The 56,485-nt window shown below is 68.9% G+C and carries 52 protein-coding genes and 1 tRNA gene (1 of these 53 running past the window's edge); 18 read left to right on the top strand and 35 right to left on the bottom strand.

What is annotated here, in order from left to right; translation table 11 throughout:
* From serS to ACFT9I_RS29130, 8 genes are all read right to left on the bottom strand, one after another.
* Nucleotides 1-922, bottom strand: partial view of a serine--tRNA ligase gene (serS, locus tag ACFT9I_RS29165; RefSeq protein ID WP_382569090.1) — the 5' portion only. Its footprint begins 368 nt before the window's first position; 922 of the gene's 1,290 nt are visible here — the first part of the coding sequence; it begins with the start codon at nucleotides 920-922; its stop codon lies beyond the left edge, outside the window.
* Nucleotides 923-1,470: 548 nt separating this feature from the next.
* On the bottom strand, nucleotides 1,471-2,406 hold the full coding sequence (gene pheA / locus ACFT9I_RS29160) for a prephenate dehydratase (RefSeq protein WP_382569089.1): 936 nt from the start codon (nucleotides 2,404-2,406) through the stop codon (nucleotides 1,471-1,473).
* A gap of 99 nt (nucleotides 2,407-2,505) precedes the next feature.
* Nucleotides 2,506-3,732 (bottom strand): iron uptake transporter deferrochelatase/peroxidase subunit, encoded by a 1,227-nt coding sequence (efeB, locus tag ACFT9I_RS29155; protein WP_382569095.1) that lies wholly within the window; start codon nucleotides 3,730-3,732, stop codon nucleotides 2,506-2,508.
* Between the two features lie 82 nt (nucleotides 3,733-3,814).
* Nucleotides 3,815-5,782, bottom strand: coding sequence for a copper resistance CopC/CopD family protein (locus tag ACFT9I_RS29150; RefSeq protein ID WP_382569087.1), 1,968 nt, complete (start codon nucleotides 5,780-5,782; stop codon nucleotides 3,815-3,817).
* Between the two features lie 14 nt (nucleotides 5,783-5,796).
* On the bottom strand, nucleotides 5,797-6,252 hold the full coding sequence (locus ACFT9I_RS29145) for a copper chaperone PCu(A)C (RefSeq protein ID WP_382569094.1): 456 nt from the start codon (nucleotides 6,250-6,252) through the stop codon (nucleotides 5,797-5,799).
* 20 nt (nucleotides 6,253-6,272) lie between these two features.
* On the bottom strand, nucleotides 6,273-6,935 hold the full coding sequence (locus tag ACFT9I_RS29140; protein ID WP_382569085.1) for an SCO family protein: 663 nt from the start codon (nucleotides 6,933-6,935) through the stop codon (nucleotides 6,273-6,275).
* 69 nt (nucleotides 6,936-7,004) lie between these two features.
* Nucleotides 7,005-7,847 carry a YcnI family protein gene (locus tag ACFT9I_RS29135; RefSeq protein ID WP_382569084.1) on the bottom strand — a complete coding sequence of 281 codons (843 nt, stop codon included), beginning with the start codon at nucleotides 7,845-7,847 and terminating at the stop codon, nucleotides 7,005-7,007.
* Between the two features lie 108 nt (nucleotides 7,848-7,955).
* Entirely contained in the window at nucleotides 7,956-8,816 is an 861-nt protein-coding gene (locus tag ACFT9I_RS29130; protein ID WP_382569082.1) for a hypothetical protein, read from the bottom strand.
* Between the two features lie 192 nt (nucleotides 8,817-9,008).
* On the opposite strand from ACFT9I_RS29130, the gene ACFT9I_RS29125 reads away from it, so the two are divergent.
* Nucleotides 9,009-9,494: an ATP-binding protein gene (locus ACFT9I_RS29125; protein WP_382569080.1), complete on the top strand. Its 486-nt coding sequence runs from the start codon at nucleotides 9,009-9,011 to the stop codon at nucleotides 9,492-9,494.
* A gap of 100 nt (nucleotides 9,495-9,594) precedes the next feature.
* On the opposite strand, the gene ACFT9I_RS29120 is transcribed toward ACFT9I_RS29125, so the two are convergent.
* A complete protein-coding gene (locus ACFT9I_RS29120) occupies nucleotides 9,595-11,136 on the bottom strand; it encodes an aminopeptidase P family protein (RefSeq protein WP_382569078.1) in 1,542 nt (513 codons plus the stop codon).
* A gap of 174 nt (nucleotides 11,137-11,310) precedes the next feature.
* On the bottom strand, nucleotides 11,311-12,831 hold the full coding sequence (locus ACFT9I_RS29115) for a PP2C family protein-serine/threonine phosphatase (protein ID WP_382569077.1): 1,521 nt from the start codon (nucleotides 12,829-12,831) through the stop codon (nucleotides 11,311-11,313).
* 521 nt (nucleotides 12,832-13,352) lie between these two features.
* Between ACFT9I_RS29115 and ACFT9I_RS29110 the strand changes: the two genes are divergently transcribed.
* Together ACFT9I_RS29110 and ACFT9I_RS29105 are read left to right on the top strand one after the other, a co-directional pair.
* Nucleotides 13,353-14,036, top strand: coding sequence for a bifunctional DNA primase/polymerase (locus ACFT9I_RS29110; RefSeq protein ID WP_382569075.1), 684 nt, complete (start codon nucleotides 13,353-13,355; stop codon nucleotides 14,034-14,036).
* 210 nt (nucleotides 14,037-14,246) lie between these two features.
* A complete protein-coding gene (locus ACFT9I_RS29105; protein ID WP_382569073.1) occupies nucleotides 14,247-14,774 on the top strand; it encodes a hypothetical protein in 528 nt (175 codons plus the stop codon).
* A gap of 292 nt (nucleotides 14,775-15,066) precedes the next feature.
* On the opposite strand, the gene ACFT9I_RS29100 is transcribed toward ACFT9I_RS29105, so the two are convergent.
* The 3 genes from ACFT9I_RS29100 to ACFT9I_RS29090 form a co-directional block, all read right to left on the bottom strand.
* Entirely contained in the window at nucleotides 15,067-16,047 is a 981-nt protein-coding gene (locus ACFT9I_RS29100; protein ID WP_382569072.1) for a DUF5926 family protein, read from the bottom strand.
* A gap of 253 nt (nucleotides 16,048-16,300) precedes the next feature.
* Complete coding sequence (locus ACFT9I_RS29095) at nucleotides 16,301-16,867, bottom strand: ATP-binding protein (RefSeq protein ID WP_382569093.1); 567 nt, start codon at nucleotides 16,865-16,867, stop codon at nucleotides 16,301-16,303.
* Between the two features lie 117 nt (nucleotides 16,868-16,984).
* The gene (locus ACFT9I_RS29090) at nucleotides 16,985-17,842 is read right to left on the bottom strand and encodes a glycerophosphodiester phosphodiesterase (protein WP_382569070.1); all 858 of its coding nucleotides are present in this window, start codon (nucleotides 17,840-17,842) and stop codon (nucleotides 16,985-16,987) included.
* A 269-nt stretch (nucleotides 17,843-18,111) separates the two neighbouring features.
* Here ACFT9I_RS29090 and ACFT9I_RS29085 point away from each other — a divergent pair, with 269 nt between their 5' ends.
* Nucleotides 18,112-19,644: a S1C family serine protease gene (locus ACFT9I_RS29085; protein WP_382569068.1), complete on the top strand. Its 1,533-nt coding sequence runs from the start codon at nucleotides 18,112-18,114 to the stop codon at nucleotides 19,642-19,644.
* Between the two features lie 205 nt (nucleotides 19,645-19,849).
* Nucleotides 19,850-20,974: an asparaginase gene (locus tag ACFT9I_RS29080; RefSeq protein ID WP_382569067.1), complete on the top strand. Its 1,125-nt coding sequence runs from the start codon at nucleotides 19,850-19,852 to the stop codon at nucleotides 20,972-20,974.
* A 25-nt stretch (nucleotides 20,975-20,999) separates the two neighbouring features.
* Here ACFT9I_RS29080 and ACFT9I_RS29075 read toward each other — a convergent pair whose 3' ends face one another.
* From ACFT9I_RS29075 to ACFT9I_RS29065, 3 genes are all read right to left on the bottom strand, one after another.
* Nucleotides 21,000-22,265, bottom strand: a complete 1,266-nt coding sequence (locus tag ACFT9I_RS29075; protein ID WP_382569065.1) for an RNA polymerase sigma factor — start codon at nucleotides 22,263-22,265, stop codon at nucleotides 21,000-21,002.
* A gap of 6 nt (nucleotides 22,266-22,271) precedes the next feature.
* Nucleotides 22,272-22,610: a YciI family protein gene (locus ACFT9I_RS29070; protein ID WP_382569063.1), complete on the bottom strand. Its 339-nt coding sequence runs from the start codon at nucleotides 22,608-22,610 to the stop codon at nucleotides 22,272-22,274.
* Nucleotides 22,611-22,694: 84 nt separating this feature from the next.
* Nucleotides 22,695-23,321: a dihydrofolate reductase family protein gene (locus ACFT9I_RS29065; protein ID WP_382569061.1), complete on the bottom strand. Its 627-nt coding sequence runs from the start codon at nucleotides 23,319-23,321 to the stop codon at nucleotides 22,695-22,697.
* A 202-nt stretch (nucleotides 23,322-23,523) separates the two neighbouring features.
* Here ACFT9I_RS29065 and ACFT9I_RS29060 point away from each other — a divergent pair, with 202 nt between their 5' ends.
* Entirely contained in the window at nucleotides 23,524-24,003 is a 480-nt protein-coding gene (locus ACFT9I_RS29060; protein WP_382569059.1) for a GNAT family N-acetyltransferase, read from the top strand.
* Nucleotides 24,004-24,070: 67 nt separating this feature from the next.
* Here ACFT9I_RS29060 and ACFT9I_RS29055 read toward each other — a convergent pair whose 3' ends face one another.
* From ACFT9I_RS29055 to ACFT9I_RS29045, 3 genes are all read right to left on the bottom strand, one after another.
* Nucleotides 24,071-25,798, bottom strand: a complete 1,728-nt coding sequence (locus tag ACFT9I_RS29055; RefSeq protein ID WP_382569057.1) for a hydrogenase maturation protein — start codon at nucleotides 25,796-25,798, stop codon at nucleotides 24,071-24,073.
* A gap of 159 nt (nucleotides 25,799-25,957) precedes the next feature.
* Nucleotides 25,958-26,683, bottom strand: coding sequence for a hypothetical protein (locus ACFT9I_RS29050; protein ID WP_382569056.1), 726 nt, complete (start codon nucleotides 26,681-26,683; stop codon nucleotides 25,958-25,960).
* A gap of 89 nt (nucleotides 26,684-26,772) precedes the next feature.
* Nucleotides 26,773-28,314: a family 43 glycosylhydrolase gene (locus tag ACFT9I_RS29045; protein WP_382569054.1), complete on the bottom strand. Its 1,542-nt coding sequence runs from the start codon at nucleotides 28,312-28,314 to the stop codon at nucleotides 26,773-26,775.
* A gap of 210 nt (nucleotides 28,315-28,524) precedes the next feature.
* Between ACFT9I_RS29045 and ACFT9I_RS29040 the strand changes: the two genes are divergently transcribed.
* The 4 genes from ACFT9I_RS29040 (at nucleotide 28,525) to ACFT9I_RS29025 (ending at nucleotide 31,442) form a co-directional block, all read left to right on the top strand.
* Entirely contained in the window at nucleotides 28,525-29,364 is an 840-nt protein-coding gene (locus ACFT9I_RS29040; protein WP_382569052.1) for a metalloregulator ArsR/SmtB family transcription factor, read from the top strand.
* The gene (locus tag ACFT9I_RS29035) at nucleotides 29,361-29,960 is read left to right on the top strand and encodes a dihydrofolate reductase family protein (RefSeq protein ID WP_382569050.1); all 600 of its coding nucleotides are present in this window, start codon (nucleotides 29,361-29,363) and stop codon (nucleotides 29,958-29,960) included. Before ACFT9I_RS29040 ends, ACFT9I_RS29035 begins: the two co-directional genes overlap by 4 nt.
* Nucleotides 29,961-30,049: 89 nt before the next feature.
* Nucleotides 30,050-30,886, top strand: coding sequence for an alpha/beta fold hydrolase (locus ACFT9I_RS29030; protein ID WP_382569049.1), 837 nt, complete (start codon nucleotides 30,050-30,052; stop codon nucleotides 30,884-30,886).
* A gap of 22 nt (nucleotides 30,887-30,908) precedes the next feature.
* Nucleotides 30,909-31,442 (top strand): TetR/AcrR family transcriptional regulator, encoded by a 534-nt coding sequence (locus tag ACFT9I_RS29025; protein WP_382569092.1) that lies wholly within the window; start codon nucleotides 30,909-30,911, stop codon nucleotides 31,440-31,442.
* Nucleotides 31,443-32,130: 688 nt separating this feature from the next.
* Here the strand turns inward: ACFT9I_RS29025 and ACFT9I_RS29020 are convergent.
* Nucleotides 32,131-33,576: an FG-GAP and VCBS repeat-containing protein gene (locus ACFT9I_RS29020; RefSeq protein ID WP_382569048.1), complete on the bottom strand. Its 1,446-nt coding sequence runs from the start codon at nucleotides 33,574-33,576 to the stop codon at nucleotides 32,131-32,133.
* 1,122 nt (nucleotides 33,577-34,698) lie between these two features.
* Between ACFT9I_RS29020 and ACFT9I_RS29015 the strand changes: the two genes are divergently transcribed.
* A tRNA-Ser gene (locus tag ACFT9I_RS29015) sits at nucleotides 34,699-34,785 on the top strand.
* Between the two features lie 254 nt (nucleotides 34,786-35,039).
* Here ACFT9I_RS29015 and ACFT9I_RS29010 read toward each other — a convergent pair.
* From ACFT9I_RS29010 to ACFT9I_RS28950, 13 genes are all read right to left on the bottom strand, one after another.
* Nucleotides 35,040-35,489: a hypothetical protein gene (locus tag ACFT9I_RS29010; RefSeq protein ID WP_382569047.1), complete on the bottom strand. Its 450-nt coding sequence runs from the start codon at nucleotides 35,487-35,489 to the stop codon at nucleotides 35,040-35,042.
* 8 nt (nucleotides 35,490-35,497) lie between these two features.
* The gene (locus ACFT9I_RS29005; protein WP_382569045.1) at nucleotides 35,498-36,151 is read right to left on the bottom strand and encodes a hypothetical protein; all 654 of its coding nucleotides are present in this window, start codon (nucleotides 36,149-36,151) and stop codon (nucleotides 35,498-35,500) included.
* Nucleotides 36,152-37,210: 1,059 nt separating this feature from the next.
* Nucleotides 37,211-38,614, bottom strand: a complete 1,404-nt coding sequence (locus ACFT9I_RS29000; protein ID WP_382569043.1) for a tyrosine-type recombinase/integrase — start codon at nucleotides 38,612-38,614, stop codon at nucleotides 37,211-37,213.
* The gene (locus tag ACFT9I_RS28995; protein WP_135064497.1) at nucleotides 38,608-38,799 is read right to left on the bottom strand and encodes an AlpA family transcriptional regulator; all 192 of its coding nucleotides are present in this window, start codon (nucleotides 38,797-38,799) and stop codon (nucleotides 38,608-38,610) included. Before ACFT9I_RS28995 ends, ACFT9I_RS29000 begins: the two co-directional genes overlap by 7 nt.
* Before the next feature lie 231 nt (nucleotides 38,800-39,030).
* Nucleotides 39,031-41,004 (bottom strand): DUF3987 domain-containing protein, encoded by a 1,974-nt coding sequence (locus ACFT9I_RS28990; RefSeq protein WP_382569041.1) that lies wholly within the window; start codon nucleotides 41,002-41,004, stop codon nucleotides 39,031-39,033.
* Nucleotides 41,005-41,234: 230 nt separating this feature from the next.
* A complete protein-coding gene (locus tag ACFT9I_RS28985; RefSeq protein ID WP_382569040.1) occupies nucleotides 41,235-41,897 on the bottom strand; it encodes a hypothetical protein in 663 nt (220 codons plus the stop codon).
* A 14-nt stretch (nucleotides 41,898-41,911) separates the two neighbouring features.
* Complete coding sequence (locus ACFT9I_RS28980; protein WP_382569038.1) at nucleotides 41,912-42,193, bottom strand: hypothetical protein; 282 nt, start codon at nucleotides 42,191-42,193, stop codon at nucleotides 41,912-41,914.
* Nucleotides 42,190-42,384, bottom strand: coding sequence for a hypothetical protein (locus ACFT9I_RS28975; RefSeq protein WP_382569036.1), 195 nt, complete (start codon nucleotides 42,382-42,384; stop codon nucleotides 42,190-42,192). The genes ACFT9I_RS28980 and ACFT9I_RS28975 overlap by 4 nt, the downstream gene beginning before the upstream one ends.
* 36 nt (nucleotides 42,385-42,420) lie before the next feature.
* Nucleotides 42,421-42,651 carry a hypothetical protein gene (locus tag ACFT9I_RS28970; RefSeq protein WP_382569035.1) on the bottom strand — a complete coding sequence of 77 codons (231 nt, stop codon included), beginning with the start codon at nucleotides 42,649-42,651 and terminating at the stop codon, nucleotides 42,421-42,423.
* Nucleotides 42,652-42,791: 140 nt separating this feature from the next.
* Nucleotides 42,792-44,921, bottom strand: coding sequence for a cell division protein FtsK (locus ACFT9I_RS28965; protein ID WP_382569033.1), 2,130 nt, complete (start codon nucleotides 44,919-44,921; stop codon nucleotides 42,792-42,794).
* A gap of 109 nt (nucleotides 44,922-45,030) precedes the next feature.
* On the bottom strand, nucleotides 45,031-45,987 hold the full coding sequence (locus ACFT9I_RS28960) for a DUF2637 domain-containing protein (protein ID WP_382569031.1): 957 nt from the start codon (nucleotides 45,985-45,987) through the stop codon (nucleotides 45,031-45,033).
* Nucleotides 45,984-46,289, bottom strand: coding sequence for a hypothetical protein (locus tag ACFT9I_RS28955; RefSeq protein ID WP_382569030.1), 306 nt, complete (start codon nucleotides 46,287-46,289; stop codon nucleotides 45,984-45,986). Before ACFT9I_RS28955 ends, ACFT9I_RS28960 begins: the two co-directional genes overlap by 4 nt.
* 95 nt (nucleotides 46,290-46,384) lie before the next feature.
* Nucleotides 46,385-46,771, bottom strand: a complete 387-nt coding sequence (locus ACFT9I_RS28950) for a hypothetical protein (protein ID WP_382569029.1) — start codon at nucleotides 46,769-46,771, stop codon at nucleotides 46,385-46,387.
* A gap of 337 nt (nucleotides 46,772-47,108) precedes the next feature.
* Between ACFT9I_RS28950 and ACFT9I_RS28945 the strand changes: the two genes are divergently transcribed.
* Nucleotides 47,109-47,897 carry a GntR family transcriptional regulator gene (locus tag ACFT9I_RS28945; RefSeq protein ID WP_382569028.1) on the top strand — a complete coding sequence of 263 codons (789 nt, stop codon included), beginning with the start codon at nucleotides 47,109-47,111 and terminating at the stop codon, nucleotides 47,895-47,897.
* A 5-nt stretch (nucleotides 47,898-47,902) separates the two neighbouring features.
* Complete coding sequence (locus ACFT9I_RS28940) at nucleotides 47,903-48,658, top strand: glycosyltransferase family 2 protein (RefSeq protein WP_382569027.1); 756 nt, start codon at nucleotides 47,903-47,905, stop codon at nucleotides 48,656-48,658.
* Nucleotides 48,659-49,217: 559 nt separating this feature from the next.
* On the opposite strand, the gene ACFT9I_RS28935 is transcribed toward ACFT9I_RS28940, so the two are convergent.
* Complete coding sequence (locus ACFT9I_RS28935) at nucleotides 49,218-49,973, bottom strand: GntR family transcriptional regulator (protein WP_382569025.1); 756 nt, start codon at nucleotides 49,971-49,973, stop codon at nucleotides 49,218-49,220.
* A 341-nt stretch (nucleotides 49,974-50,314) separates the two neighbouring features.
* Here ACFT9I_RS28935 and ACFT9I_RS28930 point away from each other — a divergent pair, with 341 nt between their 5' ends.
* The 3 genes from ACFT9I_RS28930 (at nucleotide 50,315) to ACFT9I_RS28920 (ending at nucleotide 51,960) form a co-directional block, all read left to right on the top strand.
* Nucleotides 50,315-50,644, top strand: a complete 330-nt coding sequence (locus tag ACFT9I_RS28930; RefSeq protein WP_382569023.1) for a hypothetical protein — start codon at nucleotides 50,315-50,317, stop codon at nucleotides 50,642-50,644.
* A gap of 195 nt (nucleotides 50,645-50,839) precedes the next feature.
* Entirely contained in the window at nucleotides 50,840-51,574 is a 735-nt protein-coding gene (locus ACFT9I_RS28925; protein WP_382569021.1) for a GntR family transcriptional regulator, read from the top strand.
* Nucleotides 51,571-51,960, top strand: a complete 390-nt coding sequence (locus ACFT9I_RS28920; RefSeq protein ID WP_382569019.1) for a hypothetical protein — start codon at nucleotides 51,571-51,573, stop codon at nucleotides 51,958-51,960. The genes ACFT9I_RS28925 and ACFT9I_RS28920 overlap by 4 nt, the downstream gene beginning before the upstream one ends.
* A gap of 260 nt (nucleotides 51,961-52,220) precedes the next feature.
* Here the strand turns inward: ACFT9I_RS28920 and ACFT9I_RS28915 are convergent, their stop codons facing one another.
* Nucleotides 52,221-53,144: an FkbM family methyltransferase gene (locus tag ACFT9I_RS28915; protein WP_382569018.1), complete on the bottom strand. Its 924-nt coding sequence runs from the start codon at nucleotides 53,142-53,144 to the stop codon at nucleotides 52,221-52,223.
* Between the two features lie 397 nt (nucleotides 53,145-53,541).
* On the opposite strand from ACFT9I_RS28915, the gene ACFT9I_RS28910 reads away from it, so the two are divergent.
* Both ACFT9I_RS28910 and ACFT9I_RS28905 read left to right on the top strand, forming a co-directional pair.
* A complete protein-coding gene (locus tag ACFT9I_RS28910) occupies nucleotides 53,542-53,931 on the top strand; it encodes a hypothetical protein (RefSeq protein WP_382569017.1) in 390 nt (129 codons plus the stop codon).
* Nucleotides 53,928-56,485, top strand: a 2,558-nt coding sequence (locus ACFT9I_RS28905) for a tetratricopeptide repeat protein (RefSeq protein ID WP_382569015.1), incomplete at its 3' end; no start/stop codon positions are given. The genes ACFT9I_RS28910 and ACFT9I_RS28905, both read left to right, overlap by 4 nt.

Genomic DNA, 56,485 nt, shown 5'->3' with positions numbered 1-56,485 from the left:
ACTGCTTCTCCCACTCCAGCAGCCGCGTGTGCTCGGCCTCGGCGTCAGCCGGGTCGACGTACGAGAACATCTCGACCTTGTCGAACTGGTGCACCCGGAAGATGCCCCGGGTGTCCTTGCCGTAGGTGCCCGCCTCGCGGCGGAAGCACGGCGAGAAGCCCGCGTACCGCAGGGGCAGCTTGTCGGCGTCGATGATCTCGTCCATGTGGTACGCGGCGAGGGGCACCTCCGACGTACCGACCAGGTAGTAGTCGTCCTTCTCCAGGTGGTACACGTTCTCGGCGGCCTGGCCGAGGAAGCCCGTGCCCTCCATCGCGCGCGGGCGCACCAGCGCGGGGGTCAGCATCGGGATGAAGCCGGCGTCGGTGGCCTGCGCGATCGCCGCGTTCACCAGGGCGAGTTCGAGCAGGGCGCCGATGCCCGTCAGATAGTAGAAGCGCGAGCCGGAGACCTTCGCGCCGCGCTCCATGTCGATGGCGCCGAGCGCCTCGCCCAGCTCCAGGTGGTCCTTGGGCTCGAAGCCCTCGGCGGCGAAGTCGCGCGGGGTGCCGATCGTGTCGAGGACGACGAAGTCCTCCTCGCCGCCCACGGGCACGTCCGGGTGGACGATGTTGCCCAGCTGGAGGAGCAGCCGCCTGGCCTCCTCGTCGGCCTCGTGCTGCGCGACGTCGGCTGCCTTCACGGCCGCGGACAGCTCCCGGGTGCGCGCCAGCAGCTCGGTCTTCTCGTCGCCGGTGGCCTTGGGGACGAGTTTGCCGAGCGTCTTCTGCTCGGAACGGAGCTCGTCGAAGCGGACGCCGGAGGCCCTGCGCCGCTCGTCGGCGGAGAGCAGGGCGTCGACGACGGCGACGTCCTCTCCACGGGCGCGCTGCGAGGCGCGGACACGGTCGGGGTCGTCTCGGAGCAGGCGAAGGTCAATCACCCCACCAGGCTACCGGTGCGTGCTTCCGCCACCCCACCCGATATTTCAGCGTGTGGTGCTTTGTCTGAATTGCCGCAATTGGGGAGAGTGAGGAAAGAGTGAAAAGGGAGGGCCGCTTGCGTCAATAGCGGGTGGCCATTTCCCCGGAAAGGGGCACCGGCGATGTTCCGTTGACTCATTTCCCTTGTGGCGCGCGGCACTTGGGGCGACGTTGTCCACAGAGGCGTACCGACTCGGAAAGTTATCCACAGGCTGTGTGGGGAATCTGTGGATCGCGAGCGACGTCGCGGTGAAAGCCCATGTGGGAGCGGGAGGATTCTCCTCGTAAACCCGCTTCACATACTCATTCGGGTGGGACTTGGTCCCTCTAACGAGTTGATCAATGGAATGGGAGTGACGCAGGCCACTTCCGCGCCCTGTGGATGGAAGTACGGTCGCTGAGGAGATTTGTCGACCCGTTCGGCCGCCCCTGTCGACTTGTCCCCAGGGTGGCTGGTCCGCCTGTGGATAACTCTGGGGACAACGGGCCTCCCCGCCGCCCCGGCGGCTCAGATCCGGCCGTCCTGGCTGCGGGCCAGCCAGTCGGCGGCGTCCATGAACTCCGCGTCCGACGTCCCCGGGCGGAGCCGCGGCAGGTCCTCCGGAGCCACACCGGCCCTCGGGTACGACCCCAGGAACCGCACCTTCGGGCTGATCCGCTTCAGCCCCATCAGCGCCTCGCCCACGCGCCGGTCCGCGATATGGCCCTCGGCGTCCACGGCGAAGGAGTAGTTACCGATGCCCGCGCCCGTCGGCCGCGACTGGATGAGCATCAGGTTGACCCCGCGTATGGCGAACTCCTGGAGCAGTTCGAGCAGCGCGCCCGGGTGGTCCTCGCCGAGCCAGACCACGACGGACGTCTTGTCCGCGCCGGTCGGCGCCGCAGGCCGCGCGGGCCTGCCCACCAGGACGAAGCGCGTCTCCGCGTTCTCGGCGTCGTGGATCTCGGTGACCAGGGCTTCGAGCCCGTACGTCACCGCCGCGAACTCACCGGCGAAGGCGGCGTCGAACCGGCCCTCCTGGACCAGCCGCGCGCCGTCCGCGTTCGACGCGGCCGACTCCCACAGCGCGTTCGGGAGATTGGCCCGCAGCCAGTTGCGCACCTGCGGCTGCGCCACCGGATGACCGGTCACCGTCTTGACGTCGGACAGCGCCGTCCCCGGCCTGACGAGGAGCGCGAAGGCGATGGGCAGCACCACCTCGCGGTAGATCATCAGCGGCTCGCCCGACGCGAGTTCGTCGAGGGTCGCGGTGACGCCGCCCTCCACCGAGTTCTCGATCGGTACGAGGGCGGCCGCGGCGTCCCCGTGCCGTACGGCATCGAGGGCCGCGGGCACCGAGACCATCGGGATCAGCTCCCGGGTGGCGGCTTCCGGAAGGGTGCGGAGGGCGGCTTCGGTGAAGGTGCCCTCGGGGCCCAGGTACGTATAGCGCGTGGCCGACATGTGGTCACTTTAGTCCGATCGGCGGACGGCCCAGGACGTCAGCCCACGGCCCAGGTCAGGCATCCGGGGCCGGAAGTCCGGCCCGGCCCCGGCCCCGGCTCAGGACTCCAGCAGCCGCTGGCCCACGTACTCGCCCTCGCGCGCTCCGCCCGGCACCGCGTACAGGCCGCTCGACTCGTGCCGTACGAACGCCGACAGCGCGTCACCCCGGTCGAGCTTGCGCTGCACCGGCACGAAGCCCCTCAGCGGATCGGCCTGCCAGCAGACGAACAGCAGGCCCGCGTCGGGCGTGCCGTCCGCCGCGATGCCGTCGTGGAAGGAGAACGGGCGGCGCAGCATCGCCGCTCCGCCGTTCTGCTCCGGCGCCGAGATCCGTGCGTGCGCGTTGTCCGGGATGACGAGCCTGCCGTCCGGGCCGGTCTTGTCGAGGGCGAGCGCGGTCGTCTCCGTGCCGCCGGTGAGCGGGGCGCCGTCGGACTTGCGGCGGCCGATGACGAGTTCCTGGCGGTCGACCGGCAGGGCGTCCCAGTCGTCGAGCAGCATCCGGATCCGGCGTACGACGGCGTACGAGCCGCCCGCCATCCAGTCGGGTGTCCCGGCCGGCGGCTTCGCCGGGACGAAGATCCGCCGGTCGAAGTCGGGCTCCGTCGGCTTGGGGTTGTTGGTGCCGTCGACCTGGCCCATCAGATTGCGGGCCGTCATCGGGCGGGCGGTGGCGCCGGGCGAGCGGTTGAAGCCGTTCATCTGCCACCGCACCCGCGCCGCGTCGCCCGCCTCCTTAAGAAGGGCGCGCAGCGCATGGAAGGCGACGAGCGAGTCGTCCGAGCCGATCTGTACCCACAGATCGCCTTCGCTGCGGCGGGCGTCGAGGTGGTCCGAGGAGAAGGCCGGCAGCGGGTCGAGCGCCGACGGGCGGCGGTCGGCCAGCTTCGTCACGTCGAAGAAGGTCCGGCCGAAGCCGAAGGTCACCGTCAGCGCGGAAGGTCCCGCGTCCAGCGCGACGCCCGTGTCGCGCTCCCCGGCCGGTTCGCCCGCCATGAGCCGTCGCGTGGTCTCCGACCAGCGGCGCAGCAGCGCGGCTGCCTCCTTGCGTCCGGCGCCCGGTGCCAGGTCGAGGGCGACCAGATGGCCGCGGGCCTGGAGCGGGGTGGTGATGCCGGCCTGGTGGTCGCCGTGGAACGCGACGGTGGCCGAGCCGACCGTGGCGAGCGCCGTCGGCTCGTCGGGGCGGGTGGCGGCGTACGTGGCGCTCCCGCCGGCCGCTCCGGCGACGAGGCCCGCGGCGCCGACGGCACCGGCCGTACCGATCAGCCGCCGCCGTGAGATCGCGGGGGTGGCGTCGCGGCCGTCGGAGCCGGCGCCGGAGGCGGTGTCGGTGTCATTGGTCGTACGGGTGTCGCTCACGGGGTCAGCCGATCTTCACGTTCTTCTCGATGGTGGTCTGGTCGATGTCCGAGGTCCGCACGGTCACCTGGAGATTCCAGTCGCCGGGCATCGGGATCTGTACGTTGGCCGTGCTCCAGTGTCCCGGTGCCAGGCGCTCGGGCACGACGGGGAGCGGGCCGATCTGCTCGGACTTCAGGGTGTAGGCGACCTTCACCTCGGGCACGTCCATCGGCTTCCCGTCCGGGCCGTCGATCCAGACGTGCATGAGGTTGGCGCCGGGGCGGGCGGGGTCGAGGGTGAGCCGCAGCGTGCCCTTGCCCTTCGCACCGCCGGTGTCGAAGGGCTCGGTGAGGTTGACGGGGCGGGCGGGGGCGGGCGCGGCGGCCTCGGTGCTCGACCGGCCGACCTCCTTCTCCTGCGTACGTCCCGGCTCGGTGCCCGTCAGGGCGGTCGTGACGGCGAGCACCACGAGGGCGATGCCCGCCTCGGTCAGTACGGAGCGGCGCAGCCCGGACCGCTCGGTGTCGGCGTCGCGGTTCCGCTTCTTGCGGGCTGTGGCCAACGCGGTGCGCTGGCGGGCGAGTTGGACGGCGCGCTCGGGATCGGCACCGACCTCTTCGGCTTCCTCGGCTCCGTCTTCCGTTCCGGCATCCGCCGAGGTCTCCGTCTCCGTCTTCGCCTGCTCGCCCAGCAGCCCCGTCCAGCGCCGCGAGAACCAGGCGACACCGAGCAGTACGGCGATCAGCCCGACCTTGACCAGCAGGAGTTGGCCGTACGACGTACCGGTCCACGCGTCCCAGGAGCCGACCTGCCGCCACGACTGGTAGAGCCCGGTCACGGCCAGAACGACGACGCTGACGAAGGCGATCCGCGAGAAGCGCCGCACGGCGGCGCGTTCGATGTCCGGCGCCCCGTAGAGGGCGACCAGCAGCGATACGAGGCCGCCGAGCCAGGCGGCCACGGCCAGCAGATGCAGGACGTCCAGCGGCATGGCGAGGCCGGTCTGGATGCCGGTCGACGCGTGCTCGGACAGCGCCCACGTCCCGGCGATACCGGCGGCGACGACCGCGCCGCCCAGGCTCAGCCCGAAGGTGAGATCACCCTTCGCCTTCCCCGCGTCGGACTCCCTCTCGGATCCCGCTCCAGATTCCGTTTCGGATCCCGTCTCGGATTCCGCTTCCGTGACGCGCTTCGCGTACGCGCCGAACAGCACGGCGATGAAGAGCGCGGCCGCGCCGAGCAGCAACAGCCGCGAGACGAGCGCGGCGCCCGTCTTGGTGTCCAGCACGTCCGACAGCCCGCCGAGGTCGAACATGTCGCCGAGCTTGCCGGACCCGGTGTACGGAGTCCGCAGTAGTAGGAGGACGAGTGTCGCGGCGGTCATGGTGACCCAGCCGCCGACGACGAGCCGTTGCAACGGCCGTACGGAAGCGCCCCGCTGCCAGCAGGCGAGGACGAACGCCGCCCCGCCGACGAGCAGGATGAACCCGACGTACGAGATGTAGCGCACCGTGTCGTACACCGTCCCGACCAGTCCGCCCCCGGCCTCCTGATCGGGCACGGTGGCCGTGGTCGCCGACGGCGCCCCGACGGAGAAGGTGAACGCGCCGGACACGGGATGGCTGTCGGCCGAGACCGCCTGCCAGGCGACGGTGTACGTGCCGTCCGGCAGTCCGGGCTTCAGGCCGACGGCGTAGCGGACGGTGCCGCCCTGGCTCAGGTCGCGCATCTTCGCGACGTCGACGCGCTTGCTGCTGGGGTCGAGGACCCGGATGGAGTCGTCGCCCATGGCGATCTGTTCGGAGAAGGTGAGTGTGATGTCCTGCGGAGCGACGTCGACCACCGCCCCGTCCTTCGGATCGCTGCCGGTCAGCGCCGCGTGCGCGGACGCCGTACCGGAGAGCGCGCCGAAGAGGCCGAGGACCGTTACGGCGCCGACGAGCAGCAGCCGTATGAGCCGGGTTCCGAAGCGGGGGGCGGTGGCCGTCATGGTGAGTCAGTCCCTCAGTGCCGCGTGGGGTTGTAGGTGGTCTCCTTGACGGGAAGGTCGACCTTGATCGGGTCGGTCTTCTCGAAGTGCAGTTCCACGGAGATCCGTTGGCCTTGTTCGAGCTTCTTCTTCAGGCCCATGAACATCAGATGGCTGCCGCCGCGATCCAGACTCAGCTCGCCGTCGGCCGGGATGTCGAAGGACTTCACCTGCCGCATCTTCTGGTCCTTGGTCTCGTGGATCGTGACGTCGTCCGAGATGTCGCTGGTGACGGAGGTGAGCTTGTCCGCCGCGCCACCGCTGTTGGTGACCGTGAGGAAGCCGGACGCCATGTCGCTGACGGGCTGCGGCATGAACGCCCCGCTGACCTTCAACTGAGGCTTGTCCTCGGAGGCGTCCGCCGACGAGCACCCCGCCAGGGCCGCGAGGGACGCGACCGACACCAGCGACACCAGCACCGACCCGGCGATGGGACGGCCGCCGCGCGCCCTCACGGCTTCTCGCCCTTGATGAGCTTCGGCAGGTCCTTCGTGTAGTCGTCGGCCGTGGTGTCCTCGCCGTACAGGACGTAACCGCCGTCCGTCTTCGGCGAGAACGCGATGACCTGGGCCCCGTGCATGGAGACGACGGTGCCGTCCTTCTCCTTCGTCGCCGGCTCGATGCCGATGCCGACCTGGCGCGCGCCGGCCTGGATGGTCGGGAAGTCGCCGGTGAGGCCGACGAACGACGGGTCGCCCGCGCTCGGCAGCCACTTGGCGAGTTCGGCGGAGGTGTCCCGCTCGGGGTCGGTGGTGACGAACACGACCTGGAGCTTGTCCTGGTCGGCCTTGGGGAGCGCCTTCCTGGCGATGGCGATGTTGCTCATCGTCAGCGGGCAGACGTCCGGGCAGTGCGTGTAGCCGAAGTAGATCAGCGTCGGCTTGCCCTTGGTCTCCTCGCGGAAGTCGTACGTCTTGCCCTTGGTGTCCTTGAGGACGAGGTTCGGCTTCTCGAAGGGCTTGTCGAGCACGGTCGCCGCTTGCGTCTTCGGCTGGCTGGAGACGTCGGCCACGGGCTTCGACGCGTCGTCGTCGCCGCCGCTTCCGCAGGCGGACAGGGTGAGTGCCAGGGCCGCCGTGAGTGCGGCGGCGGTGAGCACGGTCTTCTTGCGCATGAAGGTAGTTCCCATTGGTGGAGTACGGGGCTCCGGGCGCGGGCCCAGCGGCGGGCCCGCGCCCGCTGATCAGCTGGCGGGGGTGCTGTCGGACGAGGTACGGCGGCGGCCGGCCAGGACGCCGAAGGCCACACCGGCGGCGCCGATGACGATGCCGACGATGCCGAGGGTGCGGGCCGTGCCGTCGCTGCTGTCGGACGAGGCTGCGTTCTCCCCGGCCCCGGCCCCGTCCTTGCCGTCGCTGTCGTCCGAGGCGTGGGCGGCGCCCTTGGCGTCGTCCTTGTCACCGGCCGCCGCGCCGTGGCCGTCCTCGGTGGCGGCGGTCAGCGCCAGGACCGGCGCCGGGCTCTCGGGCTCGGCGCCCTCGGTCGGCGCGTCGATCCAGCGCACGACCTCGTCGTTGTCGTACGTCTGGAGGGTCTTGAACACCAACTGGTCGGCGTCCTCGGGCAGCTGGCCGATGGAGAGCGGGAACTGCTGGAAGTAGCCGGACTCGACACCGTCGCCCGTGGCGGTCCAGGTGACCTTCGAGACGGCTTCGGTGATCTGCTTGCCGTGCAGCTCGATCGGCTTGGCGAGCTTGCTCTTGGTGACGACGATCTTCCAGCCGGGCACGGCCTGCGGCGACACCGACGCCAGCGGGTGCTCGGTCGGGAAGTTCACTTCGAGCTTGACGGTCGAGGCGTCGTCGCGCTCGTTCGGGACCTTGAAGTTGACCGTCGCGTAGCCGCCCTTGGCGGCTTCGCCGACCGGCTGCACACCGACGTGCGCGAGGGCGGGACCGGCGAGCAGTACGACGGCGGACGCGGCGACGCCGCCGACGACTGCCGCACGGCGCGCGGTGCGCGTACGACCGGCGGTGGACAGCCGCGAGACACCGCGACGAGACGTGTTCGTACGAGAGGCGTTCATGACAGGAGACACTCCACGGGTGTGGGGGAGACGGTGAGCCGCGCGCGGATACGCGTCGGCATCGCGACGCCACTGCCCTCCGTACTACGTACGGGGCGTGTCGTCGCGTCAGGCGGCGAGAGTGAGTACGGCCGGGGGGCCGCGCCTGATCACCGAATGCTGAAGCGTCTCCTCCGTGTACGACGGCGGAGTGTCACGGCGTGGGGCCGGCCGGGCGAGCCGCCCGGGGGCGGGCGTGACCGGCAGACCGGCGTGCAGGGCCCGTACGAGACCGAGGGCGGCCCGCAGCGCCCGCAGCCGCGCGTTGTCGGCGACGGCTTCGCCGAAGCCGTCGCCGAGGCCCTGGGACGAGAGCGTGGCGACCCGGGCGAGCGCGAGGTCGCCGCGGCGCATGAGCCAGCCGGTCGCGAGGGCGGCCAGCAGGTGCGCGAGGAACATGGGCAGGCTGGGCAGCTCGGGCAGCAGCCCGGCCACCCCGCCGGTGCCATCGGCCGTCGCCTGGGCGGCCGTTGCGGCGGACGTGCCGCCGTGCAGGTGACCGCCCTGCGCGGCCGCGCCGCCGAGGGTGGCGGGGTCGATCCCGGCGTCGGTCACGATGCGGTGCGCGTCGACGGGGCTCAGCGACGCCGGGCCGGCCCCGCAGATCAGCTTCGCCGCCATGCGGACGAGTACGTCGTCGGCGCCGGCGCGCATCGTGAGGTGGTGCTGGCTCATCCCGAACAGGGCGTGCAGCGCGAGCTGTCCACCCGTCAGGGCGAGCGCTATGGAGGGCAGTGAACGGACGCGTCCGGCGAGCGGCGCGGCCACCGCGAAGACACCGGCGAAACCGATGACGAGCGTCCACCAGGGGACGGCCTGACAGGCCGCGATCACATGTCCTGTCCCGGACAGCACGACACAGACCGCGGTGAACACCGCGGCCCTCAGGAGCCGCAGACCGGCCCCGGCGCGTACGACACGATCCGGCATGGCCGGGTCATCATCGCACTGCGGTCGGCGGCTTCCTACGGCAGGTCCGGAAGATCACCCTCTGTCCCTTACAACGGCGGACGGGTCATGCGCGTCCGCCGAATGAGTTGTTTCACGCGATCGATGTGCTTACGAGTCGCCCGCAACGGCAATACGTATCGGTATGTCGAGCTGTGGCCAGGAGGCTGGAGCATGAGCATCTGGTGGTCCCTCCATTTGCGGCGCGAAGCCGCGAGCGTCCCGCTCGCGCGCCGTCTTCTGATCGGCACGATGGAGACCGCGGGCGTCGACCCCGACATTTCCTTCGATCTGTCCGTCGCACTGAGCGAGGCCTGCGCGAACGCCGTCGAGCACGGCGGTGACGACGGGCCCGGCGCACCGTCCAAGGCGTCGGAGGCGTACCGGGTGACCGCGTATCTGGACGGCGAGAAGTGCCGTATCGAAGTGTCCGACTCCGGGCCGGGATTCCCCTCCCGCCGGGCCGTCCGGCGGCCGGCCGCCTTCGCCGCCTCGACCGCCGAGGACGGGCGGGGGCTGTCGCTGATCGAGCAGCTGGCCGACCATGTCCACTGCCGGAACAGGCCGGGGCGGGGCGCGGTGATCAGCTTCGACAAGATCCTGAAGTGGCGCGAGGAGACCCCGCTGGTGGCCCTGGGCGGTACGACCGCCGGAGTCTGACCCTCAGGGATGGGCGCACACGAACCCGAAGGCCCGGCCGCGCGTCACGCGCGACCGGGCCGACGACTGTTCGCCCGGGACCTGCTGCCGGACCCCGCTCTCAGCCCTGCGCGGCGGGCTCGGTGGCCTTGGTGGCCGCCATCCACGCCTCGACGTCGGCGGACGTACGCGGCAGCCCGGCCGACAGATTCCGGTTGCCGTCCTCCGTGACCAGGATGTCGTCCTCGATCCGGACCCCGATGCCCCGGTACTCCTCCGGCACCGTGAGGTCGTCCGCCTGGAAGTACAGTCCCGGCTCGACGGTCAGACACATACCGGGCTCCAGCGTCCCGTCCACGTACGCCTCCGTCCGCGCGGCCGCGCAGTCGTGGACGTCCAGGCCGAGCATGTGCCCGGTGCCGTGCAGCGTCCAGCGGCGCTGGAGACCCAGCTCCAGGACCTGCTCGACCGGCCCGTCGAGCAGGCCCCACTCGACGAGCCTCTCGGCGAGCACGCGCTGCGACGCGTCGTGGAAGTCCCGGTACTTCGCGCCCGGCTTCACCGCGGCGATACCGGCCTCCTGCGACTCGTACACCGCGTCGTAGATCTTCCGCTGCAGCTCGTCGAACCGGCCGTTGATCGGCAGGGTGCGGGTGACGTCGGCGGTGTAGAGGGTGTGGGTCTCCACGCCGGCGTCGAGCAGGAGCAGATCGCCGGAGCGCACGTCCCCGTCGTTGCGCACCCAGTGCAGGGTGGTGGCGTGCGGTCCCGCGGCGCAGATCGAGCCGTAGCCGATGTCGTTGCCCTCGACGCGGGCGCGCAGGAAGAACGTCCCCTCGATGTAGCGCTCGCTGGTCGCCTCCGCCTTGTCGAGGATCCGTACGACGTCCTCGAAGCCGCGGACGGTCGAGTCGACGGCCTTCTGGAGCTCGCCGATCTCGAAGTCGTCCTTCACCGCGCGCGCCTCGGACAGATGGACGCGCAGCTCCTCGTCGCGCTCCGCCGTGACCTTGTCGGCCAGCGCGGCCTCGATGGCGGCGTCGTGCCCGCGGACGGCGCGCACCGGGCCGGTCGCCTCGCGCAGCGCGCCGGCCAGCTCCCGTACGTCCTTCGCGGGCAGGCCGATCAGCTGCTCGGCCTCGGCGAGCGAGTGCCGGCGGCCGACCCACAGCTCGCCCTGGCGGCCGTCGAGCCAGAATTCGCCGTTCCCCCGGTTGGAGCGCGGGGTGAGATAGATCGTCGCCCGGTGGCCCTCGCCGCCGGACACCGGCTCCAGCACGAGGACGCCGTCCTCCGTGTGGTCGCCGGTGAGATACGCGTACTCCGTGGAGGGACGGAAGCTGTACTCCGTGTCGTTGGACCGGGTCTTCAGGCCGCCGGCGGGGATCACCAGGCGGTCGCCCGGGAATCGCGCGGACAGCTCGGCACGGCGGGCCGCGGTGTGCGTCGCCTGTGCGAGGGGCTCCAGGTCATGGAGCTCCGTGTCGGCCCAGCCCGACTTCATGTTCTCGGCCAGCTCGTCGGACACACTCATGTACAGGCCGTTCTTGCGCTTCTTGACGGGCTTCTCGGCCGACGCCTCGTCGGCGTCATCGAGCACTGTGTCCTGATTTCCCAGTGATTCCGGGGTCTCCGGCTTTTCCGGGATGAGCTCCTCGGCCACGGTCTGCCTCCTCTGTACGACATTGGACCTTTCGGGTCCCGGCACCATCGTATGTCTGTACGGGAGACTGGCCAGGGGGCCTGTGGACAACCCGGCGGACGCGCGGACGGGGCGGCCGTACGCGGCGGCGGACAGGCCGGAGGGGGACGGTCCGGTTCAGTCGGTTCAGTCGGTTCAGTCGAAGAGTGCGGCGAGGATCACGACGTCCTCCGCGCTCCCGTCGTGGCGGCCGCCGGGGACGGGCTCGTCGAGCCCTTCGGGCAGCACCAGCCGCAGTACGTGGTCGGCGATCGCCCCCGGATCGTCCCTGAGGCTCCTGGGCACACTCGCGGCCGCCGCGTGCAGCCGCGCGAAGGCCCGGTCCATCGGGTCGCCGGTGCGCCGCAGCAGCCCGTCCGTGTACAGCAGCACCGTTTCTCCTGGCGCGGGCGACAGCTCCACGCTCGGCGCCTCCCAGCAGGACAGCATCCCGAGCGGCGCCGACAGCGTCGTCTCGACGAACTCCGTACGTTGCTCCCCCACGATCAGCGGCGGCGCGTGCCCGGCCCCGGCGAGCACGATCTTGCGCAGCGCCGGTTCGGCGTAGGCGAAGAGCGCGGTGGCGGTGCGGGCCGGTTCGGTCAGCCGCAGCAGCAGTTCGAGGTCGGACAGTACGGCGACGGGGTCCTCGCCCTCCATCACCGCGTACGCCCGCAGGGAGGCGCGCAGCCGTCCCATGGCGGCCAGGGCGCTCGGCCCCGACCCGCTCACGGAGCCGACGGCCAGCCCCAGCGCGCCCTCGGGCAGCGGCAGCGCGTCGTACCAGTCGCCGCCGCCGTGCCCGCTCGTGCGGTGCCGTACGGCGAGTCGTACGCCCGGCACCCGGGGGAGCCTGCTGGGCAGCAGCTCGTCGGCGATCGTGGCCTCGCGGGCGCGGGCGGTCTCCAGCTCCAGGAGGCGCGCCAGATGCTCGGCGGCGTACCGGGCGTAGAGACCCACCAGATGGCGCTGTCTTTCCACCGGTTCGGCGGGTTCGTCGTAAAACCAGACCGCGGCGCCGATCCGTCCGGCCGTCTCGGCCCTGAGAGAGACCGCGTACGTGGCGCCGTAGCCGAGCCGACGTGCCACGTCGCGGTGCAGCGGGTCGAGGTCCGGGTCGCCGAGCACGTCGCCGACGGACTCGGCGGCGGTCCCGGGCTCCGTGGTGTCGTCGAGGAGCCGTCCGTAGGAGGTCGCGTCCCGCGGTACGGTCTCCAGCTGGCCGAGGTCGCCGTGGCTGAGGCCGAGTCCGACGGTGACGCAGGGGGTGTGCTCGTCCGCGCGGGGCGCCGGTTCGAGGACGACCAGGCCGCGCGAGGAGCCGACGAGGGCGGCTCCGGCCCGTACGACCTCGTTGAGGGCCGCGTCCACCGAACCCGTCCTGGCCAGGCGTTCCGTGAGTTCGTGGAGGGTGGTCAGGTCGGAGACCCAGCCGGCCAGCCGGTCCTGGATCATGACCACGGGTGCGCCGGCGGACTCGTCGAGGGGCGGGGCAGTGTGCGCGGGAGCCGGAACTACTGAATCGATTCCAGCCACTTTCGGCATGTGCGGAGCGCTCATGGCAACCGGCTTTCTGACTGGTGCGTTTCGCGCAATAGCATCGCAAACCACCAGGTGATACTGCGCCACTATCAGTGCATCCACATGTACACGCACAACTGAGGCGATGTCCAGCATTGTCCTGGCGGAACTACTGGTGTCTGTGCGACGGTTATCTTGGCGAGAAAATGACCCCAGCGCAGTATTCTGCGATCGACTGAGGGAACTCGACAGGAGCCTCCCCGGTGAAGCGCAGGCGACATCGTGGAGGAGCGTCATCCCGCACGTGATGGGTACGTAAACGGTGACGGACAGGGGCAGTTGGGACGGCCCCGGAACCTGACGGACGGCTTCGGCGTCTTAACCGCCGTAGCCCGCGCGCCATCCCGCGAGTGGCGGGGCTGTCACAGGAAGATCGACAGACCATTGAGTGCGCCACCCGTCGTTACGCGTTAACGAAGACAGACTGCGTTCGGCCCAGGAGCGGTGAGCCCAGCCGCAGGTTGGCGAAGTCCGACTGTGCCCCGTCCAAAGGGGCGGCGGAGCGTCGACGACATGCGTCGACTGTACGCACAGCGATACGCACAGTGAAGCCATGCACACAGATTTACCGGTGTGGCATGTGGACCTCGGCGTTCAACGGAAAGGAACGAGCGCTCATGCGCGAGATCCTCGGAAGGCGACGCAGGCTCCTGTTCAGGCGCAAGGGGATGCCTGCCCCACTCGAAGCGGCGCTGACGTGCGCCACGGCGTGGCAGTGGCCCGTACTTCCCGGAGCCGGCCTGAAGACGTCCGGCGGCCGGGGCGATCGTGGCCTCGGCTGCGCCTGCCCGGACCCGGAGTGCGCCGTACCCGGCGCGCACCCCTTCGATCCCGGCCTGCTGGCCGCGACGACCGACGAGCGCATGGTGCGCTGGTGGTGGGCCAACCGGCCCACGGCCCCGATCGTGATGGCCACCGGAGGCACCGCGCCGTGCGCGGTGAGTCTGCCCGCTGCCGCCGGGGAGCGTGCGCTGGTGGCACTGGACCAGATGGGGATGCGCCTCGGCCCGGTCGTGGCGACACCCACGCGCTGGTCGCTGCTGGTGGCCCCGTACACCCTGGAGCGGCTCGGTGAGCTGCTCTTCGCCAAGGACTGGGTGCCCAGTTCGCTCCGCTTCCACGGCGAGGGCGGCTATCTGGTGCTCCCGCCGTCCGAGGCGGTCGGCGGTCAGGTGCGCTGGGAGCGGGCGCCACTGCCCGGCTCGGCGTCGCCGTGGCTGCCGGACGTGGAGGCGGTCGTGGACGCGCTGGTCGAGGCGAGCACGAGCGCGCCGGACGGCGGCAGCAGACTCGCCTACTGAGCACAGGGGTGCGTACGCACCGACATACGCACCGACATACCGGGCCGCGCCTTCGAGGTGCGGCCCGGTTTTCGTCGCGGCTGTCACTCGTACGGGTGCGAGGTGGCCCGAGTTGTACGGGAAATGGGCGCGCGGCGCGCCGGGTGGCCCGATTCCGCCGATATCTTCGGCCGACGGTCAAGATCTCCCCGGCAGCGGCAGGTGGGCCCCATGAATCTCCGTGTGATCGGGCTCGCCACCCTGGTGGTGTTCACCGCCCTGCTGCCGCTGGCCGCGTCCGCGGGCCCCGCGGGCGGTCCGGCGACCGGCCCCACGACGCGCTCCGGGCCCGACACGCCCCGTGCGGCGCCCCCGGTCACCCACCAGGAGCCGGAGAACGGCGACGTCGCGGCCGTCGAGCACTGCGGTCCGGCGCTCACGTCGCGTGACGGGATCGAGGCCCAGACCTGCGTTCTCACCGAGAACGGGGACACCTGGGGCCGTACGTACTACCGGAATGCATCAGGTGAGGAATTGCGTTCCGTGCTCAGCCTGATGGGGCCCGGCGGGCGGACCGTGCAGTCCCACTGCGCGGTGGAAGACGGCGACGAGCCGGGTTCTTGTGAAACTCCGCGTGAACGCACTGCGGGAAAGCCCGCACGGTACTGGGCGGTCGCGGAGTTCGCGGGAAGTGCCGACGGGACCGGGCCGCTGTTGCTCAGGTCCGGCAGCAACTCCGCTGCTCCGTCGGCCAGTTGAGGATCCCGGTCGGTTCACGGATGCGACGGCCGAGAGGCGCGCAACGGCGCGGCAACTCTGCACTCTTCACTCCGGAAATTGCACGAACACCGCCGGGGAACGAAGACGCCCGGTCGCTGGCGACGGGGGATGCACCAGCGACCGGACTTCTAGAACGGTAACAAGAGATCGACGGTTAGCAAATTCGATCTGATGTATTCGGACAAGAAATTACTTGCCGGTACGGGCAGTTGTGACGACTGTCACCGTGGGCGACGAATTTCTTGAGCCTCAGCTGAGCCTCAGGTGAGGATCAGCTGAGGGTCACCTGGCGGTTGGTGAGCCCGCCGCGCGCCCGGCGCTCGTCCCCGGTCAGCGGCGCGTCCACCGCCAGGGCGGCCGTCAGCCGCTCCTGCAGCTCCGCCGCGGGCTTCTCGCAGTCCTCGGCGCGCATCGCGCTCGGCAGGTCCCAGACCGGCACCGTGAGCCCGTGCGCCCGGAAGGAGCCGACCAGCCGTGTGCCCTCGCCGAGGCTCGACGTGCCGGCGGCGTGCAGCCGGGCGAGCGCGTCGAGCAGCTTCTCCTCGGGGTGCGGCATGACCCAGCGCAGGTGGTTCTTGTCGGGCGTCTCGCACCAGTACGCGGCGTCCGCGCCGGTGAGCTTCACCGTCGGGATCGCGGCGGCGTTGGCCCGCTCCAGCGACGCGGTCACCTCGGGGGTCGCGTTCTCGGCGTCCGGCACCCAGAACTCGAAGCCCGGGTGGACGACCGGCGCGAAGTCGGCGTCCGGGTCCAGCAGGTCCTGAAGACGCGGCCCGTCTGCCGGAACGCGCTGCGCGGCGACCGGGTTGCCGGGCTCCGCGCTCAGCGCCCGCCGGAGCGTGTCGGCGAGGTCGCGGCTGAGGTCGCCGGAGGAGGTGTCGTTCTGGAGCGCGAGCAGCACGGAGCCGTCGTCGCGGCGCAGCGCGGGCCAGGCCATCGGCAGGACGGTCGCGAGGGTCACGGACGGTACGCCGTCCGGCAGACCCCCCTTGAGCGTCAGTTCGGCGGTCGCGGCGGGCACCAGCTCGCGCAGCGCGATCCAGTCGCACTCGTCGGCCAGCCCCTCGAAGGGGCGCTGGACCAGCTCGGTGACGGCCTGTGCGGCGGCCCGGCCGTGACAGGCCTTGTAGCGGCGGCCCGAGCCGCACGGGCAGGGCTCGCGCGCGCCCACGACCGGAATTGGCCCGTCCGTGAGCTGAGCTTTCGCGGACTGAGCCTTCGCGGCCTTGGTCTGGGGGCGCTTCTTGGCCATGGTGGGCTTCTCCCGATAGCGGCAGTGCGGTGTCGGGCGCGAGCCTAGCCGTACCGCGTATTGCCGTGGGCGCAACGCCCCATCGGGGGAGGGCGGGTGGGGGCGCGTACGAGGGTCGCGTACGGCTCCGCGGCTGCCGCTCCGTGGCTGCCCCGCGTACCGCGTACCCGGCGCGCGTGCCTGTCGCGTTTGCCCGCCGCGCGTACCGGCTCGTCGGCCCGCCCGTTCGCCGACCTGTTCGCCGACCCGTCCGTCAGGTCAGGTCGTCGACCGGGTCGAAGGTGTCGGCGAAGTCCAGCTCAGGGACAGCGACGCGCGTAGAGAAATCCTCATGGCGATGCCCTTCGGTGACGATCACCCACACCGTGACCTCGCCGGACGAGCTGTCCCGTACGCCCCAGTCCTGGGCGAGCGAGGTGATGATGTTCAGCCCGCGGCCGCCGCGCGCGGTGACCGAGGGTGTGGCCGGAACCGGTCGGGTCGGGCCGCCGCCGTCCGTCACCTCGACGGTCAGCCGGCCGGCGCCGTCGACCTCCCAGGCGGCGCGTACGTCGCCGTCACCGATCTCCGCGCGCCCCAGCGGTCTGCCGTGCCGGCAGGCATTGCTGAGCAGTTCGGAAAGGATCAGTACGGCATCGTCGACGACCGCGTCCGGCATCCCTCGGCCGCGCAACTGCTCGCGCATCCGATGCCTCGCCTGTCCCACGCCCGCAGGGCCATGGGGAACGGCCATGCTCGACGACGTGGGCACTTCTTGTGCCACCACAAACGCCACCCCCGAGACCTCCTTTGCCCCACGCCACGGTGTGAATGCCCCAATGGCCTGGACCGGAAACCGGCCAAGGGAAGGTCAGTGACGCACTCGACAGGGTCGAACACGTACCGAACGCGCCGGTGCACTCCACGTCACCCTCCGTACTCCCCAATCCCCGACAAGTCAGGCAAGGCGTCCCAGTTGGGACAGCACCTGTTTGGGGCGGTTGGTGATGATTGCCTCCACTCCGAGGTTCGCGCAGAGTTCGACGTCTTCCGGTTCGTTCACCGTCCAGACATGGACACGGTGCCCCGCCTTGTGCAGCCGTTCCACATAGCCCGGTTGGTTGCGCACGATCCGGATGCCGGGCCCGGCGATCCGGGCGCCTGCGGGCAGCCGTCCGTCGCGCAGCCGGGGCGAGACGAACTGCATCAGATAGACGGTCGGCAGTTGCGGCGCGGCGTCGGCGATGCGGTGCAGCGACCGGGCCGAGAAGCTCATGATGCGTACCGGGGACGGATCGGGTGACCCGCCCGGCGATCGGCCGGACGACCCGCCGGACGGCCTGCCGGGTGCCGGGCCGTCGAGTCCGAAGCGCGCCAGCATGTGGAGCAGCCGCTCCTCCACCTGTCCGGCCCAGCGGGTGGGATGTTTGGTCTCGATGGCCAGTTCGATGCGCCGGTCGGTGTCGGCGACGAGTTCCAGCAGGCGCTCAAGCGTCAGTACGGAGGTGAGGGAGCGGTCCTTCCAGTCGGGACTCTCCTCGCTGTCCATGTTCTCCATCCACGAGCCGAAGTCGAGGGTGGCCAGATCGGCGAGCTCCAGGGCGGAGACGGCGCCGCGTCCGTTGGAGGTGCGGTTCACGCGGCGGTCGTGTACGCAGACGAGGTGCCCGTCGGCGGTCAGCCGTACATCGCATTCCAGTGCGTCGGCCCCGTCCTCGATGGCCTTCTTGTAGGCGGCCAGAGTGTGTTCAGGGGCGTCCTCGGAGGCTCCTCGGTGGGCGACGACCTGGATGCTGTGCTGCCGTGCTTGAGTCACCCCGCCATGGTGTCACCGAGACGGGGTAAGCGTGGGGCGGTGCCCCTCCCGGGGCGTACTGCGGATGCGTCCCGTTTGCCCCGTAATAAAGGATGGTGGGGAGACACACAGGTCCTGCTTACCGTGGCCTGACGTGCTGTGGGAAAAGCTGAGGGCAGCGACGTACGAGAGACGTGTACATGTCGAAGGTCATGTACCGCCACCTGAACGCGGCGGAAAACAGCGGAACTCTTGCCGAAGACTGATGTGGAACCGAGGAGTAAAAGACTGTGAGCACCGAGAACGAGGGCACAGCGGTCCCGTCCGCCCCGTCCGTACCTCCCGTGCCGGTTGCCGCTCCCGAGGGCACACCCGCGTCCGCTCCGGGGGAGTTCACGCACGATCAGCGGCACCAGCCCCCGCAGCACCAGGACGCCCCGCAGCAGCAGACCCCTCCGCCGTACCCCGAGCAGCCCGGCCGGGCCAGTGAGCCCGGTCAGGGATCCGAGCCCACGACGCAGCTGCCCGGAGCCGTACCGGCGTACCTCCCCGGCACGGCGGGATCCACCGGCTCGGCCCCCGACGCGGGATGGCCGCCGCCCCCGCCCCCGCCGTCCCAGCCTCATTACGGAGGCGGTGGCAGTGGTGGCGGCGGATGGGGCGAGCCGTCCCCGTCCGGGCCGCAGCCGTCCCGTAAGCGCCCCGGTGGGCTGATCGCCGCGGTGCTCGCGGCGGCGCTGGTCGCCGGAGTGGTCGGCGGCGGGATCGGTTACTGGGCGGCGGACAGCAACAACGACGACAGCGTCAGCGGTGGTTCGACCACGGTCTCCGCGGCCGACTCCCCGGCGCTGAAGCGCGAGGAGGGCAGCACGGCGGCGGTGGCCGGCAAGGCGCTCCCGAGCGTCGTCACGATCACGGCGCAGGCCCAGGGCGGTGACGGCGGTACAGGCACAGGGTTCATCTACGACAAGCAGGGCCACATCCTCACGAACAACCACGTGGTGGCCTCGGCCGCCGACGGCGGAGACCTGACGGCGACGTTCTCCAACGGCAAGGAGTACGCGGCCGAGGTCGTCGGCCGCGCCGAGGGCTACGACGTCGCCGTGGTGAAGCTGAAGGACCCGCCGTCCGGCCTGAAGCCGCTGGCCCTGGGCAATTCGGACCAGGTGGCCGTCGGCGACTCGACGATCGCGATCGGCGCGCCCTTCGGGCTCTCCAACACCGTCACGACGGGCATCATCAGCGCCAAGAACCGCCCGGTGGCCTCCGGCGACGGTTCCAGCGACAAGAACTCGTACATGAGCGCCCTGCAGACCGATGCCTCCATCAACCCCGGCAACTCCGGCGGTCCGCTGCTGGACGCGCGGGGCGCGGTCATCGGCATGAACTCGGCCATCCAGCCCTCGGGTGGTGGCGGCGGTGGCGGCGGGACCCAGTCGGGTTCGGTCGGCCTCGGCTTCGCCATCCCGATCAACCAGGCGAAGACGGTCGCCGGGGAGCTGATCAAGACCGGGCAGCCCGTCTATCCGGTCATCGGCGCGACGGTCTCCATGTCGGAGGGCGGCGACGGCGCGACGATCTCGGGCGACGGCGGGGGCGGCACCCCGGCGGTGACGCCGGACGGGCCGGCCGCGAAGGCGGGGCTCAAGTCGGGTGACGTCATCACGAAGTTCAACGACGTGCCGATCGACAGCGGCCCGACGCTGATCAGCGAGATCTGGACGCACAAGCCGGGCGACAAGATCAAGATCACATACACGCGAGGCGGCAAGGAGTCGCAGGTCGACGTGACGCTGGGCGAGCGCAAGGGCGATACGCAGTAGGAGATGTGCGACAAGAGTCTGACTTAAGGATGGGGCGCCCACTCGGGCGCCCCATCTGTTGTCTTCTCCCGATCTGTCTTCTCGTGCTGTCCCTGTGCGAAACGCTGATTTAACGGCGACGGCTGTGGCGTGAAATATGCCTCAGTCACGTTTCTCCCAGATCTGGCGTGATCAGTCCGTTCAGTCCGTCTGGGAGAGGTACGGCATGCGAGGAATCCTGCGTCGAAGCGCCTTGCTGACGGCGGTCGTTGCCCTGACCGCCGGCACGGCCACCGCCGCCGAAAGGGACAAGTCCCCGGCCAAGCGCCCGAAGGTGGCCGTCATCGGCACCGGCGGAACGATCGCCGGCGTGAGCCAGAGCAGGGTGGACTTCCAGGACTACCAGTCCGGCAAGATCCCCATCTCCGAGCTGGTCGGCGACCTCAAGCCGGAGGTGAACGAGATCGCCGACGTGTCCACCGTGCAGTTCGGCAACAAGGGTTCCGGCAGCTACTCCATAGCCGAATTCCGCGCGTTGACCCTCGCGGTCGACAAGGCCCTCCGTACGAATGACGCGGCGGTCGTCACCACCGGCACGGACACGATGGAGGAGTTCGCGTACTGGCTCGACCTGACGGTCCGCAGCGACAAGCCGGTGATCCTGACCGGGGCGATGCGCCCGTGGACCGTCCTCGGTACGGATGGTCCCGCGAACCTGTACAACGCGATCCAGCTCGCCGCCAGCCGTAAGACCACGTGCTTCGGCAGCGTCATCATGCTCAACGACGAGATCCAGGCGGCGCGCGAGGTACGCAAGACGGACGCGCTGCGCATGGACACCTTCAACAGCGGCGCGAGCGGGACGCTGGGGGTCGTGGACCAGGAGCGCGTGCGGATCAACAGGGCGCCCGCGCGGGTGGAGAAGTGCGGCAGGTCGAGCTGGCGTACCCCGTTCGACGTCGGCAGGATCGCGGAGAAGGACCTGCCGAAGGTCGAGATCGCGTTCAGCTACCAGGGCGCGAGTGGCGAGGCCGTGAAGGCGTTCGCCGACGCGGGCGCGGACGGCGTCGTCACGGCGGGTACGGGCGCGGGCGGCATCTCGTCGTCGATGTCGGCGGCCCGCACCGACGCCACCAAGCAGGGCGTGGTGTTCGCGTCCACCACGCGTACGGGCAACGGCGCCGTCTACGACGAGGGCGAGGGTGACGACGCGGTCGTCGGGGCCGCGGACCTCAGCCCGCAGAAGGCGCGCATTCTGCTGCTGCTCTCGCTGGCGAAGACGGACGACGTGGCGAAGATCCGCTCGTGGTTCACGACGCTGGGGACGGCGGAGTTCACGAAGCACGGATAGGCGGCACGGACAGCCTCACGGGTAGTCATGGGTAGTCGTGGGCAGCGGCGCGGCTCTCTGCGAGGCGGTCGGTGAGGAAGGCGCGCTCGGCGTCGTTGTCGGCCAGTGCGACGGCACGCTCGTACGCGACGGCGGCGTCCTCGGCCCGCCCCAGGCGGCGCAGCAGATCGGCCTTGACGGCGGGCAGATAGCGGTAGCCGGCGAGGCGCTCGTCCTGTTCGAGCGCCTCGACCTCGGCCAGCGCCGTCGTCGGCCCGTCGACCATGGCGACGGCCACGGCCCGGTTGAGCGCGACCACCGGCGACGACCAGATCGTCAGCAGCGCGTCGTACAGAACCACGATCTGGTCCCAGTCCGTCTCGGCGTACGTCGGCGCGGACGCGTGCAGCGAGGCGATGGCGGCCTGGAGCGCGTACCGGCCGGGGGCGCCGCCCCGGAGCGCGCCGAGGACCAGCTCGTGCGCCTCGGCGATGGCGTCCTGGTCCCAGGCCGTACGGTCCTGCTCGGCCAGCAACGACGGGCGCCCGTCCTCGGTCGTACGGGTGGTCCGGCGGGCGTGGTTGGCGATGAGCAGCGCCAGGAGCCCCCGTACCTCACGCTCGTCCGGCAGGAGCGCGTGCAGCAGCCGGGCCAGATCGAGCGCGCGCCCGGCGAGGTCGTCCTTGGTCAGCGCGGGGCCGGCGGGTGCGGTGTGGCCGGTGGTGAAAAGCAGATGGATGGTGGTGAGGGCGGAGTCGACGCGGGTGGGCAGCTCGGCGGGGGCGGGCATACGGAAGGGGATGCGGGCGGCCACGATCTTCTTCTTGGCGCGGGTGATGCGGGCCGCCATGGTGGGTTCGGAGACGAGGAACGCCTGCGCGATGTCGGGGGTCGGGACGCCGCAGACGAGGCGCAGGGTGAGGGCGATCTGGGCGGCGGGGGCGAGGGCGGGGTGGCAGCAGAGGAAGACGAGCCGCAGCCGGTCGTCGGGAGCGGGGACTTCGGGCTCGGTCTCCGCTTCCGGCTTTGGCTCTGGCTCTGGCTCTGGCTCGATCAGGAGGTGCAGCTTCGACCGGAGGGTCCTGGCGCGGCGCAGAGCGTCGAGGGCGTTGTGCCGGGCGGCGGTCGTCAGCCAGGCACCGGGCCTGCCCGGCACACCGCCGCGCGCCCAGTCGACGAGGGCGGCGGCGTAGGCGTCCTGGACGCACTCCTCCGCCAGGTCCAGGTCGCGGGTGACACGTACCGTCGCGGCGAGCACGGAGGCCCACTCGCGACGGTGCGCGTCCTCGACGGCGCGGCGGACCGAGGTCACTCGACGTCACTCAACGGGGAGCAGGGGCCGTACCTCGACCGCGCCGTCCATGATCGGGAGCAGCTTGCCGACGGCGACCGCCGTTTCGAGGTCTTCGGTCTCGACCACGAAGAACCCGGCGATCACTTCCTTGCTCTCGATGAACGGCCCGTCGGTGACCAGCCCGTCCTTGTGGATCGTGCGCGTGGCCCCGCTGGGTTCGAGCCCCTGCTCGTGGACGACGCGCACGCCCATCGCGGCGATCTGCTCGCCGGCGCGCATGTTCGCCTCCATGACGTCGGGCGGGATGTCGGCGACGCCGCCCGGGGTTTCCTTCTCGTAGATCAGAATCGCGTACTGCGGCATGACGCTCGTCCCTCCGGTCCGCTCGACTCAACAGCCTGTCGGTTATCAGTCACCAATCGCTGGTTGCCAGTCGCCGGTTGCCAGTCACCAGTTGCCGGTTTCCGGGCCCATGGCCCCGTACTCGACCTGGCCGGCGCGCGCGTACGTACTGATGACGACACCGCTCTCGGACCTCGCGGTGTCGACGAGCTTCAGCCCGGCCGGGACGGTGCCCTTCCCGAAGAGGCGCTTCCCGGAGCCGACGAGCACCGGGAAGACCAGCACATGGAACTCGTCCACGAGGTCGTGCGCGATCAGCGTCTGGATCAGATCACCGCTGCCGTGCACCTGGATCTCGCCGCCGTCGCCCTGCTTGAGCCCGGCGACGGCCTCGGCGACATCGCCCGTCAGCAGGGTCGAGTTCTGCCACGACACGGTGTCCAGTGTCCGCGACGCGACGTACTTCCGCACGCTGTTCATCTTCGACCCGATCGGGTCGTCGGCCTCGGCGAGCGGCCAGGTGGCGGCGAAGATGTCGTACGTCCTGCGCCCGACGAGCAGCGCGTCGGCGCGGTGGACCACGTCGGTCATCCGCTCGATGAGATCCGCCCCGAAGTGCGGCACGGACCATCCCCCGTGCTCGAACCCGCCGTCCCGATCCTCGTCACTGCCACCGGGCCCCTGCATCACCCCGTCGAGGGAGACGAATGTGGTGACCATCAGCTTTCGCATGCGCGTTTCCTTCGTTCGTACGCGGGAGCCGCACCTGTCGGCGGCCTCACTGACAACGGCGAACGGGACGGCCCGCGATCGACAGGCGAGCGAGACCAATATTGCGCCGCGCAGGGAAACCGGGCGGTGTGGACACGTTCGCGGATCGACTGAGTGCCACCGGCTTCACCCACTCGAAACACGGGTTCAGCAGAATTCCCGCATGAAGATCGAACAGGTCGAGTGGGACAACCCGGACGCCGTCGCCCTGCGTGCGCGCCAGCGGGTCGAGATCGCCGAGCGGTACGGGACCCCGGACAGCGAACCCGGCGTTCCGCCGTCGGAGGCGGACATCGCGGTCTTCTTCGTGGCGTACGAGGACGACGGGTCAGCCGTGGGCTGCGGAGGACTGCGCGCTCTCGGCGCAGTCGGCAGGGGCGGTGCGGGTGGCGCGGGCGGCGTCGGCGAGATCAAGCGCATGTACGTCGCTCCGGCGTCGCGCGGCACGGGCGTCGCGTCGCGCGTCCTGCTCGCGCTGGAGGACTGGGCGCGTGACCAGGGGTGGTCAAGTCTCCGTCTGGAGACGGGAGATGCCCAGCCGGACGCGGTCCGCTTCTACACGCGCTCCGGCTACGAACCGATCCCGGGCTTCGGTCACTACGCGGACTCGGACAATTCACTGTGCTTCGAACGGCCTCTGTAGGAGGACGGTTCGAGATGCCGCCTGGGCGGGGGCCGGGGCCCGGCGGAGATCCGCACCACCTTCCTGATCACCCAGGTTGGCCGACCACCCGCGACGTCCCGGCCCTGAGATGCTCCGGCGTCGACGACGGCTTCGTCTTCCGTACGAAGGCGGCCCGCAGCGCGTGGTACGGCGCGCCGGGATCGAAGAACGTGGCGCGCATCTCGGCCAGTTCCCGTTCCCGGTACGCGCTCAGCGGCGCGACCGCCTCGTCCCGTTCGCGCGCCGCCTTCTTCTCACCGATGCGCCGCCGCGTGCCCGGTGCCGACGCGAGACGCGACGCGCGGCGTGCGACCACCGCGCCGAAGTCCTGAGGTGTGCTCTCGACGACGACGTCCACCAGCCCGATCCCGTACGCCCGGGAAGCCGTCACCGGGAGGGCGCGGCGCGTCAGGCGCTCGGCCTCCTCGTGTCCCACTCTGCGGGGCAGCGTGTACGTCCAGTACTCCGACCCGTACAGCCCCATCAGCCGGTAATGCGGGTTGAGTAGGGCTCCGGTCCGGCACCAGACCTCGTCCGCGGCCAGGGCCAGCATGGCGCCGCCCGCCGCTGCGTTGCCGCCCAGCGCGCTCACGAGCATCCGGTCCGTCGTGGTCAGCAGGGCCTCCACGAGGTCGTCCATGGCGTTGATGTTCTCCCAGGACTCCCGCGCGGGGTCGGCGGCCGCCTCGATGACGTTCAGGTGGATGCCGTTGGAGAAGAAGTCACGGCTCCCGCCGAGTACCAGCACCGTGGTCGGCCGTGCACAGGCGAACCGGTACGCCGTGAGCAGGCGCCGGCACTGCTCCGTACTCATCGCCCCGCCGGCGAAGGCGAACGAGAGGAAGCCGACCGGGCCCGCCTCGCGGTAGCGGATGTCACTCCACGTACGCCGCCCCTCGGGCAGTTCCCACGGCGCGGCGATCTCCGGCAGCGCCGGCATTCGGTCCCCGAGGGCCAGAACCGCCGGCAGTTTGAACGTGGCCGGGCCGCCCGCCTTACGGCGGGGGCGCAGCTCGGGAATCCACACCGCCCCGTCGACGGTCGCCCGGCAGACGGCACCGGACCTGGTGGCCACCAGGTCGCCAGGCCGCCCGCGCAGGGTGTCCTCGGGGTGGCCGCCGTGCAGGTACCACTCCTCTTCGAGGAGTTCGTCCAGCACACCGGGCTGCGAGTCCGCCCCGCGCAGCTTGCGCAGCACGGTCTCGGTCGGGTCCGAGGCCCAGTCGACGCGTCGCAGATTCTGGTCGAAGTACGGCCGACCGCACGCGCCGGTCCTCGCCTCCGTAGGCGGGGTGTCCTGCGGCTGTGGAACGTACGTTCCGGAGGCGAAGCGCTCCACCGCGAGCAGCACCGCTTCGAGCGCGGCGTCGGAGACCTCGTTGCGGTAGAGGTCGCTCTTGCCGATCGCCGGTACCGGACATGGAACCGAGGCCCAGACATCCCCGCCGTCCATCTCCTCCGCGGCTTGCAGGACGGTCACCCCCCAGTCGGTGGCGCCGGTGTGCACGGCCCAGTCCAACGAGGACGGTCCACGGTCGCCCACCGGTCCTGGATGGACGATCAGACAGACATGGGCCGACCAGATGTCGGCAGGGATCGCGGTCTTGAGCATGGGTGCGACGACCAGATCCGGGGCGGTACGGCGTACGGCTTCCCGTAGTGGCTCGTCACCCAGGGCCAGTTCCACGCGGACGGAGTGCCCGCGGTCCCCGAGTTCGGCGAAGACGCGCTGGGTCAGACTGTTGAAGGCACTCGCGACCAGCAGGATGTCCACGGCAATCTCCCTTACGCCGCCCCCGGCCCGGCCGAACGCCGACCATCGCCGATCATGACCCACCCGCGTCGGCGAGGCGGGTAAGCCCCGCCCGGCGGGCCCCGGTCCGGACGGAATTACGGCCGCGTGGCGGGTGGGCGGTGCCGGAGGAGACCGAGGTCACCAGTCGACGTGCGCCGTGATCCATTTGGCCAGGCCCGCCTCGTCGTTCTCTTGTACTACGGCGTCTGCGTCGTCCGCGTCGCGCGCGGCGGGCAGCTCGGGACCGCAGGCGAGCGGCGTGTACGACAGCTGCAGATGCGTCAGGTAGCCGTAAGGCCCGTTGTCGGCCGCCGGGCCGAGCACCAGGGCGTGGGTGGAGGTGCGCCAGACGCGGTGCGTCATCGCGTGGCCGGTGACCACGGCCGCTGACGACACGATCGTGCGCTCGGGGGCCGTACCGAGGTGCTCCGTCACCGCCCGCGCCGCCTCCGCGAGTACGGCCTCGCAGTCTCCGTACGTCGCCGGCCTGCGCTCACTCCAGCCCGGCTGCTCCCGCCATTGATCCATGAGGTCGTACAGCCACGGCCCGTTGCCCACGCTCTCGTCGTCCGGGTCGACGGGATACAGCTCGCCGAAGACCAGGAAGTGCCGGGCGTCCGGGTGCCCGAAGGGATCGACGCCGTCGGTGCACAGCACATGCCCGTGTCCGGCGCGGTAGGAGTCGCAGACCAACTCGTGTTCCCAGCGCCATCCGCGTCGCCGAAGCTCCGCGTCGACGGTGTCGAAGTCGTTGTCGGGGAGGAGCGGAGCCGTCGGCAGCGCGACGAGTTCGGCGACGGCCGCGACGGTCAACGGCCGGTGGGCGAGGGCATGTACGGGTACGGCTACGGGTACGGGCACCATGCGGATCAGCTTAGGAGCCGCCCCTTCCCGACTCACCTGGCCTTCCCCGGCCCACCCGGCTTTGCCTGGCTCACCCGGCTTTGCCCGGCTCACCCGGCCTTGTCGACAGACACGTTGTCGAAGTCCGCGGCGGTGTTGAAGACCCGTACCCCGGTGGCTCCGCCGCGGTAGGTGTCGTCGGTCACCGAGATCTTGGGCGTGGCCATGTCGTCCACGTACACCTTGATCGCGGAACCCACGGCCGAGATCCGGAGCCGATGGGTCGACCCGGCGGGGAGGGACGCGCCGACGGACTCCAGCGGTGTCCAGGAGTCGTTCACCCGGCCGAGCACCACCTTGCCGGTCGGGCTGATCCCCGCGTAATAGCCGGTGTAGTTGTCGACTCCCACCGACGGCCGTGTGGCGCGGAAGATCAGGCCCGCGTCACCGTCGCCCGAGGCGACCGTGACGTCGGCGTCGTAGGTGAAGTCGGCGAAGTCGGTGTCGAGCAGTGCCTTGCCGCCCGGCGAGCTGTCCGCGCGGTAGCGTCCGTCGCCGGCCGACCACGATCCGCCGTAGGTCTGCCAGCCCAGGGCGTTGCCGTCGGCGAAGTTGTCCTCGACCTGCATCTCCACGGGGCGGATCGTGCCATCGGCGTTGAAGTACATCCGGTCGTAGGCGAGTTGGCGGTTGTTGCCGGCGCTCTCGCTGAGCGGCCTGCGGTGGTAGACGATGTACCAGATGTCCGTGCCGGGCACGTTGACGACGGAGTTGTGACCGGAGCCCTTGGCCACCGCCGGGTCCTGGGCGAGCACCTTCTCGATCTTGGCGAAGGGGCCGGTCGGTGAGTCGGACATGGCGTACGAGACCGAGTAGTCCGGACCCGTCCACCCGCCCTCGGACCACATCAGGTAGTACATGCCGTCGCGCTTGAACATCTGGGAGCCCTCGACGTAGTCCGCGGGCGTGATCTCCTTGTACGTACTGCCGTCGGCGAAGGTGCCGAGGCTGGTCATGTCGTCGTTGAGCTTGACGACGTTCGCGTGGCCCCAGCCTCCGTAGTACATGTACGCCTGACCGTCGTCGTCGATGAAGACGTCCTGGTCGATGGGCTGGGCGCCGTTGTGGAACTGCCCGATCAGGGGGCGTCCGATGGCGTCGGAGTACGGGCCTTCCGGCTTGTCCGCCACCGCGACGCCGATACCGCCGAGGCTGGAGTCGTTCTGGATGTCGTTGGCGGCGAAGAACAGGTAGTACTTGCCGTCGCGTTCGACCGGTGCGGGTGCCCACACGGCGTACTCGGCCCAGGAGATGGCGTCCGTCGTCAGCACGTTGCTGTGCTTGGTCCAGTTGACCATGTCGGTCGACGAGAAGGCGTCGAGGAAGGTCTGCTCCTCGTACGCCCTTGAGGTGGTGGGGTAGACCCAGTAGGTGTCGTCGTACACGGCGATGTCCGGGTCCGCGTACCACCCGTCGACGAACGGATTCCCGGCGCCGGTGGGGCTGTCGCTGGCGGTGTCGGTGTCGGTGGCGCCTGCGGTCGGGTGATCGGGCACCGCGACGGCGGCGCCGGGCGAGAACGTGGCGAGCAGGCAGCCGGCGAGGAGTGCGGCCATGGCCTTCGCGTGGAGCCTGAGCATTCGAGCGTTCATCGTCGGCAGCTCCGCAGGTGGGGGTCAGCAGCACGGCACGAACATCGATCGCGGGAGAACATTCCCGCACAGCAAGCAACAGGAACGTACAGGTTCCGGCAATGCTGCGCGTAGGGCTGAGGGGTCGTCAATACGTGGGCGCAACCGGCCTCCAACCGGATCCGAGATATTCCTTGACACGAATATTCTTGGCAGTGAATGCTTGCCTGCATGGACGAACTCCTCGCCGCACTGGCCGACCCGGCCCGCTGGCGGCTCATAAGCCTCCTGGCGGAGCGCCCCCGCCCGGTGGGTGTTCTCGCGCAGCTCGCCGAGGCGCGCCAACCGCAGACGACCAAGCACCTGCAGACCCTGGAGCGCGCCGGCGTCGTCACCTCCCAGCGGACCGGCCAGCGCCGTATCTACGCGCTGCGGTCCGCTCCCCTGCGGGACCTGGCGACCGCGCTCGGGCGGCTCGCCGACATCTCGGACCAGGTCGGTGGCCTGCGCGTGACGTACGACCACTACGGGCGCAGCCTCGAAACTGAGCGTCTGGCGGCCGAGGAGCCGGGGTGGGCCGACGGCCGTTCGTTCAGCTTCCACCGGTCGCTGGCGGTCCACCCCGAGTTGGTCTGGCGCCATCTGACCGAGCCCGCCCTGCTCACCCGATGGTGGACGCCCGACGACCTCCATGTCTCCGAGCTCGTCTTCGAGGCGCGCCCCGGCGGGCGGATCGTCCTGGAGTATCGCGATGTCGAGGACGTCGACGGCTCCGACGTGGTCGCCGGGCGAGGGGAGGGCGTCGTCGACGACGTACGCCCTGGTGAACGCCTCGCGTACCGGCTCTCCCCGCAGCTCCCCGACGGCGGCGCCGCCTTCACCGCCCACGTCGACTTCGGCCTCCGGCCCACCGCCGACGGAACGGGCACGGACCTCGACGTCCGCTACCGGATCACCGACAGCACCGTCGACTCCGCGGACTTCATCGCAGGCATCGAGATCGGCTTCGGCCAGAGTCTCGGCAATCTCGCCAACGCCGTTCACACCGACGAAGAGGAAGTACAGCGATGACCAACTCGACCGCACGCAAGGTGACCGCGAACATCGCTCTCACCCTCGACGGGCGTTACAACGGCCCCGGCGGGCCCGGCGACATGGGCGCGATCGTCCGCTACGCGACCACGGAGGTGGCGCGAGACCATCTCACCCGTATCTGGGAGGGCGCGACGACAGCGCTGCTCGGCCGGCTCAACGCCGAGGGATTCCTGGGCTTCTGGCCGACCGTCGCCGAGGACGAGAACGCCGATCCGCGTGATCGCGGATACGCGAAGTGGCTGGTCGACACGGAGAAGGTGGTCCTGTCGACCACCTTGACCGAAGCGCCGTGGGAACGCACCCGCGTGGTGAACGCCCCGGCCGCCGATGTCGTCGCCGAGCTCAAGGCCGCGGGCGAGGGCGACATCCTCGTCAACAGCAGCGCGAGCGTCATCAAGGCGCTTCTCGCCGCGGACTTGATCGACCGGCTGTATCTCCTGATCTGCCCCGAGACAGCCGGGGGCGGTGAGCGACTGTTCGAGGACGGCCTGCCGGGAACGAAGTGGAAGCTCACACGCCAGGAGGCCGGTGAACTGGGCGAGATCGCCGTGGTCTACGACCGGGCCCGCTGACCCGCAGGACCGTGGCGGAGGGCCGGCCTTGACGAGTTGGGCTAACGTCATTAGCTTGTAGCTAACGTAATTAGCTACTGGGAGATGCCATGACCGAGTACCTCGCCGTCGACGGCGGCACGATCGCTTACGAGGTGGCGGGGTCCGGCCCGCTGATCGTTCTCGCGCACGGCATGGGCGACAGCCGCGCCGCGTACCGTACGGTCATCCCGCCGCTGGTGGCGGCGGGCTATCGGGTCGCCGCCGTCGATCTGCGCGGCTGCGGCGAATCCAGCGTCGGCTGGCCGGCCTGGAGCCGCACCGCCATCGCGGGCGACCTGCTCGCCGTGGTCCGCCACCTCGGCGGCCCGGCCGTGCTCGTCGGCCACTCGGTCTCCGGCGGCGCCGCCACCATCGCCGCGGCGCGGGAGCCCTCGCTGATCACCGCGGTCGTCGAGTTGGCGCCGTTCACCCGCAAGCAGTCGATCCGCCTCGGCGACCTGCGGGTGAAGCGCTTCCGGCAGGGCATGCTGCGGCTGCTCGGCGCGGGCACGTTCGGCAGCCTGCCGCTCTGGCGCTCGTACCTCGACGTGGCCTACCCCGGTGCGAAGCCCGCCGACTGGGCCGAGCGGCTGGGCCGTATCGACTCCCTGCTGCGCGAGCCGGGCCGGATGAAGGCCATGCAGGGCATGGGCCGCAGCGCCCCGACCGACGCCGGCGCGCAACTCGGCAACGTCCGCTGCCCGGTCCTGGTCGTGATGGGCACGCTCGACCCCGACTGGGCCGACCCGCACGCCGAGGGTTCGGCGATCGTCGACGCCCTGCCGTCCGGCCTCGGCCGCCTGGAGATGATCGACGGCGCCGGGCACTACCCGCACGACCAGTTCCCCGACCAGGTGGTTTCGCTCACGCTCGCCTTCCTCCGCTCGGACACCGCCCGTGCCTAGGGCCGGCCTGGACCCGACGGCCGTGGTCGCGGCCGGCGCCACCCTCGCCGACGAGGTGGGCTTCGCCAACCTGACGATGGGTTTGCTGGCCGAACGGGTGGGCGTGCGTACCCCGTCCCTGTACAAACACGTGGGCGGCCAGGAAGACCTCAACCGGCGCATCGCGGCCCTGGCGATGCGCGAGGCAGCCGACGCGGTCGGCCTCGCGGTCCAGGGCTACGCGGGCCGCGACGCCCTGGCGGCCGCGGCACGCGCCTTCCGCGCCTTCGTCGTTGACCACCCCGGCCGGTACGCCGCGACGATCGGCGTGGAACCGTCCAGCCCGGACGACCCTCTGGCCACCGCGAACCAACGGCTCCTCGACGCGTTCATGGCGGTCCTACACGGCTACGAGATAGCCAAGCCCGACGTGGACCACGCCCTCCGCATGCTCCGCAGCTTCTGCCACGGCTTCGCCACGTTGCAGGCGGCCAACGGCTTCCAATGGAGCGCCGACATCGACGAGAGCTTCGAGTGGCTGATCACCTTCACCGACCGAGGCCTGCGCGCCATGTGAGACCGCTACCACCGACGCCCGCTTCGACAACGGGGGTTATGCCGACCGGGCACGGGCCGGCCGCCACCCGAGCGGACCTCGCCACGCGACGGCGGTCATGCTCGCCGGTCGGTCGCGGCAGGGCCAGTCCGCGGGCGTACGACTACGACGAGTCTTCGCCCAACCTCAGAAGATCACCCACGGACGGGCGCCGAGCGTTGGCGAGGCGATAGACGTGGAACCGGTGCTCGCACATGGTCGACAGCAACTCATCAACGGAGTCGCCGAGTTGCCCATGCGATCGGGAGCCACCTCAGCGGCGATCCAGGCATCCGGCCTTCCGTTCCGGCAGGCCGGTGGCTGCGGAGGAGCGCGCACACCCGTCAGGACTTCGCGTAGGTGCCGATGGTGTTGTCCTGGGTCACCTCCTTCGCCACGGCGCCGGCCAGGTCCTCGGCGTCGCCCAGGCGGCGGGCGGCGTCGACGCCATGGCGTTCGCCCCACCGCTCGACGAGCGCCTGCCGCTCGGCACCGGGCCCGCCGCCGTAGGAATGGGCTGCCTATCGGTGTCCTCCCCGGCCCTGCGGCTGCATCGACATCAATACCCACCCCGTACAACAACATCGGCTCCCAAGACCACAACCAGGTCTTGAGAGCCGACGTCACGCGAGGAACCGTGCCAACCAACAGCGTCCAGGCGGGTCCGGCCCTATCCGGCGAGGACTTCGCCGAAGTACGACGAGCCGGAGGGCCCGCCGACCGAGGCGGCGCCGAAGGACGTCGAACCGGTGGCGGTGACACCGCTCGTACCGGACTTGAAGAGCCAGATCGAACCCGCGCCCGCGTTCTCGGCGAAGGCGCCGGCCACCAGCTCCGCGCGGCCGTCCTTGTTGCTGTCCGTGAGTTCGACGGAGGCGCCGAACTGATCCTCGGCCTCGGCGGCTCCGGGCACCCCCGCCGTGTCCTGCGTGAAGCTCTTGGAACCGGTGCCGGTCAGCCCCTTGGCGGAGCCTCGCAGCACGGTGACCGTGCCCGTGGCCCGCTTGCTCCCCGTGGCCTCGCCCGACGCGCCGATCGCGACGTCCGCGTAGCCGTCGAGGTTGGTGTCACCCGCGGCCAGACTCCAGCCGAAGCGGTCGCCCTTCTTGGCGGTGCCGACAACTCCGGTGGTGTCCTGGGTGATACGGACCGGCGTACGGGTGGACAGCCCGGCGGCGCTGCCGTATGTCACGGTGATCGCGCCTCCGAGACCGCCGTTCGGTTCGTCGGCGGACTTCTCCATGAAGTTGCCGGTGACGATGTCGCCGTAACCGTCCTTGTCGACATCGGAGATGACGGCCTCGTAGCCCCCGGCGACCTTGCTCGACGCCTTGAGTCCGGTCTTGCCGCCCTTGTAGAGGACGCTGCGGGTCCGGTACGCGTCGCCTGTCTCCTCCTGGCCCATGACCAGGAGGTCGGTCGCGCTGTCGCCGTTGACATTCCCCGCGACGATCCTGTCGGCGTTGATGCCGGTCTGGCTGTACGTGTCGATACCGACGAGACCCGCCGCCTTGCCGGTCCGGGAGATCGGTCCCTTGAATATGTTCAGCTCAGGTGCGGCGATATTGACGGCGGCCAGGTCGGTGCGTCCGTCCCCGTCGAAGTCACCGGATGCGAGGCCCCAGCCCAGTTCGTTCCGGTACTTGGGCAGCGGCGCCGAAATGTCGACGGCGGACTTCAGCCCGCTCGCGCCGCCCCAGACGACGGTGAGGACGCCGAAGGAGTCGGTGTCACCGATCCGCTCGCCGTGCACGCCGACCACCAGGTCGGTGTACCCGTCACCATCGAGGTCACCGGTGGTGAGGCGGTCGCCGAAGTAGTCGCCTGTCTCCGGCGTTCCCGGAATACCGGTGGTGGCCTGGCTGATGATGGTGCGCTTGGACTTGTTGAGTCCGTTCTTGGTGCCGTAGACGACGGCCACGTACCCGGCCCCCGTCTTTCCGCTGATCTTCCCGATGGGCGCGGCGATCGCGAGATCGCGGTAACCGTCGCCGTTGAAGTCACCCTGCATCCCGGACGGCGCGGCGACGGCACTCCCCCCGGCGGCGAGAAGCAGCCCGCTGACGAGGGCGGCCGAGGCGGTGGTCGCGAGGATGGTGCGAAGGTTCTGCTGCATGCGTGTCTTCTTCTCCTACGGCACGCCGGACGCCGTGACGGCTGTCCGAGTCGATATTCCGAGCCGACGACATGCGGGGGCCAGATCCTGCCAACCCTCCGACCCCGCACACACGCATCGCTCGGTGCAGGTGTGACCACTGAAGGGCACCGGGGGTTGTACGGCCCACAGAACGGCCTCGAAGCCCTGCCCCTCACCAAACGCCCCGGACGAGGAGCCCGAGCCCGAAAGAACCGCCTCCCCGGGAGAACTCCAGGTCAGAGCAGTGAAGCGCAGTGCCTCCGGCAGGATTCGAACTTGTGGGCCCCGCTGCAGGGCTGGGATCGAATCCTTGCCAGGTGATGCCCGAGGCTGCCGCGTGGTGATGTTTTGCCTGGTCAGTCACGCATCGCGCATGCACGAGGACGAGTGTGGTCCCGGCGTTACAGGAGGGATCACCGGGGCGTTCGCGCGGGATGCCGTACCACTCGGCGACCGCTTCCAGGGCGTACCCACCGGAGCGGAAGGGTTCGACGTGCCGCTCCAGGACCGGCCGACGGCCCCCCGTCGGCCGGACTGGGACATCAACTCGTAAGCCACCGACCGTGGCCGGCAGCGACCAGCCCATCGTTGAACGAAGACACTGCGCCAGCAAAAGCAGGCGGCCACGACGGCTTGGCTCGCCGGCCGACGAAGCCTCCACCGATGCTACGAGGGCTGAGCACTTCCTCGTCGTCACCGGCCTCGCCTGCATCCTCGCCAACCGTATGAGGCGACCTCTTCGGCGCGGTGTCTGGGGGATGGGTTGGGACCGGTGAGCAACTTGTCATTGTCGCCAGAGTGTTGCTCGGTGCGTTGACGACGCATCTGACCAACTACTTTACGAGCACCGGGAGGGCATCAGGCGGAGCGAGCGACCTGATGCGGAGATGACCGAGCCGAGTGACGGCGAGGGCAACCAGTCGAGTGGCCGACGAGCCCTGGATCTACTCAATGGCGGCGCGACGTCCCTGCGTGGCACCCTGAACGGGCCTCGGCATGGACCGTTTCCGGAGCCCACGGACCAGAGACGGACCAACGCCACGGGGGACCGCCCGCAGCCGGTAGGCTGTAGCCGCTCCGTCGCTGGTCGGGCGGGGCGTGGGTGGGTTGCCCGAGCGGCCTAAGGGAACGGTCTTGAAAACCGTCGTGGCAGCGATGTCACCGTGGGTTCAAATCCCACACCCACCGCAGCAGGTCAGCGAACGCGCTGGTCAGAAGGGGCGCCTCCAACTCGGAGGCGCCCCTTCGACGTTGAGCCTGTCTCATCGTGTCTCGCCTGTAGACCGCCATGGATCAGTGTCTGTCCCCCAGGTGTCCCCCAGAATCCCGGCAACCGGAACCTCTGACAACGGGCGAGGGCACATCCTTCTTACTCCAAACCGGGCAAGTCGCCGGCCAAACCCGCCCTGTCGACCTGAGCGCGCGGGAGTCGGACTAGCGACTCATCGCTTCAAGAGTGCAAGGGTGACAGGCGGGCAGCCCAGACGAGCGGTGAGGTCAGAGACCGCAACGCGTAGGTAGGGGTGTACAGCGAGCTGAGCCGCAGTCTGCCCGAAGGCCACCAAGCTGTCTTCAGTCACGTCGCCACCAGGCTCGGTCTCCTCAGGAAACTGAAAGAGGGCGCCCAGGTGGACCTGCAGTTTGACGGCATCTTTGCCCTGCACCCCCTTCAGCACGATTTCATGCTCAAAGTGGTAGGTAAGATTTCCGTTTTCTCGTCCTATTCCCAACGCGGTGTCTAGGGACTTGATCTCCTGAAGATCACTCGATGCCTCAACGTCTAGAACCTCCGCGTGCAGCAGGAAAATTCTAACGTCGATCAGTTCGGCATGAGCGACCACCGAACTGGCTTGATGCTGCAACTCCTCAGCATTTTTGACTGTGAAGGCCATTATTATTCCTAGTCGCTTTCAACAGTGGAAAGCGGCTCGCGCCTGACGACCCGACTTCCCCTGTTCCAGGAAGCTACCCAGGCATCGGCGACACGGCTTGACCGCACGTGAAGCTCATCGCGAAGCCCTACAGGGGCCGTGATCTCGTAGAACTCCAAGCCGATGTGCTGGTCACGCGTCAGTGCCCCCCAACGGAGCAACCAGTTATCGACGACTGCCATCTCGTCTCGCGTAAGTCCGAACTCTGGGTCTCCAGCTCCCGGGACGTGATGCCGCAACCACTCATTAACTGTGGACCATTCCCAAATCTTCTTCCCGTTAGGAGATCCTACCGGGGTTGGAAATGGGTCACCCTTGCGCCGCTCGCCGTGGATCAGCTGGCGCACGCTTTCTCTGGTGCGCTCTATACGTCGGGCGATTTCTGCGGCATCTACTAGGTCGCGATCAACGCGCGTGACCATGATGCCGAGGTTCTTCTCGATCTCACACGCCGCAGATTTGGCAGCCATGGCGCCATTCGGGTGGTCGCCCATGTATACCGTTATCAACAGCCGTCCGAAGGATTCGGCCAACAAGCCATCAAAATGGTCATAAAATGCGGACTCGGTCGCCGAAATGTCACCCGGCGGCTGTGCTTCAAACTTCAGGGCGTAGGTCTTCATCGTCGCTCCCCCAACCAGCTTCGCGATGCAACCCGTTGACACTCGTCAACAGTACGATACCCGCACGGCGCCCCGTCAAGCGGTTCTCACTCTGATGGGCGCTTCACGCTGCGGGGATCTTCGTCGGGCAGGGGGCAGGTCCTAGCTTCGCGCACCAGGTCGCGAGCATGCCTCTCAGCCACCCTGGGTGTCCCGTTCACCGAGATGCGGTGGCAGCCAGCTTGACACGTGAGGATGCCCCAGTGACCACCCGGGCGAAGTACCCATGCACCCGAGGCCATGATGGTCTCCAGAGCCTCGCGAACGATCTTTTCCTTGTGCTTGCGTGGCTGCAGATCTTCCCCCACCCATCCCCCCGATGGTGAATTCAGCCGACTAAATGGGGTGTTGTACACCAGTCAGAAGATTACACCGCGTCAGCTGGTTGCGAGCCACGCTGATGTGTAGGTTCAGGCGATGGCCCGGTGGGGGCGACGTATGAGTGCTAGAACCGACGCTCGCGCTGAAGCGTCATTTCATGATCGACAGCCTTGACTGGTTGGGGGAAACCTTGTACGAGCCTGAAAGCTGGCGATCAAATTCCTGAATCGGGACCGGACCCCGCCTCTGTGAAGGCACTGCAAGCTTGCTGACCAACGACGTTGTCGATCTGCCGGGCCCTCACGGGTTCACATAGCGACAGACATCGGACAAGCCGAGCGCACCACCACATAACGCAGAGACGCCAGTAGGAAAGGCCGTATCACCAGCACAGCTGACATCATCAGCATGCCAGCTGAGAGGCGCTCCATCCCAACAAGCCTGGGTCCGGTAGGCGGTGGCGACCGTGCGGGTCTATGAAGATCCGCCGGACAGGCTCGGCCGCGCGGATGGGGCCTATCCGTTGCGATGCAGTAAGCGAGCGAGCGCATACGGGCTGCCTTATGCCAGCCCATGCTGTCTCAGGGCACGAGTCTTTCGATCGTTGCGCATGACCCGGGCCGGTGGGGAGTGACGGTCCCCATAGCGCCCCACCGGCCAGCGTTGCTGCTTCTTCAGCGGAAGACCCGTGGGTTTGGCTTAGGATCCGTCGTCCAACAAGGCCTCTGCGATCAGTTGGTTGGAGTGAGTTTGGCGGCCTCGGAGGATCTTGGCGTACGTCCGGTACATCACTGCCAGGCTGTGGCCCGCGCGGCGAGCTACCTCGGGGGGTTCGACTCCTGCCTTGATCCACAGGGATATGCCGGCGTGCCGCAGCGAGTACGGAACCTCTGCGAGCGGGGACTTGGCGTCCTCGGGTGAGAGGGCCTCTCGGCGGGCCTCCTTCCACAGGTCGCAGTACTCGGTAGAGCGGACACGGCCACCGCGGGCCGCTCGGAACAGACGGCCGTCAGGGGCGACGCCGTAGCGGTCCTTGTGTTCGCGGAGTAGGCGGACGAGCACGGGCGGGATGGGGACGGGGCGGGTGGTTTTGCGGGCGCGGCGTTTTAGGCCGCGTTTGTCGTAGGACGCGCCGTCGTCGGTCCAGCCGGCCGCGACCTCGGGGTGGCTCTCGGCGAGGATGAGTTCGCCCCACTCGTCCTCGCGCGAGGGTAGGACGCAATCCGTGCTTTTGAGGGCCGCGATCTCGCCCGGTCGCATCGCGGCGTAGTAGATGCAGCCGAAGAACGCTTCGAGGTGTTCGCCGCGCGTGCCCTGGGCTCGTACGGCAGCGATCAGGGCCCTGGCGAGTTGCGGGTCAGGGACGAAACGGAAGTCGATTTCGTCGTCCGTGGGTGGTGCCTGCCAGTCGACGCGCTTGAGAGGGTTTGCCTCCAAGTGGTCGCGCTCGGTGGCGTATACGAAGGCGTTGTTGAGGATCATCCGCTTACGCCTGGTCGTGTTCTCGGCGGCGGCCTTGCCGTCAAGCTTGATCGAGATCGAAGCGAGCGCCTTGCGGAGGTGTTGAGGCTTGGCGGCCTCGGTGATTGGCAGGGAGTGTTTTGTGACCCATGCCAGGGCGTGAGCAACCTCGGTGGGAGGTGTCTCCGCTTCCATACGCGGGACCAGCGTGCCGTCATCCTGGCGGACCATCCGGAATGCCCACGCGTAGAGAGCGGTGCGGAGGACTCGGGGCTTGTAGTAGCCGCGAACATCAGGCTGGACGAGGGCTGGTGTGACCGTGGCCAAGGCGTCGGCGATGCTCGCCCGGTGCTTTGCCGCCGCGCGCGGCCACTTCATCTGTGCGTAGTCCTGGGCGTGCTCGTACCAGGTGGCCGTGTTGTTCTGCGCGCGGAGCTCCGAGGTGGGGAGCCCTTCTTCGGTGTCGAACTGCTCGCCCTGGCGGACTGCGGCCATCAACTCGGAGCGCCGGCCATCGGCCTGTGCTTTGAGCGCGTAGCTCTTCGAATGCTTCTTGCCTCCAACGCTCCACCGCACTCGGAAGGACTTCCGGCGATCAGCACGGAACTCGGTCTCGTAGATCCGTACGTCGAAGGTCAGCATGCGGGTGCCTCCTCGTGGTCGTTGAGCCAGGCTTCGAAGTCGGATCGGCGGAAGCGGAGTTGGCCGTTGGGGAGTCGGATGCACTTGGGGGCCTGGCCGCGGGCGCGCATGCGGTAGAAGGCGGCGCGGGAGATGTCGAGTTCGTCCAGGAGGTCGCAGAGCTTGAGGTGGGGTTCGCGGCGCAAGGTGGTCAGTCCCCCTTCGTGCCGTGGCTGGCGCGGTCTGCGGGCGGAGCCGGACGCGTCAGCAACGTCAGCGGAATTCGTTGACCTGCGGGTTTGCTGGATTGCGGGGCGTCAGCGCGTGTCAGCCGCGTCAGCAACGGGGTGGGGTGTTGCTGACCGGGCTGACGAGCGCTGACTGTGTGTCCGTCGGTGTGCTTGCTGGTCAGCGGGTTGTGCTGACGCTGCTGACGGTCAGCAGGCATCGGTGCCGCCATCGTGAAGCGAGGGATGGACGCGGTACGTCGCCGAGGCGGGTTGGCCCACGCGACCGGTGCGGTGAGGCTCGTCCGCTCGGAGGTAGCCGTGGGCTTCGAGCAGTGCGAGCGCCGGTTCGACCTGGGCGACGGTGCGGAAGCGGCGGGAGGCGGCTACCGCGTCGCGGCGTTTGATGGCCGTGCGCCAGGTGCCGTTCGTCTTGCGGCGCCGTAGCCAGTCGAGGATCGTCTGGGCGGCGTCGGTGGCCGGGTCGGAGGCGATCAGGTCGAAGACCGCCAAGGCGTGCTGCGTGAAGTAGGCAGTGATCTCGGCTGCTCGGTGGATCGTGGTCTCTTCGACCGGGTGGCCCCATCGGTCGGTCGTTGCCCGGTCGGCGAGGTGGATCAGGAGCGCGACGCGGGCCGTGTGGCCGACGAGTTTGCCCGCCCAGTCCGGGAGATGGGCCAGTGGCTGGTCAGGGCGGAGTGACGCTTCGAGTGTGTCCTGGAGGGCTTCTACGGCTCGGTCAGCCTGTGGTGTGAGAGTGACGGTGACCGGCTCCGGGAGGGCGTAGAACGTGTGCAGGAGACGGGTCAGGCGGCCGTGGTATCGCTGGGCGACGGGGGCGGGTACGGGCGCGGTGCGGGTCTTGCGGTAGCCGAGGTTCGAGGGCGGGAGCGCGTACAGGAAGCGGGCGAGGAGGCCGCGGTCACGGGCACCGGGAGTGCTGGCCAGGTCTTGCAGCACTGCCGGTTGTGGAGTGATGCCGATGGTGAGCGCGGGTTTGTCGACGCTGGGCTGTTCACGGGTGATGCGGTCCGTCTGCAACCGCTCGCCCTTGTGGGCCTGGAGGAACACGCCGAGGTTCGGCTTGGCGCTGTAGCGGCCGGCGATGATGTCGAAGAGATCGCCCTCGGGAGACAGAGCCGCGAGGCAGCGGTGCACGGCGAGTTGCTGGGCGAGCGGCTCCGGCGTGATGTCACCGGAGACCGTCAGGCGCGGCCGGGGCGGTACGCGGATCTCCTCGGCGAGGAGCTTCGCCGCGGACGCCTCGGCGACGAGTGCCGCGCGGTCGATCGAGTCGCCGGGCTTACGGGCCTTCGCCATGAGGCCTTCCGCCTCGGCGAGCGCCGCCTCTTTTGCGGTCTCGGCCTCGATGATGGACGCCCGCGATTCCTCCTGTAGCTGGCGCTCGACGTCGTAGATCGGCTCCGTCATCGCGGCGAAGACGTCCGACTTACGCGAGGCGGGGGGCATCGCGCAGACGAGGTAGAGGTTCGACTGCTCGCGCCAGCCGGGCCGTACCTCTACCTGGACGCGCCCGCCGGCCGCCGTGGCGACGGCTGCGAGCGCCATGGTGGCCGCGAGGTCCGGTGGCGTCTGCGTGAACTCGGCTACGGCGGCGACGTGTTCAGCGATCCACGGTGTCAGCGCACCGACGGGAAATGTGGGCAGCGATGCGTGAGTACCGAGGGGGATCGGGTCCGGCCAGCGTGCGGCGCCGCCGATGGTGGCCAGCTCGGCGGTGGCGCGGGCGGCGAGTTGTTGGGCGTCGGATAGGCCGTGACGGCTGTGAGCGACGAGGCGCGTTCCGGTCTCGATCAAGCAGCGCTGCCTGGCCATGCCCGTGACGATCTGCGCGTAGTACGAGCCGTTCGCCGCCGTGGGCGTGGACTGTACGAGCGTGTGCAAGTAGCTCGCGCCCCCGACGCGTTCAAGGTCACCCGTCTCGCGCAGGTGGGCGGCGAGGGTGATGGGGTCGACGGGCAGTTCCGCGACGTGCATCGTCGTGATCGCCGCGTGGATGGTCGCGTGCGCGGGACGGTAGTAGTCGTGCGGGGTGACCAGCGCGCTGACCTCACCGAGCGCCGCGCGCGACAGCAGCATGGCGCCGAGCGCTGCCTGTTCGGCTTCCTGGTCGTTCGGCGGTGCGGTGCTCGGGTCCTCGTGATCGGGGAACTCGCTGATCACTGTGCGGCCCCTCGGGCGGTGGTGCTGTTCAGCGAAGTGTTTCGGTCAGCCGCGAGGGCGACCGCGCGAGCACGGTGGATGTGGTGCATTCTGATGGCACCTCCTGATTCCGTGGATGGGATGGGAGGCACCGGGGCAGCGGGCTTCATTGATCCGTCGACCGCTGCCCCGGGCTGAATGGCGAGTGCCGTGAGCGGGAGTCGACGGGCGGCGATGCCCGGCCTAGGTGATCAGGGGCGACGAGGCGAAGAGTTGGCCGTTCCGCTCCTGAGAATCGCGAAGTACAGGGCGCCTTCGGCTGCCTCGCCGTATGCATACGCGCTGTCGGCGAGCCCGGCGGCGCAGGCTGACGCGGTGGTGAGTTCAGCGGTCTCACAGTCCGCCAGGTCCTCGTAGAACTCGAAGTCCGATACGAGGGCGCGGGCGTGCTGTCGCTCGATCACTTGCTCTCGAAGCCGGGCAAGATGGTTGGCACCCGTCCACTGGCCGAGGTCGCCGGACGTCTCGGGAAGCGACTCCGTCGGTAGTTCGTACCGGCCGTTGCGGCGGCCGAGTTCGGCGTGCGATGGACGCTCGCCCGTGAGGACGGACCTCACCGCCGAGATGGCGCTGTAGGCGTAGGCCAGCGAAGCGTTTTCGTAGAGATCCCTCGTGCTCCTCGCCAGATGGCTGTACAGGTCTCCGAGCTTCAACAGAGCGTCGTCGTGCGGCCGGACGAAGTCCCTGCCGGGCACGTGTACGGAGCCATGCACGGGGAGCAGTCGAGCCGGATCGATGTGCCAGGACGCGACCCGCGCCGCCTGATTGGCGGCCCGATACTCGCGAGCGGCGGCGCCGAGGGCGTGCACGCTGTCCGTGAGGCTGTGGAACCACGGGATGGTGTCGCTGGTCATGAGTGATCCCTCTCTCAGAGGCGCGGGGACGCCCACGCGTGTTCGGCGGCTGACAGGAGCAAGGCCCGGAGGTCGTCGCCCAGCACCGCGACCAGGCGCCGCTCGATGGCCTGCCACGAGACGGGGTCGATGGCCATGAGTGAGGCGACGGCCGCCGGGCCGCGTCCCTCCTCGATGGCGGTGAGGGCGTCGCGGAGTTCGCCGGCCGCCATCAGCGAGATACGCGGCGGGGCGGGTGCGTACTGCTGGTACTCGTCGAACATGGCGGGGTTCCCTTCTCGTACGTACGAAGTCATGGGCTGACGTTGCGGACCGCGTTCGCGAGCGCGGTCATGATCTGGTCGATCGAGTCGGCGGCGCCGGTCCGGGAGAGGTAGAAGCCGAAGAGCACGGCGACGGCGGCGGCGCCGATCCCGAGCGCTCTGAACCGCAGGAGCAGGGCAAGGAAGAGACCCGTCAGCGCCAGAGCCGAGATGGTGAGAAACACGGAGCGGCCTCCTTGAAGCGCGCAGAGGAAGAGAGATCAGCGGGTGCCGGCGCGGTGGAGACGAGAGGCGACGTTGTAGAGGTGCCGGCCGATGCGGATACGCCTGCCGTAACCGCGGCAACGGCGGCAGTCCCGACCGCGCTTGATCCGTCCACGGCGGTTCTGCTTCATGCGGAAGCCCCAGCCGTGGCACTTGCGGCAGGTACCGAGCGGCGAGACGGCGCACAGCGCCGCGTAGCAGAGGGTGAGGATTATCAGAGCGGGCATAGCGGTGAGCAGGGACGGCACGGAAACCCCTCCCAGGGCAGGAAACAGGGCATGCGCGGGGAAGGCCGCTAGAAGCTAGTGGCCTGTTCAGAGGTGGTTCTTGCTGCTAGCGGAGGTGCTAGGTCTAGCGGCGCGCGGTGCTATGCCGCGTCGGCCCTTCCGTCACGTTCTGCGATCGCCCGCAGGACATCGGCGCGTTGGATGCCGCGACGGTTGGCTCCCTTGCCGTCCTCAGTGACGCCCCATACCTGCGCGGTGCGGATGCCGTACGGCTTGAGCGCGGACGTCAGTTGCTCCGAGGACCACTGGCCGTACACATCCGGCCGGAGTTCAGCCAGCAGCGCAGCGAGGGATTCGCCCCACACCTTCGGCTTCTCGGCGGGCATGACGGCGAGGAGATCGGCCAGCAGGTCGTACGCCGGGCTTTCGGCGGCTTCGAACGCCTCCCCCAACGCGTGGCCGGAGAGTGTGCCAGCCGCTTCCCGAAGAGCGCGGGCCCGCAAAGCGATCCGCTCGGCGGCCACGCCGTCGATGTTCGAGGCGCTGACGATGCGGGCGTCGGCGCCTTCACCCACGAAGTAGTGAATGCCCTTGTCGCCCCACGCGAACATCGTTGCCCGGATGCCCCGGCGGTACGAGGACGTGCCGAGAACCATGTCGTTCTCCAGTTGGCCCATGACCTTCAGGCACCACCGGGCCGACGCGTTCGCGCTGATGCCGGTGGGCAGCGCCTTTGCGTCCGGGCGCTGCGTCGCGAGAAGCAGCACGAACCCGAGCGCCGGACCGCGCTTCACCATGTCGGTGCAGATCTCCTCGAACTCCGCCCCGTGCTTGGGGTGTTCGAACCACTTCTGGCACTCGTCCGCCCCGATCACGATCGGATGCAGCCCCAGCTTCGCCTTACTGGCCAGGGCCGAAGTCACCTTCGACTCCGGGCAGATGTCGCGCGGCAGCGACCGAATCACCTTCGCGCGGCGCCGTAGTTCCTGCCGCAGTTCGCGCAGGTCAGCCAGGGCGTACTCGAAGTCCTCCTCTTCCTCCCCCGCCCGGTGCCGGTGCGAGACCGCGTCGCCCACGGGGTCGAGGTCGCCGGTGCCCTTCATGTCGTACGTGTGCAACTCGGCACGTACGTCGAGCGCGGCGATCAGCAGCAGGAGCCGGAGAAGGAAGGTCTTACCCATGCGCGGGATCGCGCCGATGACTCCCGCGATGTACATGAGGGTGATCTCCACCCACCGCCCACGCTGATCGGTGCCGAACCCGACGGGCTTGAACAGGTCGACCGAGCCACGCTCGACAAGCGGCCAGGTCGGTTTCGCTGCCTTGGCCATGTCCTGGTCTCCGACCCACAGCCTGAGTCGGCCGGTGTGTTCGTCGGGGACCGCCTCCGGCCATACGCATCCGAGCGGCCGACGCAGCCCGGATGCCAACTTGTCGCGTCGGTCGACCACATCCGTCACGGTCACGCCGTACGGGAGGTCGCCCTCAGCCATCCATCCGGGGCCGTCCCGCGTGATGGGGGCGGTGAAGCTGAATCCCGGGCCGCCCTTGGACTGCGCCTGGTTGATCGCGGGGATGCCGAGTGACCCCAGTGCGCGCAGCACGATGTCACTGGTCAGCTTGGTCGTCTTGGGGATCTCGACAGCCCGGCGGATGACGGGAGCGTCGGCCGGCTGCCCCAGCCGTCCGAGCGCGAGAGTGGTGGCCGAGCCAGCCAGGGCGAGCAACCAGGCCGGGGCCAGGACGTACAAGGTCAGAGCCGTGGTGAGCCCCACGACCGAGGCGAGGACGGCGACGACCGCACGCCAGCGAACCCGTCGGTCCCGCTGACGAGAGAGCTTCAGATACTCGTCAACGTCCTCGCGCGTGGCCGACGCCTGCCGGAACGGCTCACCCTCGGCGTCGGCCACCCACCGCAGCGAGCCGCCGACGAACTGGGCGGCGCCCCAAGGGGCTTGGAGTACGAGACGGACCGTATACCAGGGCGCGCGCACCGCGTGGTACGCGGCGACGTGCCAGGCGTACGCGGCAACGCCTTTGCCCGTCGACTTGAACTCGGATCTCGACTTCGCCCACGCAGGGACGACCGGGCGCCGCTTCGCACCGAGCACCCGACCCACCAGACTTGGGCCGGTCGGCTCGCCGGGACGGTCGACCATGACGGGCTTGGTCGGGTCGCCCGACTCCGTCGGGTTGGAGTCGGGCGACTTGGTCGGGCGGTTGGGGTGGGACTCGTCGTCGCCCTTGTCTTCGTGGTTGTCGTGTTTCACTGGATTTTCCTTCCGGAACGGGAGGGAAACCGAGGCCCGGCCCTACCCGCCAAAGCAGCGGCCGGGCCTCAGTTCAAGGGACTTTTACGGGTGCGGGGTTGGGCTCACGTCAGGCCAAGACAGGGGAGAGATCCGCTTCCGCGTCCGCCGGTGCGCGCTCGGACCTGAGCACGTCGCGCAGCTGTCGGGAGCGTTCCTGACTACAGCCGATGGCCTTACGAATGGGCTCGGCGTCCAGCGCGGCGTACGGCCAACTCGCCGTCTCCGCACGGGCCTTGGTCATCGCCTCGTCCCACGTCAGACGCGAGCTCTTGCGACGGACGCGGGGCTTTCGCGATGGCTTGGGCTCCGGACCGGGGCCCGGCTCGCCGGGAGAGGCGGGAGGCTCGGGCTGGATCTCCGTCTCGGCCGTCGGCGCCAGCTCCCCCAACTTCAACAGGACCAATTGGCGGTCCGGCGCATTCCTCCGCCACCCTCGGCCGTATCGCTCGCGCAACTCGGCGCGTACGAGGAGGCGCCGCTTCTCCAGCGCGAGCGCCTCGCGGTAGTCGGTGGTCTCCCACAGCACCATCCGGCGCCAGAGCATCAGCGTCGTACGCGGCGCGAACAGCCAGCGTGAGCGGCGGATGCGTTCCATCCGGGCGCCGGTGGCGACGCCGATGCGGACCGCGTACACGTGCGCGGCGATTTCGCTCAGGACGACCCACAACAGAGGCATGGCGCCGTGGGCGATCTTCGCCGACAGAGAGGTGCCGGCCGCGATGTTCAGCCAGCAGGTGATCAGGGTCAGCCCCCACGGAACGAAGCGCACCCACGCCAGCGGCATGCCGAGCCGGATCAACAGCAAGTTGGCCGCAGTGAAGACGGGGATCGCCAAGTCGATGCCGACCGGCAGCATCCACGCCTCGGTGAAGCCCCAACGGGTCGCAGCGGTGGAGACGGAGTCGTACGAGGCGACGAGCCCGAGACCGCCTACGCCACCGCCGGCGGGAATGACCACTCCCAGCAGCGCTTTGTCCGCCCTGCCGAGTGGGGGCGGCGACGTCTGTTCCGCTGCCGCGCTCACGCTGCCTGCCGCACCGAATTCGGAAGTGCGTCGGCTCGGCGCCTCAGCGGCACGAGTGCCATGAGCTGAGCCGCGTAGAGCGCGTTGAGCATCGCGCACTCGTCGTCGTCGCTCCGCTCGATCAGCTCGGCGAGTACGTCGCGGGCCGCCATCTCGCGCGCCGCGCGCTGCTGTTCGGACTCGTCGTCCTGGCCGAGGAACAGGTCTCGAAAGTCCTCGGGGGGCAAGGGCCCATATCCGTGGGCCAGTTCGTCCAACTCGAAGGCGTTTACGGCCTCCTGGCTACCGACGTACAAGCGCATCGGTTCTCTCCTATACGTGGGATGGGACGGGGAGGGGAGCCGGGGCGGTGTGCTTCTGTGATCCGTCGACCACCGCCTGACGGCTGAGGACGTGCTCAGACGCGGAAGCGTCGGGGGCCGGTCAGGCGGCTGCACCACTGGTACGCGGTGAGTACGGCGGTGCAGCCGCCGAGGCCGGACAGGAACATCAGCAGCCAGCCGGCGCCCAGCGCGTGGGCGGACAGGCAGCCGTAGAAAGCGGCGAGTACCGAAAGGACAAGGACGCCCAGGGCGAGCACGCCCCGCCTGGTCGAGGTCGGCCTGGCGTGGCGAGCGAGTAAGTCCAGGTCGTACGGCTCGCTCAGCCGCACCGCGTTGCCGGAGACGTTGCCCGAGACGTAGACGGCCACGCGGTTGCCGGTGGCCCGGCTGGTGACGCCGACGACGATGCCGACTGCCATGTCGGAGCGATCTCTCACGACGTCGCCGATTCCGAGGTACATCGGATCCCCTTTCGGGAGTGAGGGGGAGGACGGATTGAAGACGGCCGCTCATCAGGGACGAGCGGTCATGACCTCCGGCAGCCCCGCACACGGCGGCGGTGCCGAAGATCAAAAACACTCGTTCGTTCAGGCACGCTGTTCAGTTCTCAAGACACGAGCGCTTCCTTCGACCCCGTTTCACGGGGGCCTCCGGGCGCACAGCAAGTCATCAGGAGATGCACTCCTCAACTCCTCTTGAGGAGTTGATTTGACTATGACCTACCCCTGCTCCAGTCGTCAAGACCTCTTTATGAGTCGTATGCTGACGCCGTCATCAGGAACGGGACGGTGAGCCGTAGTGGCCAAGGTGTACGAGCGGATCGCGGACGAGCTACGTCAGTCCATCCGCGCAGGTGAACTGATGCCTGGCGACCGTCTGCCCTCGGAGACGAGACTCGCGGCGGAGCACGGGCGGAGCGTGCCGACCATCCGCGACGCGCTTCGGCTCCTCCAGGACGAGGGACTGATCGAGAAGCAGCACGGCCGCGGCAACTTCGTCCGCCAGTCCCGCACCTCGATTCTTCGGGCGAACAGCCGGCATCAGTGGGAGAAGGAGCGCGTGCGCGCTCCCGAGGCCACGCGGCTGAAGACCGGAGCGACCGAGCACGACACCGGCCTAGAGATAAACGATCTCGTCTTCCACGCGGCCTACAGCGACGGCGAGGCGGGCCCGGAGATCGCGGAGGCGCTCGGCGTTCCCGAGGGAACCGCGCTCCTGGTGCGTACGTACCGGACGCGGTACGCCGTCGAGCGATCCCCGTTCAACCTGGTCACGTCCTACCTGATCCGTTCCCTGGTCGATCAGAACCCGGACCTCCTGGACGAGACGAAAGAGCCGTGGCCGGGGGGCACGCAGAACCAGCTCTACACCGTGGGAATCGAACTCGACCGCATCGAGGAACGCGTCACCGCCCGGCCACCGACACCGGAGGAGGCGGAAGAGCTGGACCTGCCGCCGGGGACCTCGGTTCTGCTCCTCCGTAAGACGTCATTCGACCTCGACAACCGTGTGGTGGAGATGTCGGACGTCACGCTGCCCGGTGACCGCACGGAAATGCTCTTCACCACTCCCCTGGAAAGGTGGTGAGTGCCGTGCGTCGGCGCGTCATCATCATCACGGCCGTACACCCGCCGTCCGCGCACTTCCTGCCGGACGCGTACAAGTCGCTGTGCCAGCAGGAGTTGCCGGAGGGCTGGGACTGGCACTGGGTGATCCAGGAGGACGGCAAGAGCGACGAGGTCGCTCCGTATGTCCCCGACGACCCGCGCGTGACATTCCGTCAGGGGCGCCCCGGCGGGCCGGGCACGGCCCGCACCTTGGCTCTCGCGCACGCGGACGGCGAGTACGTGCGGATCCTGGACGCCGACGACCAACTGACCCCGGGTGCGCTGGCGCGCGACTTGGCGGCGCTGGAAGCCGACCGCACTATCGGTTGGGCGACGTCCCGCGTACTCGACCTGCTGCCTGACGGCACAACGGTCGGCTTCGACGGCGACCCTGACAACGGACCGATCGAGCGCGGCACCGTTCTCGACTACTGGTCGACCCACGACTACCGCGCCCAGGTCCACCCGGCAACGCTCTTCGTCCGCCGCGAACTGCTCCTGGCGCTGGGCGGTTGGATGGCCCTGCCGGCCTCGGAGGACACGGGCCTTCTGCTGGCCCTGAATTCAACGAGCCGCGGCTGGTTCAGCAGCGAAGTCGGGCTCTTGTACCGGAAGTGGCCAGGTCAGGCGACGAGCCAGTCAGCGCACACGGACGCGGGCGAGCGCGACGCACGGATGGCAGTGGTGGAGGCGCGGGCACGGGCGTTGGCGTACTTCGGGTGGAAGTACCCAGCTGACTAGTGATGAGGGTGCGGTTCGCTGATTCGTGGGCCCTCGAAGGTAAGTGTCGCTTGGGGTTCTGTCTTGATGTGCGTCTGACCTGTGCGAACTCATAAGGCAGGGGCTGGAGGGGCTGAACTTCAGAGTTACGCGACGCTAAGCTGTACTCTGTCTCTGGCCGTATTGCTTGACATCGTTTAGCAATACGGTCAAACAGGCGTGGGGCCGCCTTCGGTGCAGAAGGCAGCCCCACAGAGGAAGCACCTGCATGCTTCCAGAAGACCGCTTAGGCGGTCGTGTGTCGCTGGAACAGGGTTCGGTTAGTGGCCCTCACGAGTGCCGAAACCAGTCAAGCGCGAGCCGCGCGAGAGTGGCCAGGAACGTGAGAGGGCCCCAGGCTGAACCCTTTTCCTTGTGTGGCTGCTTCTGCTTGTCACCCATGGTGCCTCCTTGCTGCTTGACTTCCGGGAGCCAGCTTCGAGGTCACACAGGTTGTGACGTGCAGTCACATGCCGCGGTAAGTCTACAACTGCCAATAAGTAACGCCGCACGGTTGCGTGATGTCTCAGAAGACGCGTTCTCAGTGATTGACAGGAACTTCGTAGACAATTTCGCAGAGCGCTGCGGGGATGGCGATGTCGGCCGTCTCCACCGGTCGTGATTCATCGCTGTAATACGTGCGCCGGATCCGGGTGATGAGCGCGCCGCGCTGTACGCCGAGCAGCGTCGCCTCCTCGGTGTCGGCCTGGCCGGGCTCTGGCTGTTCCACGACGTGGCTGACCGTGATGCCGATCGTGGCCATGCGGTCGACCACGCCCTCACCTGCGTGGGGCCCACCCTCGGGCAACACGACCAGCGTGCCCGCCGTGATGTCGTACGGCTCCCAACTCGTTGAGATCTGGGCTGGCTTACCGTCGACCAGGAACTCGTAGGCCGTACGTACGCAGAGGTCCCCATCGGCGATGCCGAGGCGCGCGGCGATTCCGGCAGGTGCCGGCACCTTCGCCTCCGTGCGGCTCTCCCACGTTCCCCGCTTGCCCAGCGATGACATGTCCGCGCGGAATGGCGAGCCACCGCGCTGCTCGCGGTACTGCGAGCGAACCATGCGCAGACGCTCGCGCGGCTCGGCGACGTACGTGCCCGATCCCGCACGCCCTTCCAGGACGCCCAGCGAGATGAGCAGCTCCTGCGCACGGCGAATGACGTTCTCGCCGACCCCGCATTCCTGGGCGAGTTGCGCGCGGGAGGGCAGGCGGTCGCCGGGTGTCCAGTCCTGGTCAGCGATGCGCTGGCGCAGCACGTCGGCGATCCGGAGGTAGGGCGGTTGCTCACGCATGTAGAAAATCTAGTCCACTAGCTCTAATCTAGTTAACTAGCTTCACATATAGTGATCGCGTGGCGACGGAGGCTCTGTGCCCTCACCTGAAGAACGTGCTGGTCACATGGCTGCACGCCTCTCCGCCGTCGGGCTCACTCCGCGCGTGACGGAGCAAGACGACCACATGTGCATCGAGACGGAGGTGCCGGGATCGGCCTCCGTCGAGACCTGGCAGGAGCTGTTACGGGCGTTGGAGGCAGCCGATTTATTCGGGCTCGTCGTCACCAGCGCCGGCGGTCGCACCGTATGGGCCGCCATCAGTAAGAACGCCCCCGGGACAGCCATCACTGTCCGGGGGCATGGCCTTCAGCCCTAGGGAGCTGATCAGCGTGTTCGACCATATCCGCCGGGCTGCCGCCTGGACCAGACGGCAGTTCGTGCCACTTCCCAAGAATCGCCATCGGCGCACAGCGACGACCGGACCGACCGAGGCGCGCGCCTCCACTCCGGTGCGGCTGGTGGCTCAGCCGCTGTGGTACCCGAAACACGCGGAGCCGATTCGCGCCGAGGAGGCCGCCCTCATCCGCCCGTACGTCATGACCACCGAAGAACGCACGCGGGTGTGGTGCGGCTCGCCGGCTCGTACGTTTCTCATCCGGCCGTACTTCGAGCTGCCGGAGGTGAGTTGATGCGCGGACACCGTCAGCAATCGCCGCGGCCAGAGGTGACGCCCTACGTCTCGTCCATCTGCCGGATAGACACGCACACCGCGTGTGAGGAGACGGATCTCAAGCGCCCGTCGGCCCCTGTGCCGGTCGTCTTCGAGACGTGCGGTTACCCATGCCATCGGGACCAGCCCGACGAAGCGCGTACGGAGGCCGCCCATGGCTAACCGCTATCAGCACATCGCGGACGAACTCCGTCGCCTCATCACCGCCGGTACGTGGCTGGTGGGCGACCGGCTGCCCTCAGAGCCGGAACTTGCCGCGCGCTACCGGGTCAGTACGCCAACTCTGCGGAACGCGCTCGAAGTTCTCCAGAGCGAGGGCCTGGTGGAGAAGCGCCACGGTAGTGGCAACTTCGTGCGCCGACCCGGACAGCGGGTGACGTACGCCGTCGACAGGCGTGCGGAGCGGCGGGGGATAGTCAGCACGGCTGTCGACGTCAGGCTTGAGACGGCGCTGGTGGAGGCCGATAGTCGGCTGTCTTCGCTACTGCGCGTGAAGGCGGGCGCCGCGTTGGCTGAGTACGTCTTCGTCAGCCATCTCGGCACCTCACCGCGGAGTGTGGCCCGCGTATACGTCCCGCACGCCGTGGCCAGACTCGGCCTTCCTGAAGACGTCTCCGACCCGTGGGGCGGCAACGTGCGGGACCTACTGACCACGGCCGGCGTGCGGGTGGTGACGATGACCGAGCAGATCACTGCCCGATTCCCAACGGCGAGCGAGGCGCAGACGCTCCACATCACCATGCGCACACCCGTGTTGGTGATCCAGCGGACGGCGACCGACGCTGACGCTCGCGTGGTGGAGGGGGCACTCGTGGTACTGCCCGGCGATCGCACGGAGATCCTTCTCACCACTGGCTCTGACATTGAGGAAATGGAGGCAGCCGGATGAACGCGCAGCGCAACGAAACAACATTCCCGACGACCGCAGGTCGAGACACGGCTCTTCGACTGCTGCCTTGGAACACGCTCGATGGGAAGCCCTGCTACCTCAGTGCCGACGGCTCCGGGGGAGTGGTATCACGTCTCGCGGACGAGGTAGAAGAGGCACAGACAGAGTCAGGCTCGGAGGTCCTCGGGGGCGCGAAAGCCGTACTCGCCGACGCGAACGCCGGGACGCGCGAACTCCGCTTCGCGCTCGCGCGGGCGACCGAGTCACTGGGTGACGTGCTTCGGGTGGCGGAGAGCAGGGGCGCGCGGCTGCCGACCCCGTACGAAGACGATGAGGAAGGGGACGAGGACGACGGCCCGCGACTGCCGGCGGAGTCCTTCGGATGACCACGGCGGCTGTCCCTGAGACGCGGGCGCCTATCGCTTCGGCGACGTACTGCGGGTGCTGCACGGGGCACCGCAAGATCTGGTGTCCGGACTGCTGCGGCTTCCGAGGATGCGCAACGTGTCGTCGTACGCGTCGAGTCCCATGCCCTGTTTGCGCCGACGGACGACAAGACCCCATCCGCTGGTCGTAGTGCCCGCCACGAACCGCGGCCCGGCTCCTCACTCTGGAGGAGCCGGGCCACGGCGCGTTCGAGGGCAGATCAGCCGAGTGTCTCCGCGTCGATCCGGGAGAAGACCAGATCACTCTCTTCGACAACCGGCCCCCGCCAGCGCACTGGCAATACACGCGGCCCGCGAATTGCCGCAGGGTAGGACTCGGGTGCGTAGTTGTTGGCGAGCCGGTAGACGTGAAACCCGTGCTCGAGCATGGTCGTCAGCAACTCCTCGACCGAGTCGCCTAGTTGAGCCATGCGATCGGGGGTCACCTCGACAGTGATCTCGGCGTCTGGCCGCAGCTTGTCGAGCATGGGCGCCAGCCCGCGTACGACGGGCCCCTCCGCCCCCTCGACGTCAATCTTGATGATCCGCGCGCTCGCAACCTCGTCCGGCGTCAGGATCTCCGGCAGCGGAAGTGCCTCGATCTCGAACGACGACTCTGCCGGCCCCTCGTACGGCACGATGCTGTTCGCGCCCATGTTCGCCGAGCTGGCCAGCACGAACGTCAGCATCTTCCGCTCATCGGAGACGGCGCCGTTCACCGCACGCACGTTGCCCCAGTTGTTGAGCCGCACCTCTTGCTGAAGCTTCTGATGGAACGCCGGCGACGCCTCGATGGCCACCACCCGGCCTCCGTTCCCGACGAGTTGCGCGGCGAGCACGCTGTAGTACCCGATGTTCGCGCCAACGTCGATGAACGTGTCCCCTGGCCCTAGCCGACCCTGCAACCACCGCGTCATGTGCGGCTCCCACACGCCGAACATGTAGAGATAGCGCTGAATCAGATCCTGAGTATCCACGGCAAACCGCGCTCCGAACCGCGACCGCACGACCCGTTGCCGTGGGCCCTCTCGTAGCTGCGGATTCAGGTAGCGCGTGGCCAGTGAGGCCTTCCCAAGGGAGCCGGGGGCGTGGCGCACGTATGCGTTGAGCAGGACGACGACTGCATTTGAAGTGCCGCTACTCATGTGACGGTCCCTTTTGTTGTATCTACTCGAACGGTGCCGCCCGGCATCGCTTAGAATCGCGCGTGATCTTCTACCTCGTCCGCGACGGTGCCCGACGATTCTGGTCGCTGCCCCGGATGCGGAAGCTCAACAGCCGAGCTGGCGGACGGGCGCGACAAGGGCCGGCGCCTGATCCGCGACGGTCGCCGCTGCTCCCGCGCGGTCACCACTTCGGCCGGATGGGTGAGAGCAACCAAGGCTGGCGCTGTGCGTTGCTGCCACGTCGCCGGAGGCGGGTCTCCGGCTGCCGTGCAGTCCCCGCGTGCCTCTATGGCGCTCGAATACCCCTCCAGGGGAGGATAGTTGTCCGCAGCAGCGCTGCGATCAACTACCGCACTACCTCGGGGGCCAGCCGCGTATGGAAATCCAGATTGCCGTTCCAAGCGACTCGCCCGCGCTCATCGAACTCCACTCACACCTGCGCCGTCATCCGGCCAGCAAACGTATCCCGTTGCGTCTGAACGCGCGGCAGACCGGTGGCCAGATGAGCGCGTTCGACGTGCTCAACGCCGTACTGACAAACGGAGCGGCGTACGGCTCCCTGGCCGTCAGCCTGGCCGCGTTCTTCGAGGGTCGGCGGGCAAGGGCTGGCGGTGGTGGTACGCCGACGAGCGTGACTCTTATGCTCAACGGCACTCCGGTGACGGTGAGTGGTGGTTCTGTGGAAGATATCGAGCGGTTGATCCATTCACTGGCTGAGGGAGAGACGAGCGCGGAGCCTGCCCCAGACGCGGGGGAGCCTTCGTGACCCTTCCTGAGCGGGGCGCTTCGCGTGCCATTCTAATAGGCGCGCACGCGTACTCCCAGCTCGGCGACTTGGGCGGAGTCAAAGGCAACATCGAAGCCCTGTACGACTTCCTCCGTCGACCGGACGGCTGGAACCTCCCGGACGAACACTGCCTGTCCCGTCCGCAACCCGTCGCGGCCGTACCCCTTCTCGACGAGCTGTGGGAGGTCGCAGCCACCGCGAGGGACACACTGCTGGTCTACTACGCTGGCCACGGCCACTGGGACCCCGACCATGCCTCGCGGCTCTACCTCGGGCTTCCCTCCTCTCGTCTGGACCGCCTCTATCAGTGGATCGACTACGAGTACGTCAGCGAAGCCGTTCTGAACTCGCCCGCCGCCCGCAAACTCGTCATCCTCGACTGCTGCTACGCGGGCCGGGCCCTCGACGGCCGGATGTCCGGAGTGCGCCCGGCCGCCGCCGGGGAAAGCCTCATCAACCTCGCAGACATGGACGGCACCTGCGTGCTCACCGCCGCATCGGGCGCCGAGCCAGCGATGTGCCCGCCGGGGGCGACGTACAGCTCCTTCACGGGTGAGCTGCTCGCCTTACTTGAGGGTGGTGCCGTCGGCCCGGTACCGGGCGATCCGAACAAACACCTTGGCGAGCATCGGGAATTGCTGACCGTGGCCACCGGCTACAGCTACCTGCGACAAAGGCTGAGCGTGAAACGCGCCGCCGATCCGCTGCTGCCCGAGCCGCAGATCGGCACTCGCAACAACGGTGGCGACATCGTGCTGGCGCCGAATCGGGCATACGCCGGTACGCTGGCTCCCCCCACCCCCACTCTCGCCCGCGCCCCTGGGCCCACGTCCCTCACTGCACCTGCGGCACTCTATGTGGGCCGCGAGAGCGAACTCGCCCAAGTGATGGCCCTCGGCGACGAGGTACTGGCGCCCGACGGCCGCCCGGCGATCTGCCTCGTGCACGGAATGGGCGGCATCGGAAAATCCGAACTGCTCTCCCAGGCGGCGGCCCGCCTGAAGGATCAGTTCCCGGACGGCCAACTGGAGATCAATCTGCACGGATTCGAACCGGAGATCCGAGAGTCGCGCAACCCCGATGAGGCTCTCGAATCACTGCTCAGCCTGATCGGCCACCCCAAGATCCCGGCGAGCCCAGACGCTCGACAGGAGGAATGGCGATCATGGCTGGCCGGCCGCCGAGTCCTGCTTCTGCTGGACAACGCCCATGACGCCGGCCAGATCCGCCCCCTGCTTCCAGGCCAGAACGCCCGTTGTCTCACTCTTGTCTCCAGCCGTAACCAGGACATCGACGCCGACCGCAAGATCAGCCTCACAGGGCTTCCCGAGCAGGCCGCGATCGAACTACTCAAGAACCTGGCCCGTCCCGAGCCCGGCGTACCGGAAATCCGTGCAGAGCGCGGCGAACTCGCCCAGCTCGCGCGGCGCTGCGGCTACCTCCCCGTGGCCTTGAGCACAGTGGGAGCGTTCCTTTACGGCAAGAGCACGACCGAGATGCTCGACGCGATGGGCGGGCCCAATCCTCTCCTTGAGGTGCCCCGAGCAGAGGTTGCGGTACGGCTGGCCTTCCGCGCCTCCTACGATCGTTTGCCTGCCGACCTCCGCGAGACCCTCTGGCACTGCGCCTGGCACCCCGGACGCGAATACTCGACCGACTCGATCGCCGCGATGATGTTGCTCACCGCCGGTGCGGCCAAACTCCGTCTGGACCGGCTGATGAAGAGCCACCTGCTGCAAGAGGGCCCGACCGGCGTCACCTTCCACGACCTCTTCCTGTCTCACGCCAGAACCGTGGCAGAACCGAAGGCAGCCGCACACCGCCACCAGGCCCGCGGCCTGCTGTACGCGCATCTCTTGGCACAGCTCTCGGCCGCGCACCTTTCGCTCTTCGGGGCTACTGCCGAGCGGGAGGCAGAGGCGGGAACCACGCGCTTCGGTGATCCCTCCGACGCGGTCGCCTGGCTGCGGTCCAGATCCTCTGAGTTGGAGGCAGCGGCAACGGCAGCGCTGAACGAAGGCTGGGACCGGGCCCAGCGCTTGGCGATCGAGGCAGGACGCTGGCTCCGCTACAACGAGCGGAATGTTCCGGCAGACGAATTGCTCCGCGAGGCTTTGGACCTGGCCGTTGCTGTTGGCGACCGACTCGGCCAGACCAGCGCGCTGACCGGCATCGCTCACACCCACCTCGCCCAGGACGAGTACAGGGAAGCCCGTGAGCGATACCGCGAGGCTTTGGACCTGGCCGTTGCTGTTGGCGACCGACTCGGCCAGACCAGCGCGCTGACCGGCATCGCCGACACCCACCTCGCCCAGGGCGAGTACAGGGAAGCCCGTGAGCGATACCGCGAGGCTTTGGACCTGGCCGTTGCTGTTGGCGACAGCCTCGGCCAGACCAGCGCGCTGACCGGCATCGCCGACACCCACCGGCTCCAGGACGAGTACAGGGAAGCCCGTGAGCGATACCGCGAGGCTTTGGACCTGGCCGTTGCTGTTGGCAACCGCCTCGGCCAGACCAGCGCGCTGACCGGCAT

The sequence above is a fragment of the Streptomyces sp. NPDC057137 genome (assembly GCF_042670825.1).
Lineage (GTDB): Bacteria > Actinomycetota > Actinomycetes > Streptomycetales > Streptomycetaceae > Streptomyces.
This window is presented reverse-complemented; position numbering and strand designations above follow the sequence as displayed.

Excerpts from the sequence above, each read along its gene's own strand:
- pheA (WP_382569089.1), bottom strand. The coding sequence starts at position 2,406 with ATGTCGGCCACGCGCTATACGTACCTGGGCCCCGAGGGCACCTTCACC.
- ACFT9I_RS29150 (WP_382569087.1), bottom strand. The coding sequence starts at position 5,782 with ATGACGGCCACCGCCCCCCGCTTCGGAACCCGGCTCATACGGCTGCTG.
- ACFT9I_RS29140 (WP_382569085.1), bottom strand. The coding sequence starts at position 6,935 with ATGCGCAAGAAGACCGTGCTCACCGCCGCCGCACTCACGGCGGCCCTG.
- ACFT9I_RS29135 (WP_382569084.1), bottom strand. The coding sequence starts at position 7,847 with ATGAACGCCTCTCGTACGAACACGTCTCGTCGCGGTGTCTCGCGGCTG.
- ACFT9I_RS29130 (WP_382569082.1), bottom strand. The coding sequence starts at position 8,816 with ATGCCGGATCGTGTCGTACGCGCCGGGGCCGGTCTGCGGCTCCTGAGG.
- ACFT9I_RS29125 (WP_382569080.1), top strand. The coding sequence starts at position 9,009 with ATGAGCATCTGGTGGTCCCTCCATTTGCGGCGCGAAGCCGCGAGCGTC.
- ACFT9I_RS29115 (WP_382569077.1), bottom strand. The coding sequence starts at position 12,831 with ATGCTGGACATCGCCTCAGTTGTGCGTGTACATGTGGATGCACTGATA.
- ACFT9I_RS29110 (WP_382569075.1), top strand. The coding sequence starts at position 13,353 with ATGCGCGAGATCCTCGGAAGGCGACGCAGGCTCCTGTTCAGGCGCAAG.
- ACFT9I_RS29105 (WP_382569073.1), top strand. The coding sequence starts at position 14,247 with ATGAATCTCCGTGTGATCGGGCTCGCCACCCTGGTGGTGTTCACCGCC.
- ACFT9I_RS29100 (WP_382569072.1), bottom strand. The coding sequence starts at position 16,047 with ATGGCCAAGAAGCGCCCCCAGACCAAGGCCGCGAAGGCTCAGTCCGCG.
- ACFT9I_RS29080 (WP_382569067.1), top strand. The coding sequence starts at position 19,850 with ATGCGAGGAATCCTGCGTCGAAGCGCCTTGCTGACGGCGGTCGTTGCC.
- ACFT9I_RS29070 (WP_382569063.1), bottom strand. The coding sequence starts at position 22,610 with ATGCCGCAGTACGCGATTCTGATCTACGAGAAGGAAACCCCGGGCGGC.
- ACFT9I_RS29065 (WP_382569061.1), bottom strand. The coding sequence starts at position 23,321 with ATGCGAAAGCTGATGGTCACCACATTCGTCTCCCTCGACGGGGTGATG.
- ACFT9I_RS29060 (WP_382569059.1), top strand. The coding sequence starts at position 23,524 with ATGAAGATCGAACAGGTCGAGTGGGACAACCCGGACGCCGTCGCCCTG.
- ACFT9I_RS29050 (WP_382569056.1), bottom strand. The coding sequence starts at position 26,683 with ATGGTGCCCGTACCCGTAGCCGTACCCGTACATGCCCTCGCCCACCGG.
- ACFT9I_RS29045 (WP_382569054.1), bottom strand. The coding sequence starts at position 28,314 with ATGAACGCTCGAATGCTCAGGCTCCACGCGAAGGCCATGGCCGCACTC.
- ACFT9I_RS29040 (WP_382569052.1), top strand. The coding sequence starts at position 28,525 with ATGGACGAACTCCTCGCCGCACTGGCCGACCCGGCCCGCTGGCGGCTC.
- ACFT9I_RS29035 (WP_382569050.1), top strand. The coding sequence starts at position 29,361 with ATGACCAACTCGACCGCACGCAAGGTGACCGCGAACATCGCTCTCACC.
- ACFT9I_RS29030 (WP_382569049.1), top strand. The coding sequence starts at position 30,050 with ATGACCGAGTACCTCGCCGTCGACGGCGGCACGATCGCTTACGAGGTG.
- ACFT9I_RS29020 (WP_382569048.1), bottom strand. The coding sequence starts at position 33,576 with ATGCAGCAGAACCTTCGCACCATCCTCGCGACCACCGCCTCGGCCGCC.
- ACFT9I_RS29010 (WP_382569047.1), bottom strand. The coding sequence starts at position 35,489 with ATGGCCTTCACAGTCAAAAATGCTGAGGAGTTGCAGCATCAAGCCAGT.
- ACFT9I_RS29005 (WP_382569045.1), bottom strand. The coding sequence starts at position 36,151 with ATGAAGACCTACGCCCTGAAGTTTGAAGCACAGCCGCCGGGTGACATT.
- ACFT9I_RS29000 (WP_382569043.1), bottom strand. The coding sequence starts at position 38,614 with ATGCTGACCTTCGACGTACGGATCTACGAGACCGAGTTCCGTGCTGAT.
- ACFT9I_RS28985 (WP_382569040.1), bottom strand. The coding sequence starts at position 41,897 with ATGACCAGCGACACCATCCCGTGGTTCCACAGCCTCACGGACAGCGTG.
- ACFT9I_RS28980 (WP_382569038.1), bottom strand. The coding sequence starts at position 42,193 with ATGACTTCGTACGTACGAGAAGGGAACCCCGCCATGTTCGACGAGTAC.
- ACFT9I_RS28970 (WP_382569035.1), bottom strand. The coding sequence starts at position 42,651 with ATGCCCGCTCTGATAATCCTCACCCTCTGCTACGCGGCGCTGTGCGCC.
- ACFT9I_RS28955 (WP_382569030.1), bottom strand. The coding sequence starts at position 46,289 with ATGCGCTTGTACGTCGGTAGCCAGGAGGCCGTAAACGCCTTCGAGTTG.
- ACFT9I_RS28950 (WP_382569029.1), bottom strand. The coding sequence starts at position 46,771 with ATGTACCTCGGAATCGGCGACGTCGTGAGAGATCGCTCCGACATGGCA.
- ACFT9I_RS28935 (WP_382569025.1), bottom strand. The coding sequence starts at position 49,973 with ATGCGTGAGCAACCGCCCTACCTCCGGATCGCCGACGTGCTGCGCCAG.
- ACFT9I_RS28930 (WP_382569023.1), top strand. The coding sequence starts at position 50,315 with ATGGCCTTCAGCCCTAGGGAGCTGATCAGCGTGTTCGACCATATCCGC.
- ACFT9I_RS28925 (WP_382569021.1), top strand. The coding sequence starts at position 50,840 with ATGGCTAACCGCTATCAGCACATCGCGGACGAACTCCGTCGCCTCATC.
- ACFT9I_RS28920 (WP_382569019.1), top strand. The coding sequence starts at position 51,571 with ATGAACGCGCAGCGCAACGAAACAACATTCCCGACGACCGCAGGTCGA.
- ACFT9I_RS28915 (WP_382569018.1), bottom strand. The coding sequence starts at position 53,144 with ATGAGTAGCGGCACTTCAAATGCAGTCGTCGTCCTGCTCAACGCATAC.
- ACFT9I_RS28910 (WP_382569017.1), top strand. The coding sequence starts at position 53,542 with ATGGAAATCCAGATTGCCGTTCCAAGCGACTCGCCCGCGCTCATCGAA.